This is a genomic window from Kitasatospora sp. NPDC048407, from assembly GCF_043200475.1.
GTDB lineage: Bacteria > Actinomycetota > Actinomycetes > Streptomycetales > Streptomycetaceae > Kitasatospora.
This window is the reverse complement of record NZ_JBICXW010000005.1, coordinates 222798-279463: the sequence shown is the minus strand read 5'-3', so window position 1 is coordinate 279463 and position 56666 is coordinate 222798. Positions and strand designations below refer to the sequence as shown.

Below are 56666 nucleotides of genomic sequence, written 5' to 3'. Positions count from 1 at the left end.
CGGCTTCCTGCTCGGCGGCCGGGTGTTCCACCCGGGCGACGCGCTGACCGTCCCGCCGGACACCGTCGACACCCTGCTGCTGCCGCTCGGCGCGCCGTGGCTGCGGGTCGGCGAGCTGGTCGACTACCTGCGCGACGCCCGGCCCCGGCAGGCGGTGGCGATCCACGAGGAGACGCTCAGCCAGGCCGGGCGGGCCGTCCACGGGCGGCTGCTCGGCCCGCAGGGGCCCGGCACCGGCGGCGTGGTGTACCGGACCCTCGACGTCGGCGAGTCGGTCGAGCTGGCCTGACCGGTCAGTGCACGGGCGCGGCGGCCGTGAACGGGCGGCCGTCGAGCGTCCAGTGCGAGTCGGGGACGATCTCCAGTGCCGCGTACACGTGCGCCGCGACGTCGGTGTGGTGCAGCGGGCCGACCGGCGCGCCCGGGGTGATGCCGGGGCCGAACGCGGCGATCCACGCGGTGCGCTCCAGTTCGCTGCGGCCGCCGTGGCCGCCCGCGTCCACGTGGCCGTGGTCGGTGACCACGATCACCGTCCACTCCTCGGCGGCGTACGTGGAGCGCTCGCGCAGGGCGGCCAGCAGGCGGCCGAGGCGGACGTCGGCGGCCTCGATCGAGCGGCGGTAGTCCTCACCGCAACCGCGGAAATGCGCCGTCTCGTCGACCGCGCCGAGGTAGACGAAGGACGCCTGCGGGTCGTCGTCGGAGCGGGCCAGCACGTACTCGGCCTCGGCGGTGACCCGCTCGTCGCAGACCTCCCACGCCTCCGGGGTGTCCTCCAGCGGCGCGATGTACGAGAGCCGGCCGGGCGCGTTGAACAGCGGGCCGCCGTCGCGGGCCAGGAACAGCGGCTCCCAGCCGCCGACCGCGAAGGTGCGGCGGCGGTGCTGCTTGGCCAGGCGGGTGGTGAAGTCCGGGAAGACGTCGAGCCGGTGGCCGCCGAAGTGGTTGCCGAGTACGCCGTGCTTGGCGACGCCGACGCCGGTGGCGATGGTCGCCCAGCACGGTCCGGACATGGTCGGGGTGGCGTCGTCCACCTCGACGGTGCCGAGGAAGCCGGCGGCGGCGACCGCGTCCAGGTGCGGGGTGTGCAGCTCGGGCAGCAGGTCGAGACGGACGCCGTCGATGCCGACGACCAGGACCCGGCGCGGGCCGGCGGGCCAGTTGCTGGACACGGGTGGTGCTCCGATCGTTCGAGGGTGGTGCGGGTGTTCGGAACCCTAGCGGCCGGATCGGGCCAGCGGAGCTGTATGGACAACTTTTCCCGGACGCCCCTTGGGGAGGCGGTCGGAGAGTTCCCGCGGATTTCGCTCGGCGTTCGTTCTGCCGGGGCTGCAACCGGCGCCCTCGTACGGGCCGGTAACCTGACGGCATGCTGAGGATCGGACTGACGGGCGGCATCGGCGCGGGCAAGAGCGAGGTCTCCCGCCAACTGGCCGCGCTGGGCGCGGTGATCGTCGACTCGGACGTGATCGCCCGCGAGGTGGTCGCCCCCGGAACACCCGGACTGGCCGCCGTGGCCGCCGAGTTCGGCCCCGGGGTGCTGCTGCCCGACGGCTCGCTCGACCGCCCCGCGCTCGGCCGGATCGTCTTCGCCGACCCCGCCCGGCTGGCCGCGCTGAACGCCATCGTGCACCCGCTGGTGCGGGCCCGCTCCGCCGAACTGGAGGCCGCCGCCGGACCGGACGCGATCGTCGTGCACGACGTGCCGCTGCTCGCCGAGAACGGCCTCGCCCCGCTGTACGACCTGGTCGTGGTCATCGACGTCCCCGACGCCGAACGCCTGCGCCGCCTCACCGCCCTGCGCGGCATGCCCGAGGACGAGGCCCGCGCCCGGATGGCCGCCCAGGCCACCCGCGAGGACCGGCTCGCCGTCGCCGACCTCGTCCTCGACAACAGCGGCGACCTCGACGGCCTCACCACCCGCGTCCGCGAACTGTGGCGGCAACTGGAGCAGCGCAGCGCCTGACCTGGGCTTTTGTGCCCATGACGGGCGGGCGGGCGGCCCCGGCCCGATGCTGGGACGAGGAGGGCGGCGCGGACGGCCCCGCCCGGGGTCGTCGACTGGGGGCCGGTCGCGATGAGTTCCGGCACGAGATGGTCCGCGCTGCCGTGCGGGCGGCGTCGGAAGTGGGTGGTGCTCGGCCTGTGGCTGGTGCTGCTGCTGGTCGCCGCGCCGCTGGCCGGGAAGCTGATGGGCGCCGAGAACAACGAGGCGTCCAGCTGGCTGCCCGCCAACGCCGAGTCGACCCGGGTGCTGGACGCGCAACGCCGGTTCCAGCCGGTCGAAACCGCCGAGGCCGTCGTGGTGTACCAGCGGCCGGGCGGCATCACCGCCGAGGACCACGCCAAGGCGACCCGCGACGCCGAGAGCTTCACCACCGCGCCGCACGTGGTCGCGCCGGTGGTCGGGCCGATCGTCTCCGCGGACGGGCAGGCGATGCAGACCGTGGTGCCCGTCGCGGTCGGCACTACCGGGTGGAACAACCTCAAACCGGCTGTGGACAGCTTGCGCGCCACCGCCGCCGCCGGCGCGCCCGCCGGGCTGGTCACCCACGTCACCGGCCCCGGCGGGATCGCCGCCGACCAGGCGAAGGTGTTCTCCGGCATCGACAGCACGCTGCTGTTCGCGACAGTCGGCGTGGTGATCGTGCTGCTGCTGCTCACCTACCGCAGCCCCGTGCTGTGGCTGCTGCCGCTGCTGTCCGCCGGGGCGGCGCTGGCGGTGGCCGAGGCCGTCATCTACCTGCTGGCCAAGCACGCCGGACTGATCGTCAACGGGCAGAGCGCCGGCATCCTGATCGTGCTGGTGCTCGGCGCGGGCACCGACTACGCGCTGCTGCTGACCGCCCGCTACCGCGAGGAACTCAGACTCCACCAGGACCGGCACGAGGCGATGGCCGCCGCCCTGCGCCGGGCCGGGCCGGCCATCCTGGCCAGCTCGGCGACCGTCGTCGCGTCCATGCTCTGCCTGCTGGTCGCCGAGATGAACTCCACCAGCGGCCTCGGCCCGGTCTGCGCGATCGGCGTGGTCGTCGCCCTGCTCGCCATGCTCACCCTGCTGCCCGCGCTGCTGGTCGCCTTCGGACGCTGGGTGTTCTGGCCGGTCCGCCCGGGCTACGGCACACCCGAACCGACGAAGACCGGACGCTGGGCACGCATCGGCGCCTGGATCGCCGTCCGCCCCCGCAAGGTGTGGATCGGCACCGCGCTCGCCCTGGCCGCCTGCACCGCCGGGCTGACGTCGCTGAACGCGACCGGCCTGAGCGCCGCCGGATCGTTCACCGGCACACCCGACTCCGTCACCGGCCAACAGGTCCTGGCCGCGCACTTCCCCGGCGGGACGGGCGCGCCTCTGTCGGTGATCAGCAACGCCGGGCCGCCACTGGAAGCCGTCCGGCAGGCCACCGCGAGCACCCCCGGCATCGCCGGGATCGGCCCGGCCGACGTGCGCGGCGGCGAGGCGTTCTTCCAGGCGACACTCACCGACCCACCCGACAGCGCCGCCGCCCGCGCCACCGTCGACCGCGTCCGGGCGGCCGTGCACGCCGTACCCGGGGCGAACGCGCAGGTCGGCGGATCCACCGCGGTGGTCCTCGACGCCGGACGGGCCGCCAGCCGCGACAACCGGGTGATCATTCCGCTGGTGCTGGCCGTGGTCCTGGTGATCCTCGCCGCCCTGCTGCGCGCGGTGGTGGCGCCGCTGATCCTGATCGCCACCGTGGTCCTCTCGTACGCGGCGGCGCTCGGCATCAGCGCGTTCTTCTTCGCGCACGTCTTCCACTTCGAGGCCCAGGACCCGGCGTTCCCGCTCTTCGTCTTCGTCTTCCTGGTGGCCCTCGGCATCGACTACAACATCTTCCTGATGACCCGCGTCCGCGAGGAATCCGCCCACCTCGGCACCCGCCGCGGCGCCGTCGCCGGCCTGGCCGCCACCGGCGGCGTCATCACCTCCGCCGGCCTCATCCTCGCCGCCACCTTCGCCGTCCTCGGCACCCTCCCCCTGGTCGGCTTCGCCGAAATCGGCTTCGCCGTAGCCCTCGGCGTCCTCCTCGACACCCTGGTCGTCCGCTCCGTCCTGGTCACCGCCCTCACCGCCGACCTCCGCCACCACATGTGGTGGCCGGGCCGGCTGTCCCGCGCAACGCCCCCGCAGGGCTCGACGGGAGAGTGACGGCACTGGCCCCGTGCGTGAGCGGCTCGGGCTCACCGGCGGCCGGTCAACTGCCGGTGGCTACTGGGAGGTTGGTTTCCGGGCGGCCCCAGTCGGACCAGGAGCCGTCGTAGACGCTGGGGGTGGGGTGGGTGGTGAGGTGGGCGGCGAAGGCGAGGATGCAGGCGGTGATGCCGGAGCCGCAGGTGGTGATGAGGTGGGGGCGGTGGGCGGTGGCGGTGGTGAGGCGGGTGTGGAGGGCGGGGAGGGGGAGGTAGTGGCCGTCGGGGGTGAGCAGGTCGGTGAAGGGGAGGTTGGTGGAGCCGGGGAGGTGGCCGGGGCGCAGGTGGGGGCGGGGTTCGGGGGCGTCGCCGGTGAAGCGGTCGTGGGAGCGGGCGTCCAGGACGGTGGTGTCGGGGTCGGTGAGGGCGGCGGCCACGGCGTCCCGGTCGGTGAGCAGGCCGGGGCGGGGGTGGGCGGTGAAGTCGCCGGGGGAGTAAGGGGATTGGAGGTCGGTGACGGGGTGGCCGGCGGCCTGCCAGGCGGGGAGTCCGCCGTTCAGGACGGCGGCGCGGTCGAAGCCCATGGCGCGCAGTATCCACCAGGCGCGCGGGCTGGAGTAGATTCCGGCGCCGTCGTAGACGACCACGGTGGAGCGGTCGTTGACGCCGAGGGCGCGCAGTTCGCGCTGGAAGTCGGCGGCCGGCGGCATGGTGTGCGGCAGGTCGGAGCGGTGGTCGGAGAGTGCCCCGTCGAGGTCGAACGGGCGGGCGCCGGGGATGCGGTGGGCCGCGTGGCGGTGGGCGCCGATGCTCGCGTCGAGGACGACCAGGTCGGGGTGGTCGAGGTGGTCGGCGAGCCAGGCGGCGTCGACCAGGGGTGGGGGCGGCGGCAGTGCGGTCACGGGGGGCTCCAGAGGTGAGGGAGACAGCATGATCGCACCGCCGCCGTCGGGCAGTTGAGGTGGTGTCAGGGCTTGCGGGCGACGCCGGCCCAGATGGCGACCTGGCCGTCGGTGTCCTGCGGGGCCTGGTCGGGGCGCCACTGCGGGGCGGTGACTAGGCCGGGTTCGAGCAGTTCGAGGCCGTCGAAGAAGCGCAGCACCTGTGCGCGGGTGCGCATGGTGAGCTGGGCGGTCGCGGAGCGGTAGATGGCCGGGCCCTTTTCGGCGTGTGCCGGGTCGATGAAGTCGGCGGTGGCGTGCGAGAGCGCCAGGTAGCTGCCGGAGGGCAGGGCGTCGATCAGGGTGCGGACGAGGGTGTACGGGTCGTCGGCGTCGTCGATGAAGTGCAGGATCGCGAACAGCATCAGGGCGACCGGCCGGTCGAGGTCGAGCAGTTCGCGGACGGCGGGGTCGGCGAGGATCGCCTTGGGGTCGCGCAGGTCGGCCTGCAGGACGCTGACGCTGCCCTGCTGGGCGCCGGCCAGCAGGGCCCGCCCGTGCACCAGCACGATCGGGTCGTTGTCCAGGTAGGCGACCTTGGCGGTGGGGTCGACGGACTGGGCGATCTCGTGGGTGTTGCCCGCCGTGGGTATGCCGGTGCCGATGTCGAGGAACTGGCGGATGCCCTGTTCGGCGGCGAGGGTGCGCACCGCGCGCTGCAGGAAGGCCCGGTTGGCGAGCGCGCTGATCCGGACCAGCGGGCTGAGCGCGACCACCTGCTCGGCGGCGGCCCGGTCGGCGGGGAAGTTGTCCTTGCCGCCCAGGTAGTAGTCGTACATCCGGGCGGGGTGCGGGACCTCGGGTCGCAGCTCGGAGGACGGCGGCGGACTCTGGTCGCCGGACATCCAGCCGAGCGAGATCTCCTGATGATCGGTCATTTCCGGCCCCCCGTCAGTTGGAACGCGCTTTCGGGGGCAGCATAGACGGCCGGGAAACCGGTACGACCACGGATGGCCGAAACCGGTCGGTCCGGCGACGCGGCCAGGCTACCGGTCGGGTGCGACAGCCGGTCCGCTGACGGGTGCGACAGCCGGTCCGGTGACGGGCTCGGCGACGGGTTCGGCGGCGGGCTCGGGCCCGGTCTCCGGGTCGCGGGTGAGCAGGTAGCGGGCGCCCGGTCCGGCGGCGCCGGCCCGGTCCTCGGCGTTGTACAGCGTGCAGCGGCTCAGGGAGAGGCAGCCGCAGCCGATGCAGCCCGTCAACTTGGCCTTCATCAGCTGGAGTTCGGCGATCTGCCGGTCGATGCGGTGCTGCCAGGTGGCGGCCACGGTGTGCCAGTCGCGGGGCGAGGGGGCGCGGTCCTCGGGCAGCCGGGCGAGCGCGGTGCGGGCCTCCTCCAGCGAGAGGCCGACCTGCTGGGCGGCCCGGACGAAGGCGATCCGGCGCAGCGCGGCGCGCGGGTAGCGGCGCTGGTTGCCGCTGGTGCGTTCGGCGTGAATCAGACCGAGGCTCTCGTAGTAGCGCAGCGCGGAGGTGGCGAGCCCGCTGCGCTGGGCGAGCTGGCCGATGGTGAGGCGGTCGTGCCGGGACGGCGTCATGGTCCGGAACACTACCCCCGCGAGCGCCCCTTGACCTGAAGCGGACTTGAAGTTGGATGCTCATCGGCATGACGAGCGAAGCAACGAGCACTCCCGGCAGTCAGAAGGACCCGGCCGCCACCCACCCGGCCGCCACCCACCCGGTCGCCACCGATCCGGCCGCCACCCACCCGGTCGCCACCGATCCGGTCGCCACCGATCCGGTCGCCACCGATCCGGCCGCCACCGGCCTGGGCTTCACCGACCTGCCGCACCTGATCTCGCTGATGACCGGCGACGAGAAGCACACGCCGGCCGCCACCTCCACCCTGGACGCCCTGTGGGTGCTGTACGACCAGGTGCTGAAGGTCGGCCCGGCCACCGCCGACGCGCCCGAGCGGGACCGTTTCCTGCTGTCCAAGGGCCACGGCCCGATGGCGTACTACGCGGTGCTGGCCGCGAAGGGCTTCTTCCCGGTGGAGCTGCTGTCGAGTTTCGGGTCGTACGACTCGCCGCTCGGCCATCACCCGGACCGGCTGCTGGTGCCCGGCGCGGAGATCGGCTCCGGCTCGCTGGGGCACGGACTGCCGCTGGCCGTGGGCACCGCGCTGGGCCTGCGGGCGCAGGGCCTGGACGCCCCGGCGGTGTGGGTGCTGCTCGGGGACGCCGAGTTCGACGAGGGAAGCAACCACGAGGCGCTGGCGTTCGCCGGCGCGTACGGCCTGGAGCGGCTGCACGCGGTGGTGATCGACAACTCCTCGGCCACGCACGGCTGGAGCGGCGGCATCGCGTCCCGGTTCGCCGGCGCGGGCTGGTCGACGGCCTCCGTGAACGGCCGCGACCACGAGGAGCTGTACCGGGCGTACACCGCCCCACACCCCGGCCGCCCGCACGTGGTGGTGGCCCGCACCGAACCCAAGTACAGCTGAGAGCGGAGACAACAGGCCATGACCACCCAGGAATTGACGATGCGCGACCAGTTCGCGCTGACCACCACCGAGCTGCTCGCCCGGGACCCGCGCACCGCCCTGGTGCTCGCCGACGTCAGCGCCGCCCAGTTCCCCGAGGCGGCCCGCGCCCACCCGGACCGGGTGGTGAACGTCGGCATCCGCGAGCAGTTGCTGATCGGCGTCGCCGGCGGCCTGGCGCTGACCGGGATGCGCCCGATCGCGCACACCTTCGCCAGCTTCCTGATCGAGCGGCCCTTCGAGCAGGTGAAGCTCGACCTGAACCACCAGGGCGTCGGCGCGGTGCTGGTCAGCGCGTACGGCTCCTACGACTGGGCGGCCGGCGGCCGCACCCACATGGCGCCCGGCGACATCGCCCTGCTGGACACCCTCCCCGACTGGAACGTGCACGTCCCCGGCCACCCCGCCGAGGCCGACCTGCTGCTGCGCCACGCCGTCGCGGCCGGCGACAGCCTGCAGTACGTGCGGCTGTCCGCCCAGCAGAACCGCGAGGCCCGGCCGATCGTCCCGGGGAAGTTCCTGACGGTTCGCGAGGGCAACCGCGGCGTGGTGCTGGCGGTCGGCCCGATGCTGGACGCGGTACTGGAGGCCACCGAGACGCTGGACGTGACGGTGCTGTACGCCGCCACCGTGCGGCCGTTCGACGCGGCGGGCCTGCGGGCGGCGATCGGCGACCGGGCCGACGTGGTGCTGGTGGAGCCGTACCTGGCCGGTACCTCGGAGCGCGAGGCGCACCGGGCGCTGGAGCAACTGCCGCACCGTGTCCTCGGGTTGGGCGTGCCGGTGGCGGAGCACCGGCACTACGGGTCGATGGCCGAGCACCTGACGGCGTACGGCCTGGACGCGGCCCACCTGAACGCCCGGATCGCCGCCTTCCTGTGGTGATGTCGGTAAAGCCTCAGGCCGTGCGCAGCACCGCCGCCGAGTCCGGCCCGAGCAGCACCGCGCCGTCCGGCCCGGGCCGCACCTCGCCGAACGCGGCCTCCAGCGCGGCGAGTTCACCTTCCAGCGGGACGGCGGCGGGCCCCTCGCCGCCGATCCTGGCGAGCACCCGGTAGCGGCCCCGGTGGACGGCCAGCCAGCCCGCCGCCGCGTCGTGCCGCACCCGCACCGCCGCCAGGTCGCCGGACGTCAGCTCGGGCGCGGCGCGCCGCAGCCGGATCAACGCCCGGTACCAGCCGAGCAGTTCGGCGTGCGGGGCGCGGCCGGGCTCCGACCAGTCCAGCGTGGAGGCGCGCACCGTGGCCGGGTCCTGCGGGTCGGGGACGTCCTCGGCGCGCCAGCCGTGTTCGGCGAACTCCCGGCGCCGGCCCTGCCGGACGGCCTCGGCGAGCTGCGGGTCGGTGTGGTCGGTGAAGTACTGCCACGGGGTGGACGCCCCCCACTCCTCGCCCATGAACAGCATCGGCGTGAACGGGGACGTCAGCACCAGCGCGGCCGCGGCGGCCAGCCGCCCGGGTGGCAGCGAGGCCGACAGGCGGTCGCCGGTGGCCCGGTTGCCGATCTGGTCGTGGGTCTGCGCGTAGCCCAGCAGCCGGTGTCCGTAGGCGGCGGGGAACGGTCGGCCGTGCGAGCGCCCCCGGAACGAGGACCAACTCCCGTCGTGGAACCACCCGTTGGTGAGCGTCTTGGCGAGCGCCGTCCACGGGTCGGCCGCGAAGTCCGCGTAGTAGCCCTGGCTCTCGCCGGTCAGCAGCGCGTGCAGGGCGTGGTGGAAGTCGTCGCTCCACTGCGCGGTCAGTCCGAGGCCGCCGGCCGGGCGGGGCGCGGTGGTGCGGGGATCGTTCAGGTCCGACTCGGCGACCAGGAACAGCGGGCGTCCGGTCGCCTCCGCCAACCCCTCTACAGAATGGGCGAGTTCCTCCAGGAACGGCAGCGCCCGGTCGTCCGCCAGCGCGTGCACGGCGTCCAGCCGCAGCCCGTCGATCCGGTAGTCGCGCAGCCAGGCCAGCGCGCTGCCGATCAGGTACGCCCGTACCTCGTCCGAGCCCGGTGCGTCCAGGTTCACCGCCGCGCCCCACGGCGTGTGGTGCCGGTCGGTGAAGTACGGGCCGAACCGGGGCAGGTAATTGCCGGACGGGCCGAGGTGGTTGTGCACCACGTCCAGGATCACGCCGAGGCCGCGCTGGTGCGCCGCGTCCACCAGGCGCTTCAGCCCGTCCGGGCCGCCGTACGGCTCGTGCACCGCCCAGAGGGACACCCCGTCGTAGCCCCAGCCGGAGCGGCCGGGGAACGGGCAGACGGGCATCAACTCGACGAAGTCCACGCCGAGTTCGACCAGGTGGTCGAGGCGGGCGGCGGCCGCGTCGAAGGTGCCCTCGGCGGTGAAGGTGCCCACGTGCAGCTCGTAGACCACCGTGCCCGGCAGCGGGCGGCCCCGCCAGGCCGTCTCCGACCAGTCGAACGCGGCGTGGTCGACCGGGCGGCTCAGCCCGTCCGGGCCGAACGGCTGCCGGGGCGAGCGCGGATCGGGCAGCGCCGAACCGCCGTTCAGCCGGAAGCCGTAGTCGCCGTCCGGGCCGTCCCCGTGCCACCAGCCCGGGTGCGCCGGGTCCCGCTCCAGCAGGTACGGGATCGCCCCGACCTCCACCTCGACCACCTTGGCCGCCGGCGCCCACACCCGGTACCGCATCAGGCCCCCTCCACCAGCAGCGCCACCGGCAACTGCTGGAACAGATACGACAGTTCGACCGGCCCGCCGACGAAGTGGCGGCCCGTGAGCCGGTCCGTCCAGCGGCCCGGCGGCAGCTCCAGCAGGGTGCTGCCCCAGCCGCCCGCCCGGTGCAGCCCGTACGGCAGCCGGGTCGCCGCGCCCAGCACCCGCCCGCCGCGGGCGAACGCCACCAGGTGGTCGGCCGCCGGGCCCACCCCCGCCAGCGGGCGGTAGCGGCCCAGCGCGCCCTCCCGGCGCAGGTGCAGCGCGGTCCTGGTGAGGTGCAGCTTCTCCCGGGCCAGGTCGCCGGGGCGCGGCGCGGCCGAGTCGGTGAGGCGCACCGCCAGCGCGTCCAGGTCCACCGGCGCCCGGTTGTCCGGGTCGACCAGCGTGTACAGCGGCTCCTCGCCGCCCTGGAACACGTCCGGAACGCCCGGCACCAGCAGGTGCAGCAGGGCCGCCGACAGCGAGTTCACCCGGGCGAACGGCTCCAGCATCCCGACGAACCCGGCGATCCGCGGACACAGCCCCGGATTGGCCAGCGCCCCGCGCACGTACTGGGCGAGCCGCCGCTCGAAGGCCTCGTCCGGCTCCGTCCACGAGGTGCGGCGCTTGGCCTCCCGCACCGACTTCAGCAGCACCCCCAGCAGCCGCTCCTCGGACAGCGGCCACGCCGCCAGCAGGGTCTGCCACAGCAGCCACGCCGAGGCCCGGTCCGGGCACGGCCCGGCCGCCACCGTCCACGCCGCGCACTCCGCCGCCCACGCGTCCGGCAGCTCGGCCAGCACCGCGAGCCGGGCCCGGGCGTCCGCGCTGCGCTTGGTGTCGTGCGTGGACAGCGCCGTCATCGCGTGCGGCCAGTGCTCCTCCTGCCGCTCGCACCAGCGGTGGAAGTCCGCGGGCGGTACGCCCGGGTGCTCGGGCAGGCCGCCGACCTCGTTCAGCGACAGCAGCGCGTTGAACCGGTAGAACGCGGTGTCCTCCACGCCCTTGGCCGCCACCGCCGAGGCGGTCTGGCCGAAACGGTGGCAGAACTCGTCCTTGGCGGGGGAGCGGCCCAGCTCCCCGAGGGCCAGCAGGTGCACCAGCCGCTCGGCGCCGGACGCCTCCTCGGGCAGGGCGAGCGCCCGGACGGCGTCGGGCGGGGCCGCCTCGCCCGGCACCACGTACGGGCGGTACACCGGGTACTCGGTCAGCAGGGTCTCCAGCGCCCGGCGCACCGCCAGCGGCGAGTGGTCGGCCAGCTCCGGGCCGTCCGCGCAGATCCGCTCCACCAGGCGCACCAGCCGGTCGGTCTCGGCCGACAGCGCCCCGTCCGGCGCGACCATCTCGGCCCGGCCGATCAGCGCCGACGCCGCCGCGTCGGCCCGGTCGCCGACGTCGCGCCGGTAGGAGACCGCCAGCTTCTCCGCGCCCCGCCGGTCGGTCAGCACCCCGTCGATCCGGCGCAGCGCGTCGTAGCCGGTGGTGCCCGCGCACGGCCAGTCCTCGGGCAGTTGTTCCTCGCCGGTGAGGATCTTCTCCACCACGGTGTACGCGCCGCCGGTGGCCTCCGCCAGGCGCCGCAGGTAGCCGCGCGGGTCGGCCAGCCCGTCCGGGTGGTCGATCCGGAAGCCGTCCAGGACGCCCTCGCGGTGCAGGCGCAGCAGCACCGCGTGCGTCGCCTCGAACACCTCGGGGACTTCCATCCGCACCGCGATCAGCTCGTTCACGGTGAAGAACCGCCGGTAGTTGACCTGCTCGTCGGCGAGTTTCCACCAGGCCAGCCGGTACCACTGGCGTTCCAGCAGCTGCGGCAGCGGCAGCTGGGCGGTGCCGGGGCGCAGCGGGAACTCGTGCTCGTGGTAGCGCAGCACCTCGCCGTCCACCGTCAGCCGGTCGATCTCCACGCCGAGCCGGTCGCCGAGCAGCGGCAGCAGCAGCCGGCCGCGCCCGGGGGCGTCGATCGGGCCCGGCTGGGACGTCCAGTCGATGTCGAACCAGGCGGCGAACGGGTCGTCCGGGCCGTTCGCCAGCACCTGCCAGAGCGGCCGGTTCAGCTGCTCGGGCACGGGCAGCGCCATGTGGTTGGGCACCACGTCGGCGATCAGGCCCAGGTTGTGCCGCTGGGCCGCGGCCGCGAGCTCGCGCAGCGCCGTCTCGCCGCCCAGCTGCTCGGCGATCCGGCCGTGGTCGACGGTGTCGTAGCCGTGCGTGGAGCCCGGTACGGCTTCCAGCAGCGGCGACAGGTGCAGGTGCGAGACCCCGAGCGCCGCCAGGTACGGCACCGCCCGGCGGGCGTCGTGCAGGGTGAACTCCGGCTGCAGCTGGAGCCGGTAGGTGGCCGTCGGGAAGCGGGCCGTGGAAGGGCGCGCGGCGGCTGACGTCATAGCCGAATCCCTACCCGGACCGGCGGAGGCCTACCGCAGATTGCCCCGAACGGGCGGTGTCAGGCCGGTCGTTGGAGGACCAGCAGGGAGTAGTCCGGCAGGTGCAGGGTGTCGCCGGCCTTGGCGCGCGGGCCGGTGCCGGGGGCGGGGAGGGCGGGCAGCGAGGTGTCGACGACGACCTGCCAGACCTCGCCGTGGCCGGCCGGGACGGTGAAGGCGATCGGCTCCGAATGGGCGTTGAACATCAGCAGGAACGAATCGTCGACGATCTTGCCGCCGCGCCGGTCCGGTTCCGAGATGGCGTTGCCGTTCAGGAAGACCGTCAGCGACTTCGCGTACGAGGTCGACCAGTCCTGCTCGGTCATCTCCTCGCCGCCCGGGGTGAACCAGGCGATGTCGGTCAGCGCGTCGTGGGTGCCGGAGACCGGGCGGCCGTGGAAGAAGCGGCGGCGGCGGAAGACCGGGTGGTCGCGGCGCAGCCAGATCATGCCCTGGGTGAATTCCAGCAGCCGGGTGTCGGCCTGCCCGCCGTCGCGGGTCGGCCAGGTCAGCCAGGTCAGTTCGGAGTCCTGGCAGTAGGCGTTGTTGTTGCCGCGCTGGGTGCGGCCGAGTTCGTCGCCGTGGGAGAGCATCGGCACGCCCTGGGAGAGCATCAGGGTGGCGATGAAGTTGCGCTGCTGGCGGGCGCGCAGTTCGAGCACCCCGGGGTCGGTGGTCTCGCCCTCGGCGCCGCAGTTCCACGACCGGTTGAAGGATTCGCCGTCCCGGTTGTCCTCCCGGTTGGCCTCGTTGTGCTTGTCGTTGTAGGAGACCAGGTCGCGCAGCGTGAAGCCGTCGTGGCAGGTGACGAAGTTGATCGAGGCGATCGGGCGGCGGCCGTCGTCCTGGTACAGGTCGGAGGAGCCGGTGAGCCGGGAGCCGAACTCGGCCAGGGTGGCGGACTCGCCGCGCCAGAAGTCGCGGACGGTGTCGCGGTACTTGCCGTTCCACTCCGTCCACAGCGGCGGGAAGTTGCCGACCTGGTAGCCGCCCTCGCCGAGGTCCCACGGCTCGGCGATCAGCTTGGCCTGCGAGACCACCGGGTCCTGCTGGACCAGGTCGAAGAACGAGGACAGCCGGTCCACCTCGTGGAACTGCCGGGCCAGCGTCGCCGCCAGGTCGAAGCGGAAGCCGTCCACGTGCATCTCGGTGACCCAGTAACGCAGCGAATCCATGATCATCTGGAGTACGTGCGGCGAGCGCATCAGCAGCGAGTTGCCGGTGCCGGTGGTGTCCTCGTAGAACCGCTGGTCCTTCGCCAGCCGGTAGTACGAGGCGTTGTCCAGGCCGCGGAAGGACAGCGTCGGCCCGAGGTGGCTGCCCTCGGCGGTGTGGTTGTAGACCACGTCGAGGATCACCTCGATGCCGGCCGCGTGCAGCGCCTTCACCATCGACTTGAACTCCTGCACCTGGTGCCCGCGGTCGCCCGTCGAGGAGTACGAGGAGTGCGGGGCGAAGAAGCCGATCGTGTTGTAGCCCCAGTAGTTGGACAGCCCCAGGTCGCGCAGCCGGTGGTCGCGGACGAACTGGTGCACCGGCATCAGCTCGATCGCCGTGACGCCCAGCTTCGCCAGGTGCTCGATCACCGCCGGGTGCGCCAGGCCCGCGTAGGTGCCGCGGATCTCCTCCGGGATGCCCGGGTGCAGCCTGGTCAGGCCCTTCACGTGCGCCTCGTACACCACCGTGCGGTGGTAGTCGGTGCGCGGCGGCCGGTCGGTGCCCCAGTCGAAGTACGGGTTGATCACCACCGAGTGCATGGTGTGCGGCCCCGAATCCAGGTCGTTGCGGCGCTCCGGCGCGCCGAAGTGGTAGCCGTACACCGACTCGTCCCAGTCGATGTGGCCGCCCATCGCCTTCGCGTACGGGTCCAGCAGCAGCTTCGAGGCGTTGTGCCGCAGGCCCAGACCCGGCTGGTACGGGCCGTGCACCCGGAAGCCGTACCGCTGGCCCGGCAGCACGCCCGGCAGGTAGGCGTGCCGGACGAAGGCGTCGGTCTCGCGCAGTTCGACGGCCGTCTCGGAGCCGTCCTCGGCGATCAGGCAGAGCTCGATCCGGTCCGCGCTCTCGGAGAACACCGCGAAGTTGGTGCCGGCGCCGTCATAGGTGGCGCCGAGCGGGTAGGGCTGCCCCGGCCAGACCTGCATGTGTCCTCGACTCCCAGTGCCAGACGCCAATCGGCGCCCCTACGGGTGACCACCCGGCGGAGCGCCCGAACGTGTGCGGGGCGTCGGTGGCGCGACGGGCCGGACGCACGGCACACCCGCATACTCCCCGCCGGACGGCCGAACGCCGCGCCCATCCGGTCCCATTCGCCCGTTGTTCGCCCGAACGGGTGTCCCGGATGTCGGGCCGGACAACCGCGTACTGACGGCCCGTCGACTGCCGGTGCGCGTGCTGTCAAGAGGGCTGTGTCGGGGCCACGGGGGGCGATACCCTTGATCGTCCGGACCGCGAGAACCCCGGGCCCGTACGGCCGGCGACCAAGGGCCGTCATGGTGGAGCGAGTCAGCGGACAGACCGGCGGCCGAGTGGCGGCGGGCGAGAGGTGAGGTAGCGGATGGCGTTCCCCGCCGACGGCGACGGACCCGACCCGCGGGCCGGCGGCAGCGAGGCCCCGACGCTGGTCGTCCGCACCGGCGTCGGACGCGGGGCGCTGCCCCCGCAGGGCGGCCCCGCCGAGGGCATGCCGCCCGCCTGGGCCGCCGACCAGTGGGACGGCGCCTACCGCCGGGTCCGGCTGGCCGGCCGCGCCTACGTCTGGCTCAACCTGGTCGAACAGCGGATGCGCGCCCTCGTGCACGAAGTGCTGCACCCCGTCTACGCGCCCGCGCACGGCGAGGAGTGGGTCACCGCCGCCGCCGGACCGGCCGGCGAGGAATGGGTGCACCGGGCCGCCGCCGTCCGCGAGGTCTCCCGCCGCAAGGGCTACCTGCTCGACCCCGTCGACGACGACCCGCTGGTCTTCCTCACCCTTCCGCAGCTGCGCGAACTGATGGTCCAGCACTGGCCGCTGTTCGAACCGCACCTGGTGGACCGCCGGGAGATCGAACTCGCCCTCGACGAACTCGAGGTCGCCCGGCACGTGGTCTCCCGCAACCGGGCCCTGACCAAGACCGTCCTCGACCAGACCGAACGGGCCGCCGCCCGGCTGCTCGCCCTGCTCGACGGCACCCACGGCGGCGTGCCCGCCGACGTGGTCGAGGAGCTCGTGGCCGGCCGCTACGCCGACGTGATCGCCGTCCACCCCGACCGGGTCCGCCTGCAGCGCGACCTGCCCGTCGAGGACCTGCTCGACGGCGCCCGGCGCCTGGACGCCGTCGGCATCGGACTCGGCATGCTCTGCCAGAACTACACCGGCAAGCGCCTGGTACGCCTCGCCAGCGACGGCTGCCGGGTGCGGCTGCTGTTCCTCAACCCGGCGAGCAGCGCCGTCCGCCGACGTGAACGCGAACTCGGCCTCGGGCGCGGCGAGTTGGGCCGCTCCGTGGAGATGAACATCATGCACGCGCGGCGGGTCCGGGCCCGGCTGCGCGACCCCGGCAGCTTCGAGATCCGGGTCTTCGACGAACTGCCCCGGTTCACCGCCTACCTGGTGGAGGGCCCGCGGACCACGGGCGCCGGCGGACGGCGGCGCTCCACCGACCTCGGCGTCATCCAGCCCTACCTGCGCAAGGCCCGCGGCATCGAATCGCCCGCCCTGGTGCTCCGCGGCGGCGCCGGGCAGGAGGCCGGCGGCACCGAACCCGGGCTGCTGGAGGTCTACCGGGAGGAGTTCGAGGACCTCTGGGGGGACTCCCGCGCAGTGTCCTGACCAGCACGGTCGCCCCCGCCAGGGCGGACGCGCCGTCGGCGCTGTCACAGCGGCGCGCGATGATGGTCCGCATCTTGGCAGTGCTGACGGAAGGACACACCCCATGACCTGGTGGAAGGGGCCACTCACCGGATTCGACCTGGAGACCACGGGCACCGACCCGCAGGAGTCCCGGATCGTCACCGCCGCCGTGGTCGACACCCTCGGCGGGCGCGTCGAAACGGCCACCAACTGGCTGATCGACCCCGGCGTCCCGATACCCGCCGAGGCCACCGCCATCCACGGCATCACCGACACCGAGGCCCGCACCCACGGCCGGCCCGCCGCCGAGGCGATCGAGGAGATCGCCCAGGCCCTGCACCAGCGGCTCGCCGCCGGACGGCCCGTGGTCGCCTTCAACGCGCCCTACGACCTGTCGCTGCTCGACGCCGAACTGCGCCGCCACGGCCGCCCCACCCTCGCCGAACGCCTCGGCGGGCCGGTCACCCCCGTGGTCGACGCCATGGTCGTCGACCGCGCCCTCGACAAGTACCGCAAGGGCTCACGCACCCTCCAGCGGGTCTGCGAGGTCTACGGCGTCGAACTCCACGACGCCCACGAGGCCGGCAGCGACGCACTCGCCGCCGTCCGGGTCGCCGTCGCCCTCGGCCACCGCTACCCCGAACAGGCCGGCGACCTGCCGCTCGACGAACTGCACCGCCGCCAGATCGTCTGGCACCGCGACTGGGCCACCGGCCTGCAGGACTGGCTGCGCCGCAAGGACCCGGCCGCCACCGTGGACCCGCGCTGGCCGCTCAAGGCGGCGTCCTGAGGGGCGGTCAGCCCCGGCGGCGGGAGAGCGAGAACCGCTGCCGGGGAAGGTCGACCTCGCGGATGCGCACCGTCAGCCGGTCGCCGACCCGGTGGGCCTCGCCGGCCGACTCGGCGGCGGGGAGCAGCCCCTGGAGGCCGTCGGGCCGGTCCTCGATCCGGACGAAGACGCCGAACGGCACCGCCTTCGTCACCACGCCGTCCACCAACTCGCCGACCCGGTCGGCCAGTTGCGCCATGGGGTTCTCCTGGAGGGCCTTCAGGGAGAGGGACAGCCGCTCGCGCGTCAGGTCGACGTCGAGCACCTCGGCCGTGATCTCCTGACCTGCCGAGACGACGTCCGACGGGTGGTCGAGCGGCCGCCAGGACAGCTCCGGAACGTTGATCATCGCGGTGAAGCCGTCGACGTCCACGAAGGTGACGTGGAAGTCGGCGATCTCGGTGACCGTGCCGGTGACGACCTGCCCGGGGCGCACGGACTTCAGGAACGCCCAGGCCTGGTCGCACGGCGACCAGGTGGTCCGCCAGCGGGCCCGCAGCACGCCGTCCTCGTCGGGGCGCACCGCACTGGCCAGCGGCCGGTACTCGTCGACCAGGGTCGGCAGCGCGGCGGCGGCCCGCGCGCCCGCCACCAGGGCCGTCAACTCCTCGAGATCGTCGGCTTCCGCGTCGACGCTGCTGATCGTGCCCGTCGGGTCCTCCCAGACGAACTCCACCGAGCTGTCCTCGGGGAGCGCGGCCAGCACGGCCGCGACGTCGGCGGACAGCGGCGGCCAGAGGGTCAGCATGGCGCGCGGGGTGAGGCCGGCGCGGACGGCGTCGATGGTCTCGGGCGTCAGCCGGTGCCAGCGGGAGGCGTTCTGGACGTAGCCCTCCTCCAGCAGGCCCGCCCGGCCTTCGGCGACCAGCCAGTGCACCCGGGCCCAGAACTCCTCGTCGGCGGGCCGCTGTTCGCCCGGCTCATCCGACTCCTCGGAGTACGGCGACTCCGGTATCGGCTCCGGGAACAGGCCCAGTCGGCGGACTCGCGCCGCGGCGCGCTCGCAGGGGCGGTCGGTGCCGATGTACATGTACTGGTCCCAGCCGATGTGCACGAAGAACCGGTCGCCGGCCTCCAGCAGGCACCAGCCCTCGCCGCCGCGCAGCATCATCCGCACCAGCTCCAGCGCGGTCTCCAGGGAGACCTCCGCGCCGTCGTGGAACCCGTGCAGCCCCGGGAAGAGGTCCTCCAGGCGGCCGCCGTCCTCGGGGGAGGCGAAGAACGCGGCCTCCGGGCGGCCGATCGTCAGCCGGTCGACGCCGCACTCCACGGCGAACGCGGCGGCCGCCTGAAGGTACGCCGCCTCGATCGGCCCGCGGTCGCTGTCGGTGTCGTCGTCGGCCAGGTAGTGGCCGCGCTCGTCACGGTTGGCGGGGTCGTACTTGGTGACGCGGTGCACGAAGGCGGGCACGGGGCTCCTGAAGGCCGAAGAGGCGCCCTGACAAGCCGTCAGGACGCCTCGGCAAGAGAGCCGGTCAGGACTGCGGGAAGTCGAAAGTGTAGCCCTGGGCCACCAGCCACGGCAGCAGCTGCTTCAGGGCCGCGACGGTCTGGGTGCGGTCGCCGCCGCCGTCGTGCATCAGGACCACGCCGCCGGGGCGGAGGTTCTGCTCGACGGTGGTGACGATCGACTGCACGCCCGGACGGGACCAGTCGCGCGGGTCCACCGACCAGCCGAGGGACTTCATGCCCTGGTCGGCGCCGATCTTCTCGTTCTCCGCGGTGAAGTCGCCGCCCGGGGCGCGCCACCAGGTGATCGGGGCGTTGCCGCCGGCGGCGTCCTCGATCTGGGTCTTGGCGTCGGCGATCTCCGCCACCTGCTGCTGGTGCGACTGGGTGTGCATCGGCTGCGGGTGGTCCACGGTGTGGTCGCACAGGCGGTGGCCCTCGGCGACGATCCGCTTGACCATCGCCGGGTGCGCCTGCGCGTTGTCGCCGATCTCGCAGAACGTCGCCTTGGCGTCGTACTGCGCCAGCAGGTCCAGCACCTGGCCGGTGGCCTGGCCCGGGCCGTCGTCGAAGGTCAGCGCCACGGTCTTGCCGCCCGAGGCGGTGTGCGCCAGCACGTGCGTGGCCGGGGCGTGGCTCTGCTGCCCGCCGGACGGCTGCGAGGCGCCGGTGCCGGGCGTGGACGGGGTGGTGCTCGGGGCGGGCGGTGCCGGCGTCCGGGTGGGCGCCGTCGGGTCCTGGCTCGGCGAGGCGAACGGGGACGGGGTGCCCTCGCTCGGCGTAGGCCGGGCCGCCACCGAGGAACCCCCGCTGTCGCCCGTGGTCGTGCTCGCGCTCGGCGTGGCCGGGTGCTGCGCGGCTGCCCCTGCCGCGGAGGGGGTGCCGTGCGCACCGCACGCCACCAGCAGGGCCGGGGCGAGCAGTGCGGCGGAGGCACCGAGAAGAAGAGAACGACGACGGGCGATTATGCGGGACTTCACCATGGACGACTCCTACGTCGTACCTGCCACATGGAGCGGGGCGTCCGGTCGACTACGACGACGCCAGGTACGACCGAGGTGGTTCCGTCCGGATGTGCGCTGCGCCACAAGGCGGGCACCGAACGGAAGCGGTCAGAACGCGAACCAGCGTACTTCCGCCTCACCGTCACGCAGTGAGTCGACACGGCGACGGAACTCCGTCCGGGCGGCCGGGTTTCCGGCCGTCTGCTGCGCCACCCAGGCGGCACTCGCGGTCTCCCGCGCGCCGCGCAGCACCGCGAAGCCGGGCCACTCGCGGACGTCCCACCCGTAGGCGGCGTTGAACGCCGTGACCTCCTCGGCCGGTACGCCGTACCGGTCCTGACTGAGGGCCAGCACCACCAGGTCGTGCTCGCGGAGGTCCGAGGCCATGTACTCGAGGTCGAGCAGTACCGGGCCGGCGGGGGTGATGTGCACGTTGCGCGGTAGGGCGTCGCCGTGGATCGGGCCGGAGGGGAGGTAAGGGGTCAATTCGGAAATAGCGGTGACAAAGGTCTCTTTCCGGTCACGGAGGAACGCCACGTCCGCCGGATCGATGTGACCCTCCGCGGTCGCCAGCCAACTGTCCACGGGGGCGAGGAGGTCGCGCCGGCCGAGCGGCACCGGCGGGGCCGGCTCCGCGGGCAGGGCGTGCAGGGCGCGCAGCAGCGGGGCGAGGTCCGCGGGCCGGGCCGGGCGGACGGCGGGCTCCAGCCGGTGCCACAGCGTGACGGGGTGGTCCTGGGCCAGGTGCACGACGGGGTCGGCGGGGCGGACCACCGGCACGCCCGCGCCGTCCAGCCAGCCGGCCAGCGCGAGCTCGCGGGCGGCCCGGTCGGCGGAGCCGGGGGCGCGGCCGACCTTGGCTACCAGGCCGAGCTCCGGCAGGTCGAAGACGGCGTTCTGGCCGAGCGAGATGAGCGCGGCCCCGGCCGGGTCGATACCGGCCGGGGCGCACGCCTGCTGGAGGAGGGCCCGGGCCCCCGATTCGTCGAAGATCACCTGCTCATTGTCGGCGAACCGGGGGCGCGTCAGGAGGGAGGGGGTGGGTCAGCCGATCAGCTCGTGGTCGCCACGGCCGCGGCGGGTGCCGGTGCCGGCGGGGGCGGCGGCGGGCGCCTCGCCCTCGATCCGGGGCAGCCAGTGCAGCCAGCGCGGCAGGTACCAGTTCCTGTCGCCGAGCAGGGACATCACGGCGGGGAGCAGGACGGCGCGGATCACCGTGGCGTCGATCAGGACGGCGGCGGCGAGGCCGACACCCATCTGCTTCATGGTCTGCATGGAGAGCGTCCCGAAGACCGAGAACACCCCGACCATGATCACGGCGGCGCTGGTGACCACACCGGCGGTGGTGCGGATGCCGTGGGCGACGGCCGCGCCGGTGGGCAGGCCGCGGTCGTGCGCCTCCTTGATCCGGGAGACCACGAAGACGTGGTAGTCCATCGACAGGCCGAACAGGATCACGAACAGGAACAGCGGGATCCAGCTCTCCACCGCGCCGACGCCTTCGGTGCCGATCAGCGAGGCGCCGATGCCGTGCTGGAAGACCAGCGCCAGCACACCATAGGCGGCGCCGACCGAGAGCAGGTTGAGTATCACGGCGGTGACGGCGATGGACAGCGAGCGGAACGAGCAGAGCATCAGCAGGAAGGCGAAGCCGACCACGAACCCGAAGACCGGGAGCATCGAGCCGGACATCTGCTTGTTGAAGTCGATCGAGGCGGCGGTGCTGCCGGTGACCGGGGCGTCGGCGCCGGCGATCCCGCCGACCGTGGCGGGCACGACCTGCTCGCGCAGCACCTTCAGGGCCTCGGCGGAGGTGGTGTCGTTGCCGCTGCCGTTGAGCGGGATGTCGACCGTGGCGACGTTCTGTTCGGCGTGCACCGTCAGGCTGGTGGGGCCGTGCATCCGGCCGGTGGCGAGGGCCTTGGACTGGAGATCGGCGAGCGCCTGCTTCATCTCGGGCGAGGAGATGTCCTTCGCCTTGATCACCACGGTGGCGGGGGAGGGGCTGCCGGGGAAGGCGTCCTGGATCCGCTGGGAGGTGGCCACCAGGGCGTTGTCCTTGGACAGCTGCTGCTGGAACGTCAGCTTGGCGGTGTGCATGGTGAGCGTCGGCGAGGCGATCGCCAGCAGGGCGACGGTGGCCAGCCCTGCGGCGGCCAGCGGGTGGCGCAGCACCGGGGTGAGCACCGCGTTCCAGAACCGGCTGCCCTCGTTCGTGTCACGGCGCAGGCGGTGCAGGAAGGGGACCCTGCCCTTCTCCACCCGGTCTCCGAGCATCGAGAGCAGCGCGGGCAGCACCGTCAGCGAGCCGAGCACGGCGGTGATCACGACCAGGATGGTGGCGAAGGACATCGCCTTGAAGGTGGCGATGCCGGTGAGGAACATGCCGCCGATCGCGACCACCACGGTGATGCCGGAGACCAGCACGGCGCGGCCACTGGTGGCGGCGGCGATCCGCAGCGCCGTCTCGGCGTCGTGCCCGGCGGCGCGCTCCTCGCGCTCGCGGCGCAGGTAGAACAGGCAGTAGTCGACGCCGACGGCGAGGCCGACCAGCAGCATCACCGAGGAGGCGTCGCCGCTGGTGTGCAGCAGGCCGGAGGAGAGCGCGACCAGGCCGGAGGCGGCGATGAAGGCGGTCAGCGCCAGCACCACCGGGAGGACCGCGGCCACCAGCGCGCCGAAGGCGATCAGCAGGATGCCGAGGGCGAGCGGCACGGCCGTCCACTCGGCGCGGGCGAAGTCCGAGGAGAACTGCTCGTCGAACCACTTGCCGGAGCTGGCCTGGCCGTACTCCTCGACCGTCAGCTCGGGGTGCTGCTTCTGAACGCCCGTCACCGCGTCCATGATCGGCGGCACGTTGGCGACGGCCGCCTTGTCGTCCTCCCCGATCACCGTGAACTGGAGCAGCGCCGAGTGCTTGTCGGCGGAGATCGCGCCCGTCTCGTACGGGCTGTGCAGCTCCCCGGCCTTGCCGGTGGCCCGGACGGCGGTGGCGACCTGCTCGACGACCGCCTTGAAGGACGGGTCGTCCGCCATCAGCGTGCGGCTCTGCACCAGGACGACCTCACCGGCCGGAGACTTGATGCCCGCGTCGTCCAGAATCCTGGCGGCCTGCGCGACCTGGCCCGGCATCTGCTCGGAATCGGTGATCTTGGTGGAGCCGTGCATGCCGCCGAGGTAGGCGGCGAGGACGACGAAGAGCAGCCAGCCGAAGACCGCGGTCTTTCTGTGGCGGGCGCTCCAGGCGCCCATCGAGGCGGCGATTCCATGCTTCACGGTGGTGTCCCCCAGGGGCTACGGGCGGGTGCGGGCCGCCCCGGTCGGTGGGCCTCCGGGCTGCTTCCGGCGGCACAACAGAAGCTATGAGCTGGGGTTCTGACGAACCATCCGGCTAGTCACCGACTTTTTCCTCCCCCTGTCCCCAGGAGGGAGTAGGGGGTTAACCCCACCCCCGGGGTCGGGGTCTCCTCCTTGAGGGCAGCCGGGCGTCCACCCTGAGGGGGAGCGATCTCCACCCCACGCACGAGGTGGGAGGGGGTGCGGGCGGGCGACGATAGTGCGGGGGCAGGTTCCGTGGCCGCCCCCAGGGGGCACACGCGAAACCCACTTGCCGGGCGGCAAGCAAGTTCCCGTAAACTGCCCGCTGTTACTTACCTGCCGACCGGCTAGGCCCTGTTGAGGGTTTCGCGCGCCGGTCCTGCCGCTGCCCGGTACCTGGTCTTTTTCGGCTGCGGTGAACCATGCCCAGGGGAGGCATTTCGATCATGTTCCACCGACTTGGACACTTCGTCGTCAAGCGGGCCTGGTGGGTGATCATCGCGTGGGTGATCGGCTCCATAGCCCTGATCGCCACCGCTCCGAAGATGAGCGCCTCGACCGACGAGTCGGAGTTCCTGCCGAAGCACTACGAGTCCATCCGGGCCGCGGTGGTGCAGCAGGACAAGTTCCCGGCCGAGTTCTCCCCGAGCGCACTGCTGCTGTTCGAACGCAAGGACGGCGCCGCGCTCACCGACGCCGACAAGGCCGACATGGCCAAGGTCGTCAAGGGGCTGACCGACAAGCACATCCCGCTGGTCGAGCAGATCATCCCCCCGATCGAGGGGAAGACCTTCTCGCCCGATGGGCAGTACGCCATGGGCATGGTCTCCATCGACAAGACCAAGATGCAGACCGACGAGTTCACCGTCGCCGCCAAGGACCTGCGCGAAGAGGGCAGGGCGCTGGCCGGCGGCACCGCGCTGAAGTACCAGGTCGGCGGCCCGGCCGCGATGGGGCTGGACCAGAAGGAGTCCTCCAGCGCCACCGACGCGATCACCATGCTCGCCACCATCGTGCTGATCGTGGTCATCGTCGGTGTGATCTTCCGCGGCATCCTGGTCGGCTGGCTGCCGGTGCTGCTGTCGATCTTCCCGATGATCGCCGCCAGCGGCCTGATCGCCCTCGTCACCAAGGCGTTCGACCTGAAGTCCTCGCCGATCGCCTCGGCGATCGACATCGTGGTGATCCTCGGCGTCGGCACCGACTACTTCCTGTTCCTGATGTTCCGCTACCGCGAGCGCCTGCGGGCCGGTGACGACCGCAAGGCCGCCGTGGCCAACGGCGTCGGCCGGGTTGGCGAGGCGATCGCCTCCGCGGCCGGCGCGGTCACCGTCGCCTTCGCGGTGCTGCTGCTCTCCGAGCTCGGCATGTTCAAGTCGCTCGGCCCGGCGCTGGCGATCTCCGTCATCGTCACCGCGCTGGCCTCGCTCACCCTGACCCCCGCGCTGCTGGCCGTCACCTCCACCAAGGCGGTGTTCTGGCCCGGCCGCAAGTGGATGCAGGAGCCGGAGGGCGCCCGCTTCCACAAGCTCGGCAAGGTGGTCGGCCGTCGCCCCGGCCTGATCGCGCTGGTCTCCGGCGGCCTGCTGGTGATCCTGTCGCTGGCCGGCCTCGGCTACCAGGGCACCTTCGACATGGCGAAGAGCATGATGCCGAAGGACAAGGAGTCCATGCTCGTCATGGACACCCTCAGCAAGAAGGGCGGCGAGGGTGCGGCCGACCCCACGCACGTCTTCCTGACCACCAGCACCAAGGACGGCGGCAAGCTCGACCCGGCCGGCCTGGACGGCTTCGGCGCGAAGCTCGGCCAGGTTCCCGGCGTCGCCGCCGTCCAGCCCGAGCCCAAGCTCAGCGAGGACGGCACCACCGCCGATTTCGTCGTGGTGCTCAAGGACTCCGCGGCCAGCAACGCGGCGATCGACAGCGTCACCAAGGTCCGCACGGCCGCCCACGCGGCCGCCCCCGCCGGCTCCGAGGCGCTGGTCAGCGGCACCTCGTCGGTGTACAAGGACATCAACCTGGCGATGGCGCACGACTACAAGCTGGTCTTCCCGGTGGCGGGCGTGCTGATCCTGCTGATCCTGGGCCTCCAGCTGCGCAGCGTGGTCGCGCCCTGGTACCTGATGGCCTCGGTCGGCCTCGGCTTCGCGGCCACGCTGGGTGCCACCACGGTGGCCTTCCTCAAGCTCGGCTCCGAGTCCGGCCTGATGTTCATGCTGCCGATCTTCATCTACCTGTTCGTGGTGGCGATCGGCACCGACTACAACATCCTGATCATCGCCCGGCTCCGCGAGGAGGCCCGCGAGGGCCGCAGCCCCCGCGAGGCGGCCAAGGAGGCGGTCCGGCACGCCGGTCCGACCGTCGCCGCGGCCGGCTTCATCCTGGCGGCGTCCTTCGCGACCTTCATGCTGGCGGGCAACGTGCTCTTCGCCGAGCTGGGCTTCGCGCTGGCCATCGGCATCGTGCTGGCGGCCTTCGTGATGGCGATGTTCTTCACCCCGGCGATCACCGCGCTGCTCGGCAAGAAGGCCTGGTGGCCCGGTCACGGCGCGATGCCCGACCACGGCCCCGAGGCCGTCGCCGAGCGCGAGCCGCAGGTGGCCGGCCGGGCCTGACGGGCTCGGCGGCGGGTAGCGCCGGGCAGCCCTGCGGGGGTACCGACGGGTAGCCCCGAGTAGGAGGGGGCATGCGGTCCAACGGGACCGCATGCCCCCTTGGCGTCGCACTGAAACGCGGTGTGACCAGCGGAACTTTTGCCGCCGTTGGCGAGGGGGACCGTGCTATTGTCGAAGCAGTTGCAGTATTGGTTCCCATGAACGTGTGTGTGCGCCTGCTGGTTCCAACCACAGGCGCATTTGTTTTGTCCGGTGTTTAGTCTCCGGATGGGGATCGCGGCTACGTGGGGCTCACGAGGTGTGTGCCCCAACGCCCCAGTGAAAGTGGAGACGGTTATGGCTACCGGCACCGTGAAGTGGTTCAACAGCGAAAAGGGCTACGGCTTCATCGAGCAGGACGGCGGCGGCGCCGACGTGTTCGCTCACTACTCGAACATCCAGTCCACCGGCTTCCGTGAGCTCCTCGAGGGCCAGAAGGTCGAGTTCGACGTCACCCAGGGCCAGAAGGGCCCGCAGGCGGAGAACATCCGCCCCATCTGAGTCCCGGCCTACGCCGACTCAGTGTGACGCAGGCGAGGGCCCGTACCTCCAAGGTACGGGCCCTTGCCCATGCCGCCCGACGGCCGGGGCGGCGCCTTTCTTCTCCCTGACGGCCGACACACCCGCCGCCGCGCCTCCGCGCGCGCCGGCCGAAGGCCCTCAGGAAGAGGAACACGCATGCCCGAGCAGTCCCGTCCGCGCGCCGAGAAGGCCGCGGCGCAGTCCGTTTCGCGATCCGGTTCGAAGTCCGTTTCGCAGTCCGGTTCGCGTACCGACCAGCCCCGTGCCGACAAGCCGCGCACCCGTAGCGGGAAGCCGCGCACCGGCGCCGCGCGTGGCGGTGCTCCGCGTACCGAGCAGCCGCGCGGCGGCGAGCAGGCCCGTACCGAGCGTCCGCGCCGGCCGCGCCGGAGTGCCGTGCCGTCGGTCGCCGCGCCCGCCGAGGACTTCACGCACGTGCAGGGCACCCCGTCCCGCCCGGCGGCGGAGAGCTTCGCCGAGCTGAACCTCCCCTCCGGGCTGATGAAGGAACTGGGCGCGCAGGGCGTGACCGAGCCGTTCCCGATCCAGGCCGCCACCCTGCCGGACGCGCTGGCCGGACGTGACGTCCTCGGCCGCGGCCGCACCGGCTCCGGCAAGACCCTGGCGTTCGGCCTGCCGCTGCTGGTGCGCACCGCCGGGAAGCGGGCCGGCGCCCGCCACCCGCTGGCCCTGGTGCTGGTCCCCACCCGTGAGCTCGCCCAGCAGGTCACCGACGCGCTCGCCCCCTACGCCGGGGTGCTCGGCCTGCGGATCACCACCGTGGTCGGCGGCATGTCGATCACCCGCCAGGCCAACCAGGTGCGCCGCGGCACCGAGGTGCTGGTGGCCACCCCCGGCCGGCTGGACGACCTGATCCAGCGCGGCGACGTGCGCCTGGACGACGTGGCGATCACCGTCCTCGACGAGGCCGACCAGATGGCCGACATGGGCTTCCTGCCGCAGGTCGTCAAGCTCCTGGAGCAGGTCGCCGAGGGCGGGCAGCGGATGCTGTTCTCCGCCACCCTGGACCGCAACGTGGACCGGCTGGTCAACCGCTTCCTGACCGACCCCGTCACCCATTCGGTGGACCCGTCGGCCGGCGCCGTCACCACCATGGACCACCACCTGCTCCAGCTCGACCCCGCCGACAAGGCCGAGACCACCGCCCGGATCGCCGCCCGCGAGGGCCGCGTGATCATGTTCGTGCACACCAAGCACGGCGCGGACCGGCTCGCCAAGCAGCTGCGCGCCCACGGCGTGGTCGCCGCCGCGCTGCACGGCGGCAAGTCGCAGCCGCAGCGCAACCGGGTCCTCGACCAGTTCCGCGACGGCCAGGTCACCGCGCTGATCGCCACCAACGTCGCCGCCCGCGGCATCCACATCGACGGCCTCGACCTGGTCGTCAACGTCGACCCGCCGATCGACCACAAGGACTACCTGCACCGCGGCGGCCGCACCGCGCGGGCCGGCGAGTCCGGCACCGTGGTCACCCTGGTGCTGCCCGAGCAGCGCCGCGAGGTCAACCGCCTGATGAGCATCGCCGGCATCCGGCCCACCATCACCAAGGTCCGCCCCGAGGACGGCGAGCTCAAGCGCATCACCGGCGCGAGGATGCCGTCCGGCGTGGCGGTCATGCTTCCGGTTCCGGCGACGGCGGTGGCTGTTGCCGCTCCCGTCTCCGAGGGGACGGAGGGCCGTGGCCGCGGGCGTGGCGGGGCCAAGCCGGCGGACGGCGAGGCGCGACGCCGCCCCGCGAAGCGTTCCGGCGGCCTGCCCAAGGACGTCGACATGAGCGGCAACCCGCGCCGCCCCCGGCCCAAGCAGCGCCCCGGCGGCGGGAGCTCGCAGATGGCGGCCGGGTTCATCGGCAAGTCGTCCGGGCGGGCGAAGCCGGGGTCCGGGACGAAGAGTGGCTCCAACTACGGGACGGGGCGGCAGCGGCGCAAGGCCGACTAGCGCTTCGCGGGACCGGGGAGAGCACCATCAGGGGCGCTGGGGGTACCCCCAGCGCCCCTGTTTTCGTGCCCATCCGCTCGCGCGAGTCTCCCCGCGCCCCTGATGGTGCTCTCTCAGGCCTTGGACATCTCGCGGACGGTCGCGACCAGGGGAGCCAGTTCGGGGCGCTGCTCCGCGGTGGTGAGGGCCTCGGCGAGGGCGGTGTCGTTGGTGGGGCGGGCCTGGGCGAGGAGGTCGAGGCCGGCCGGGGTGACGTTGGTGTAGATGCCGCGGCGGTCGGTGGGGCAGAGGTAGCGGGCGAGCAGGCCGCGGTCCTCGAGGCGGGTGACCAGGCGGGTGGTGGCGCTCTGGCTGAGCACGACCGCGTCGGCGAGCTGGTTCATCCGGAAGTGGCCGCCGTCGCCGTCGTGCTGCTCGCTCAGGACGTTCAGGACGGAGAACTCGCGGACGCTGAGCTCGTGTTCGGCCTGCAGGGCGCGTTCGACATGGGCCTCGATCCGGCCGTGCAGGGCGGTCAGGGCGCACCAGCCGTGGGCCAGGGCAGGATCAGGGCGGGTCATCGGACACGCTCCCTTCGGGGTCGCTTCACTCCGTACAAGCTTAGTCGAAATGCGCAAATTCCCGCGCCTGCAAGTATTCGGCGGGAGTCTGCGGGAGATGAGGAGACGTCGATGGAGCAGCACGTGCGGATGGACGCGCAGGAAGCGGCGCTGGACGCCCTGCTGGAGGCTCTCGGCGAGCCGGTGGGCGACACCTCGCAGGACGACCGGGTGGCGCGGCTCGACGCGCAGGCGCCGGGCTACGCGCAGTACCACCGGATCGGGCACAAGCGGCAGGCCGCGTACCGGCGGCTGAGCGCGGACCGGGCGGCCGCGCACCACTGCTACCCGCTGGTGCTGGCCGCGCTGCTGGCCGACGACGACCCGTCCTCGCCGCGCTGGCTGGCGCAGGTGCTGCTGACGGTGGGCGGTCGGCGGCGGCTGCAGGAGGAGCTGGTGGCGGCGGTGGAGGGCGGAGACCCGTTGCGGCAGGTGTGCGCGGTGGGTGCGTGGCGGTGGGCGGACGCCGGGGACGGGCCCGTGGCGGAGCGGTTCCTGGCGGTCCGTCGGGAGGCGGCCGAGCGCTGCGTCGACCCGTGGGTGCGGGAGCGGCTGGCCGACTGAGCGTCAGCAGGGCATGCAGGGGTACCACTTGGGGGCCGCGCCGTGTTAGCTTTTTTGCCAATTCATGGTCTGCGCATGGTGCCGCCTATGCCTTCGCCCATGCCATCGGACCTTGGCAACGGGGAAGAGGTACGCCGACATGGCGGGGGAGTTCACGGTCGATCCGGACGCGTTGCGCCGGTTCGCCCGCACCAGTACCGAACGGGCCGAGCGGCTGCGGGCGATCCGCGCCGAACTCGGCGGACACCAGCTGTCGCCGTCCGCCTTCGGGAAACTCCCGGAGTCCGACGAAACCGGCCGCGACTACGTGGAACGCTCCGAGGCGGCGATCGACAACGCCGGGGCCGCCTCCGACACCATGGACCGGATCGCCGAATACGCCGACGGCATGGCCGGCGCGTACGAACGCACCGACGAGGGCATCGGGCGCACCATGCAGGCGATCGCCGGAGGGCTGGGCGGATGAGCGGGCCGATCGCGGGCGCCGTCGACGCCTACACGAAGATCAACGACTGGATGACCCCGCTGGGCAGCCTGATCGACGAGATCATGCGCCCCATCGTGGAACCCCTCGCCGAGCCGCTGGAGTTCGTCACCGGCGACCCCGAAGGCCTGGAAGCCGCCGCCCAGTTGTGGCAGAAGCAGGCCGAGCAACTGCGCGAGGTGATCGCCGACCAGCGCCGCGACCGGGCCGCCCTGGCCGGCGAATGGCAGGGCGAGGCGTCCGAGGCGTTCCAGCGTGAACTCGCCGAGTACGAGCAGGCGTTGGAGGACGAGGCGGAGGACATGGAGGGCACCGCCGAACTCCTCACCGAAGCCGCCGCCGAAGCCCGGATGGCACAGGACCTGGTCGAGACGATCATTCGCGAGCTGATCGAATGGGCGATCATCACGCTCGCCGCGTCGCTCGCCTTCAGCGTGATCACCGCCGGCATCTCGCTGGCCGCCGAAGCCGCCGCGGCTGCCGCCGAGGGCGCCATCGCCAGCGCCCGGATAGCCAACCTGGTGCGCAAACTCGCCAGCGCGCTGAAGAAGATCGCCGACGCGATGAAGGCACTCAAGGCCGTCTCCAAGCGCCCACACCTCAACCCGAAGAAGCCCTGGACCTGGAACAAGCCGCTCGACGTCGAGGCGTACCTGGCCAAGACGGGCGTCAAGATGATCGGCAAGGGCGGCCTGCACGGCATCGGCCTGACCGGCAACCCGGCCGGCGAAGCGCTCCAGCAGATCACCCAGAGCGGCGCCGGAATCGTCGCCGACGAGGCCGACGACCGGATCAGCGGCAACCGCGGCCCCAGCACCGGCCTCCGTCAACGCACCGGCATCGCGCAGCCCGCCCAGGCACCCGACCTCAGCCCCGAGGAGCGCCGCCGCCGCTTCGAGGACGCCTTCGGCTGAGCCACCCACCACATTCAGGAGGACCACCGTGCTCGACCGGGACCGCCAGTTCGCCACGCCGTTCCTCGCCGCCGGCGAGGAGCTGCTGGCCGCTGCCCCCGTCTCGCTGGCGCCCGGCATTCCGCGACCGCCCGAGGCACTGCTGACCCCGCGCCAACCGGGCGAACTGGAACAGAAGTTGGCCAAGCCGTTCACCCTGCTGCGGCGCGCATACGCGGTGGTCAACCCCGTCTCCGCCGGCGTCGGCGCCGTCGAGGACCGGATGATGGACGCCGTGCCGGACTCCGTCTGGCACGGCAAGGGCATGGCCGGCGACTGGCACACCACCGCCGGCCGCCTGGTCGTCCGCCTCCACGAGGACGGCGCGAACGGCAGCGCGCTGCTCGTCCTCACCGGGCGGCGGCTGCTGCTGCTCGCCGACCGCGCCAAGCTCTGGCAGCTCACCGAACAGCACGCCCTGCAGTTCGAACTCCCGCGCGACGAGATCGCCGGGGCTCAGCGCAACGCGAAGGGCGTCACGCAGCGGGGCCGCCTCGACGTGCACTTCCGCGACGGCTCGTGGGTCGGCGTCACGACGCCGCTGCCGTCGGCGGCGGACGAACTGGCTGCGGCGTTCGGGGGCTGATGCCTCCGGTCGGAATTTCGTGGCGGGGAATGCTGTTCGGCCGGGGATGTCCCCGTGGCAGTGGTGACTTGGCCCCGCTGTGGTGAGGCGTCAGGCGGTGCGGGCCGTTGAGGTGGTGGCGGTTGCGGCCTCGTGGTGGCGGGTGAGGACGAGGCGGGCGAGTTCGGGAGCCGCGCCGAGAGTGGCTGCGAGGTGGTCGGCCGGGGCTGCGGCGGTGGCGATGCGGTCCGGGAGGAGGCCCGGGGCGAGGAGGTACGGGGCGACGGCGGTGGTGTGGACGGCCGGGTCGGCGCGGAGGGTGGTAAGGGCGTCGGCGACCGTCGGGGTGGTGGCGGAGGCGTAGGCGGTGGTGACCGCGGCCCAGCCTCGGGTGAATTGCCAAGTGGCGGCGACGGCGCGGGTGGTGGCGTTGGCGGCCGGGTCGGAGGAGCCGGCGGCGGCCAGGACGATGCCCGTGCGGGCGCGGACGGTGGGGTCGGTGACGTCGAGGCCGGACTCGGCGAGGCGGCGGTCGAGGGCGTCGAGGAGGAGCGGGGACGGGCCCAGGACGTCGGCGACCGGGATGGCGGAGCCGGCGGCGCGGAGGGCGGCCGGGATGTCGTGCTTGGCGTGGAAGGCGCGATTGAGGAGGAGGGGGACGGCGATCGCGTCGGTGAGGCGCGGGGCGACCTGGGCGATGCGAGGGGCGCAGTGGTCCAGGTAGGCGGTGGTGACGGGGAGTTCGGGGCGGAGGGCCCGGATCGCGTGGGCGAGGGCCTCGACGGTGGCGGCGTGGCGGGGGTCGCGGGAGCCGTGGGCCAGGAGGAGAAGCGGTGCGGCGGCAGCGGGGTGCGAGCGGTGGGTGGGGGTGGGGGCGGTGCGTGGCTGCGGCTCGGTGCCTTCCGCCGCGCGCAGTTCCGCCCCCTCGCCTTCGGCTGGGAGGTGCCCCCAGCGCCCCTGGCAAGGCTGGGCGGTGCGGGAGGGCTGGCGAGGTGGTTGGTCGGCTGCTGGGTGCGGGCGGTGGGTGGGGGTGAGCGCGGTGTCCGGCTGCGGCTCGTTGCCTTCTGCCGCGCGCAGTTCCGCCCCCTCGCCTTCGGCTGGGAGGTGCCCCCAGCGCCCCTGACGGGGCGCGGGGTTGGGGTGAGGCAGGTCGGTTCGCTCCTGATGGGGCGCGGGGTTTCGGGGCGTCAGGTCGCTGTGCTCCTGACGGGGCGCGAGGCTGCCGCCCGGCGGCAGGTCGTCGCCCGACTGACGGGACGCGGGAGTGCCGGTCGGGTCGCTGCGCTCGTGGCGGGGTGCGCGGGTGCCGCCCTGTTCCCGGTCGCTCTGCTCGTGGCGGGGCGCAGCCGCCGGGGTGGGGGGCTGTTGGGGGGAGGGGCGGAGGGCCATCGGTGTCAGCGGGTGGTGACGAGGAGGCCGCGGCTGCGGAGGACTCGGCGTTCGAGGGGGGAGAAGAAGAGGAGGTCGATGGCGACGCCGACGGTGAGGATGAGGAGGATGCCGAGGAGGACGCCGGACATGTTGGTGAACTCGCGCTGGTTCTCGAGGTAGCGGCCGAGGCCGAGGCCCAAGTCCGGTGAGGAGGCGATGAGTTCGGCGGCCATGAGGGAGCGCCAGGAGAAGGCCCAGCCCTGCTTGAGGCCGGCGAGGTAGCCGGGGAGGGCGGCGGGGAGCAGGATGTGGCGGGCGCCGGCCAGGCCGGTGGCGCCGAGGGTTTGTCCGGCGCGGAGGAAGAGCGGGGGGACCTGGTCGACGCCGGCGATGAGGCCGTTGGCGATGGAGGGGACGGCGCCGAGGAGGATGACGGCGTACATCGCGGAGTTGTTGATGCCGAGCCAGATGACGGCGGCGGGGACCCAGGCGACCGAGGGGAGGGACTGGAGGCCGGAGAGGACGGGGCCGAGTGCGGCGCGGACCGGCTTGACCTGGGCGACCAGGAGGCCGATGGGGGTGCCGATCAGGACGGAGAGCAGGAAGCCGGAGAGGCCGCGCCAGACGCTGGTCCAGATGATGGAGAACAGCGTTCCGGCGTACCAGAGTTCGGTGAGGGAGCCCCAGACGTCGGCGGGGCTGGGGAGCTTGTCGGGGGTGGTGAGGTGGAGGCTGTAGGCGAGCTGCCAGGCGGCGAGGACGAGGAGTACGCCGAAGACGGGCGGGAGGACCGACCGGCGCAGGACGACGGAGAGGGGCGCGCGAGTGGCGTGGACGGTTTCGAGTGCGTCGAGGCCGGCCTCGACACCCGCGGAGTCGTCGGCGGCGGGGAGGGTGTCAGTGCTGGACATGGCGGCGGATCTCCCCACGCAGTTCTTCGGTGATCTCGATGGACAGATCCGCGACCCCGGCGGATTCGATGCGGCGCGGCTGGGGCAGGTCGATGCGCCATTCGCGGGCGATCCGGCCGGGGCGGGAGGAGAGCAGGACGACGCGCTGGGCGAGGCGGACGGCTTCGCGGACGTTGTGGGTGACGAACAGGACGGCGAGCCGGCGTTCGGCCCAGATGCGGGTGATCTCGTTGTGCAGGACGTCCCGGGTGATGGCGTCGAGGGCGGCGAACGGCTCGTCCATCAGCAGGACTTGGGAGCCCTGGGCGAGGGAGCGGGCGAGGGCGACGCGCTGGCGCATGCCGCCGGAGAGTTCGTGGACGCGCTTCTTGTAGGAGCCGCCGAGGCGGACCAGGTCGAGCAGACGTTCGGCCTCGGTCTGGCGTTCGGTCTTGGGGACGCCGGCCAGGCGGAGGGCGAGTTCGATGTTCTTGCCCGCGGTGAGCCAGGGGAAGAGCGCGTGGTCCTGGAACATCAGGGCGGGGCGGCCGCCGGGGACGTCGATGGTGCCGGAGGTGGGCCGGTCGAGGCCGGCGACCAGGTTGAGCAGGGTGGACTTGCCGCAGCCGGAGGCACCGAGGAGGGTGACGAACTCGCCGGGGGCGACGGTCAGGTTGATGTCGTCCAGGACCGGGGCGGCGGTGCCGGGGCGGCCGAAGGTCTTGTGCACGTGCGAGATCCGGACGGCGAAGTCGCTGTCCGGGTGTTCTGCGCCGGGGGCGTCGGGCGAGGTGGTCAGTGCCGTGGTCACGGGCACCTCCTGCGGGTGTGGGCCGGGCAGGGCAGGGGCGGGGTGCGGTGGCCGGGGTCCGTCCCGCGCCCGCCCGGCGAGTGGGCATCGGGTGGGCGGGCGCGAGACGGACGCCGGGGCCTGGGAGGGCTTCCGGAGGGCTACTTGGCGCCGAGGCCGGCGTCGGCGACGGCGGGCTGCCCGGCCGCGGCGAGCACCTTGTTGAGCAGGGTCAGGTCGTAGATCCCGGCCAGGTTCGGCTTCTTGAGCAGGCCGGCGGTGACGGCGTGGTCGGCCTCGGCCTGCAGGGTGTTGGCCAGCGGGTCGTCGATGAAGTCGATGTCCTGCCAGGCCGGGTCGAGGACCGCGGCGTCCAGCGCGTTGCCGGCGTCGGCCTTGATCTGCTCGTTGGCGACGGCCTTGGCCTGGTCGGAGTTGGCCTTGATCCAGGCGTTGGTCTTCACCGAGCCGCGCAGGACGGCCTCCACCACGTCGGGGTGTTCGGTGAGGAACTTCTGCGACACGATGATGTTGGTGATGACGAACTTCTTGTCCGGCCAGACGTCCTTCTCGTTGAGCAGGACCTTCGCGCCGAGGGTGACCAGCTTGGAGGCGGTCGGCTCGGGGACCCAGGCGCCGTCGATGGAGCCAGACTTGTAGGCGTCGGGGGTGACCTTGTTGTCGCTGCGGATCACCTTGACGTCGCCGTCGCCGGTGTTGGCGTCGACCTTCCAGCCCTTGCCCGCAAGGTAGTTGAGCAGGGCGACGTCCTGGGTGTTGCCGAGCTGCGGGGTGGCGATCCGCTTGCCCTTGAGCTCGTCCACCGAGGTGATCTTCGCCGGGTTGACCACCAGCTTGACGCCGCCGGAGGCCGAACCGCCCACGATCTTCAGGGACTTGCCGCCGGACTGGGTGTAGCCGTTGATCGACGGGGAGGGGCCGATCCAGCCGATGTCGATGGAGCCGGCGTTCAGCGCCTCGATCTCGGCGGGGCCGGCGTTGAAGACCTGGGTCTTGATCTGGGTGCCGCCGAGTTCCTGCTGGAGGATGCCCTGCTTGAGGCCGACCAGCGCGGTGCCGTGGGTGAGGTTGGCGAAGTAGCCGATCTTCACGGTGTCGGCGGACAGCTTCGCGCCGGACGCGGCGGGGGCGGCCGAGGCCTTGTCGTCGCTCTTGGAGCCGTAGCCGCAGGCGGTGAGCAGGCCGGCCGCGGTGAGGACGGCGACGGTCGCGACGGCGGCGCGTCTGATCCGGCCGGCGGTGGGGCGGGCCTGGGTATGGGTGGGCAGGGAGCTGGGTGCCATGAGAGGTGTCCCGTTCGTGGAGAAGGAAGATGGCCGTGCCTGACCGGGGCCGGGCCGCCCCCGCCGTACCTGCTGTGGGAAGGTGCGGCGGGCGGGCCCGGTGACAGGGGCTAGGGCCTGACTTCAAACCCGCGTCGCAGCCCCGCGGCGTCTGGTGCGTGCTCTCGGCGTGCCGGGTGGAAGGCCTCGTACTGGGTGTACTTGGTCTTTCGCCCGGTGCGGCGAGAGTGCGTGCCAGGGGCTGTGGGGCAGGCGGGGGTTTGAAGTCAGGCCCTAAGTGCCCCTGTCAGCCCTCACATCGCGTCAGGCCGCCCTGGCCGCTGCCGAGGACACCGCTGCCGATGCGGCCGCCTTCCTTGTCCATGCCCGAGAACGCCTCGCTGGGCATCAGACCCAGTCCTCCTCAGTGGAAGCGTCGATGGTGCTGACGGGGGTGGTGTCGAACGCCTCGCCCGCCATGCCGGCGGTGAGCGTGGTGCCGTCGGCCGGGTCGATCAGGATGAACGAGCCGGTCCGCCGGTTGTCGCGGTACGGGTCGAGGGCCAGCGGCTCGGCGGTGCGCAGCACCACGTGGCCGATGTCGTTGACGTTCAACCCCTCGGCGCCGGAACGCTGTTCGAGAGAGTCGATGTCGATGCGGTAGCTGATCTCCTTGACGAGCGCGCGCACTGTGCGGGTGGTGTGCTTGAGCAGCACCTTCGCGCCGACGTGCAGCGGGCGCTCGTTCAGGTGGCAGACCGTCGCCTCGATGTCCTTGCTGGGCAGGGCAGTTGACCCGGACGCGATCAGGTCGCCGCGGGAGATGTCGAGGTCGTCGGCGAGGCGGACCGTCACCGACTGCGGGGCCCAGGCGAGTTCGGTCTCGACGCCGAGCGCGTCGATCGCCGCGACGGTGGTGGTGTGGCCCGAGGGCAGCACCGTCACCGGGTCGCCGACCCGCAGCACGCCGGAGGCCAACTGCCCGGCGTAGCCCCGGTAGTCGTGGTGCTCCTGGCTCTGCGGCCGGATCACGTACTGGACCGGGAACCGGGCCGGCTCGGTGCTCGGGTCGGAGCCGACCGGGACGGTCTCCAGGTGCTCCAGCAGGGTCGGGCCGCCGTACCAGTCCATGTGCCCGGACGGCTCGACCACGTTGTCACCGGCGAGCGCCGAGATCGGCACCGCGACGACGTCCTTGACCCCGAGCGAGGCGGCGTAGGAGGTGAACTCCTCGGCGATCCGCGCGAAGACCGGCTCCGCGTAGTCGACCAGGTCCATCTTGTTGACGGCCAGCACGACGTGCGGGACGCGCAGCAGCGCGGCGACCGCGGCGTGCCGGCGGGTCTGCTCAACGACGCCGTTCCGGGCGTCGACCAGGACGACGGCGAGTTCGGCGGTGGACGCGCCGGTCACCATGTTGCGGGTGTACTGCACGTGGCCGGGGGTGTCGGCGAGGATGAACCGGCGCCGGGCGGTGGCGAAGTAGCGGTACGCCACGTCGATGGTGATGCCCTGCTCGCGCTCGGCGCGCAGGCCGTCGGTGAGCAGCGCCAGGTCGGGCGCGTCCTGGCCGCGGCGGCGGGAGGCGTGCTCGACGGCCTCCAGCTGGTCGGCCAGTACCGACTTGGAGTCGTGCAGCAGCCGGCCTACCAGGGTGGACTTGCCGTCGTCGACGGACCCGGCGGTGGCGAAGCGCAGGAGGGAGGTGGAGGTGTCGGTGGTCACGGTTAGAAGTACCCCTCGCGCTTGCGGTCTTCCATGGCGGCCTCGGACAGCTTGTCGTCGGCCCGCGTGGCGCCGCGCTCGGTGAGGCGGCTGGCGGCGATCTCGGCGATCACGGCCTCGATGGTGTCGGCGTCGGAGTCGACCGCGCCGGTGCAGGACATGTCGCCGACCGTGCGGTAGCGGACGAGACGGGTCTCGGTGCTCTCGCTCTCTTTCGGGCCGCCCCACTCGCCGGCGGTCAGCCACATGCCGTCGCGCTTGAACACCTCGCGGTGGTGGGCGTAGTAGATCTCGGGGAGGGCGATGCCCTCGCGCTCGATGTACTGCCACACGTCCAGCTCGGTCCAGTTGGACAGCGGGAAGACCCGGACGTGCTCGCCGACCGCGTGCCGGCCGTTGTACAGCGACCACAGCTCGGGGCGCTGGCGGCGCGGGTCCCAGGCGCCGAACTCGTCGCGCAGCGAGAACACCCGCTCCTTGGCGCGGGCCTTCTCCTCGTCGCGGCGGCCGCCGCCGAAGACCGCGTCGAACTTGTTCGACTCGATGGCGTCCAGCAGCGGCACGGTCTGCAGCGGGTTGCGGGTGCCGTCGGGGCGCTCGCGCAGCCGGCCGTCGTCGATGAAGTCCTGGACGGAGGCCACGTGCAGGCGCAGGTTGTGCTGCGCCACGGTGCGGTCGCGGTACTCGAGGACCTCGGGGAAGTTGTGGCCGGTGTCCACGTGCAGCAGCGCGAACGGCACCGGGGCGGGCGCGAACGCCTTCAGCGCCAGGTGCAGCATGACGATGGAGTCCTTGCCGCCGGAGAACAGGATCACCGGCCGCTCGAACTCGCCCGCCACCTCGCGGAAGATGTGCACCGACTCGGCCTCCAGCGCGTCCAGGTGGGACAGCGCGAAGGGGGTGTCGTCGGTACGGACCGGGCTGTCGGTCACAGTGGTCACGCGAGGCCCCTCTCGGTCAGGAAGGCGTGCAGTTCGTCGGCGGACTCGGCCACCGTCCGCCCCTGCGTCTGGAGGCGCAACTCCGGCTTCCCGGGCGCCTCGTACGGGTCGTCGACGCCGGTCAGACCGGAGATCTCGCCGGCGGCCTGCTTGGCGTACAGGCCCTTCACGTCCCGCTCCGAGCACAGCTCGACCGGGGTGGCGACGTGGATCTCCAGGAACTCGGTGCCGTTCGCGGCGTGCCGCTCGCGCACCGCGGCGCGGGAGTCCGCGAACGGGGCGATCACCGGGGCGAGCACCTTGACGCCGTTGGCGGCGAGTTTCTCGGCGACGAAGCCGATCCGGGTGACGTTGGTGTGCCGGTCCTCGCGGGAGAAGCCGAGGCCCTTGGAGAGGAACTCGCGGATCTCGTCACCGTCCAGCACCTCGACCCGGTGGCCCTCGGCGCGCAGCCGCTCGGCCAGCGCGAACGCCAGCGTGGTCTTGCCGGCGCTGGGCAGCCCGGTCAGCCACACGGTGGCGCCGCGCTCGCGGCCCGCTGCCGGGGTGTCGGCGGTGGTCACGGTGGTTACTCCTGACAGTCGGTGACGGTGGATCAAGTGGTGCTCAGAGGTGGATGCCGCACTCGGTCTTGCCGGAGCCCGCCCAGCGGCCGGCCCGGCCCTGCTCGCCCTCGCCGGGCTTGGCGGTGCAGGACAGCGGCGAGCAGCCGATCGAGGTGTAGCCCTCCCACAGCAGCGGGTTCAGTAGTACCCCGTTGGCCTGCACGTAGGCGTCCACGTCGTCCTGCGTCCAGCGGGCGATCGGGGCGAGCTTCACCTTGCGGCGCTTGGCGTCCCAGGCCACCACCGGGGTGTTGGCGCGGGACGGCGACTCGTCGCGGCGCAGTCCCGTCGCCCAGGCGTCGTACCCGCCCAGGCCGCGGTTCAGCGGCTCGACCTTGCGCAGCGAGCAGCACAGGTCCGGGTCGCGGTCGTGCAACTGCGGCCCGTACTGGGCGTCCTGCTCGGCCACGGTGAGCTTCGGGGTCAGCGTGATCACGTTGACCGGCATGGTCGCGGCGACCGCGTCCCGGGTGCCGATGGTCTCCGCGAAGTGGTAGCCGGTGTCCAGGAACACCACGTCCACGCCGGGCAGCGCGGTGGACGCCAGGTGGGCGACCACCGCGTCCTCCATCGAGGAGGTGACGCAGAACCGCTTGCCGAAGGTGTCGGCCGCCCACCGCAGGATCTCCTGCGCGGAGGCCTCCTCCAGCTCCCGGCCGGCCCTGACGGCCATCGCTTCGTGGTCAGTCGCGGTCGTCATTCCCGGTCCCCCCGTCGGAAGTCGACAACAGCCCGAGGAACTTCAGCTGGAACCCCCGGCGGCAGGCCCGGCACTCCCAGGTGCCGTGGCCGCTCTCGGACGGGCGCAGGTCCTCGTCCCCGCAGTACGGGCAGTAGAAAGGTGCGGCGCGCTCGCTCACGACAGCTGCTCCTCGCTCGCCCGCACCGCCCACTGGGCGAAGCGCTCGCCGTCCTGACGGTCCGCCTGGTAGCGGGTCAGCAGGCGCTCGACGTAGTCGGGCAGTTCGGCGCTGGTGACCTTCAGGCCGCGGATCTTGCGGCCGAACGCGGCGTTCTCGAAGCCGAGCGAGCCGCCCAGGTGGATCTGGAAGCCCTCGACCTGCCGGCCGTTCTCGTCGGTGACCAGCTGGCCCTTGAGGCCGATGTCGGCGGTCTGGATGCGGGCGCAGGCGTTCGGGCAGCCGTTGATGTTGATGCTCAGCGGCTCGTCGAACTCCGGCAGGCGGCGCTCCAGTTCGTCGATCAGGGTGCGGCCGCGGTCCTTGGTGTCGACGATCGCGAGCTTGCAGTACTCGATGCCGGTGCAGGCCAGCGTGCCGCGCCGGAAGGTGGACGGGGTGACCCGCAGGTCGAGCGCCTCCAGGCCGGCCACCAGCGAGTCGATCTGCTCCTGCTCGACGTCCAGCACGATCAGCTTCTGCTCGACGGTGGTGGCCAGCCGGCCCGAGCCGTGCTCGGCGGCCAGGTCGGCGACCTGCTGGAGCAGCTTGCCGTTCAGCCGGCCGACCTTCGGCGCGAAGCCGACGTAGAAGCGGCCGTCGTTCTGCGGGTGGACGCCCACGTGGTCGCGCCAGCGTCCGGCCGGCTGCTCCGGGCCCGGGCCGTCCGTCAACTCCCGCTTCAGGTACTCGTCCTGGAGGATCTGCCGGAACTTGGCCGGGCCCCAGTCGGCGACCAGGAACTTCAGCCGGGCCCGGTTGCGCAGGCGGCGGTAGCCGTAGTCGCGGAAGATGCCGACCACGCCGGCCCACACGTCCGGGACGTCCGCCAGCGGCACCCAGGCGCCGAGCCGGACGCCCAGCTTCGGGTTGGTGGACAGGCCGCCGCCGACCCACAGGTCGAAGCCCGGGCCGTGCTCGGGGTGGACCACGCCGACGAACGCGATGTCGTTGATCTCGTGGACCACGTCCAGCAGCGGGGAGCCGGAGATCGCGGTCTTGAACTTGCGCGGCAGGTTGGAGTACTCGGGGTTGCCGATGTACTTGCGGTTGATCTCGTCGATCGCCCAGCTGCCGTCGATGATCTCGTCGGCGGCGAGGCCCGCCACCGGCGAGCCGATCACCACGCGCGGGCAGTCGCCGCAGGCCTCGGTGGTGGACAGGCCGACCGACTCCAGCTTCTCCCAGATCGCCGGGACGTCCTCGATCCGCACCCAGTGGAACTGGACGTTCTGGCGGTCCGTCACATCGGCGGTGCCGCGCGCGTACTGCTCGGACGCCTCGCCGATGGCGCGCAGTTGAGGGACGGTCAGCTGGCCGCCGTCGATCCGCACCCGGAGCATGAAGTACTCGTCCTCGAGCTCGTGCGGCTCCAGGATCGCGGTGCGGCCGCCGTCGATGCCCTGACGGCGCTGGGTGTACAGGCCCCACCAGCGCATCCGGCCGCGCAGGTCGGCCGGGTCGATCGAGTGGAAGCCGCCCTTGGAGTAGATCGTCTCAATGCGTGTCCGCACATTGAGACCGTCGTCGTCCTTCTTCATCTGCTCGTTGGCGTTGAGCGGGGTGTAGTGCCCCATCGCCCACTGGCCCTCGCCGCGGTGGCGGGTCACCTTGCGGGCGGCGGGGCGGGCCGCGACGGCGGCGCCGGCCTGGGGCTCGTCCGGCGCTTCCGGCTCGGGAGTGCGGGCCATGGTGTCAGTCCTTTGAGCGGCTTGGCAGGTGCGGGGGGTGCTGGCCGATTCCCGGGCGTGCCCCGCTCCCACCTGCGGAATTCAGCAGGCGGCGGGAGGGGTGACGCTGGGCCGGGTGTCGAGGGTGCGCGCATCCGCGACGGCGGGGATGGGCGGGCAGGGCGCCGGTGCGGGGCGGCGTGCGAGTGGGGCTCAGGTCACCGGACAGATGGCGCTGGACACGCGAAGGAGGTCGACGTGGAGTCGGCCAACTAGGGTGGTTCCGGCGCTAGACATGGCAAGAGATTCGCACGGCTGGCGACTCGCGGTCCACTAACGTCCGAATCCTGGACCTGAACGTTCCGCATTCCGGGACGGTCGGCCGGCCCGGGCCGTTCCGCGCCCTGCGGCCCGTCGGTTCCCGGCAGTGGCGCATCGGTCGGCGAGTGCGGGCCGATACCGTAGGGACGTGCAAGCAGCAGGCAGTACTCCGCATCCGCCCGGGGGGGCCGGTCCGACCGTCGACCGGCAGCCCCGTCGTCGCGGCGGCCGCCGCCGGGCCGTAAAGCGAACCACCTGGTACCGCACCCTGTGGGCGCTGGTGAAGGACACCACCAACACCTGCGTCGAGTACCGCGTCACCGGACTCGCGGCGGAGGCGGCGTTCTTCACGCTCCTCTCCATCCCGCCCCTGCTGCTCTGCCTGGCCGGCACCCTCGGCTACCTCGACGACATCCTCGGCGCCGGCACCATCGTGCGGCTCAAGGCGGACGTCATCTCAGCAGCTGGGACGGTGCTCTCACCGGGCTCCATCGACCAGATCGTCCAACCCCTGCTCGACGACGTCTTCGGCAGCGCCCGACCGGACCTGATCTCGATCGGCTTCCTGCTCTCGCTCTGGTCCGGCTCCCGGGCCCTCTACATCTTCATCGACACCATCACCGTGATGTACGGCCTCGACGGCAAACGCGGCCTGGTCAAGACCCGGCTGATGTCGCTCGGCCTCTACCTCGGCGCGCTGGTGATCGGCTCCCTGGTGCTGCCACTGCTGGTCACCGGGCCCGGACTGCTGATCAACACCTTCCAGAGCTGGGCCGGAGTGATCACCTCGCTCTACTGGCCCGCCGCGATCATGCTGCTGATCGTCTTCCTCACCACCCTCTACCACGTGGCCGTCCCCGTCAGCACGCCCTGGCGCGAGGACATCCCCGGCGCGCTCGTCGCCCTCCTCGTCCTGGTGGTGTGCAGCGTCGCCCTGCGGCTCTACCTGGTCAGCTCCGTCGAAGGCCACTCGGTGTACGGGCAGCTCGCCGCCCCCGTCGCCGTACTGCTGTGGATCTTCGTGGTGGCGCTCGCCGTCCTGATCGGCGCCGCGATGAACGCCGCCATAGACCGCCGCTGGCCCGCCGTCGAAACCGCCGACGCCCGCGCCGAGGTCGAACGCCTCACCGAGGACGCCGCCGTCCAGCGCGGCCGCGAGGCCGCCACTCGCCGCGCCGCCGAACGTGCCGAACGCACCCGCCAGTTCGGCCTCGCCGAAGGCCACGACGAGGACCTCTTCGACGAGGACGACGACGAGCCGGTGCCGAGCGAGTACCCCGAACGCTGGGCGAGCTTCCTCCCGCACGACGACGTCAAACGCCGGCTCGGCCGGGTGCGGCGCAGGCAGCGCTGAGATCCCGGGCTCCAAGGAGCGGCCCCCGTCGGTACCTTCCGGTACGGGCGGGGGCCGCTTCGCGTCTGTCGGGGATGTCCCGGACTTGCGTGTCAACTGCTCTGCGGTACAGGGGCGGTGAGGGCCCGCGCGGGTGGTGCGGAAATTCGGTGGCGGCGGGGGCGGGGGAGTACTAGCGTGGCGTCCGCCGATCGAGGGCGCCCCAGGGTGGGGTGCGCGAGGCGTGTCGCAAAAAGAGGAGGTGAGGACCGTGAGGCCTGTCCTTGCAGGTGTTGGTTCCCGCGTTCAGAAGTTCACCGAGTCCTGTACCCCTCGGTCCGCGGCCGACCTCGGACCGGTGTCGCCCATACGCTGACACCGCCGTCGCACGGCCGGGGCCACCCGTTCCCTGAAGGGTTCACCCCGTGCTTTCCACGACCTCCGCTGCCCACCCGCTCTCCGGCCTCGGCTGGGACGAGGACCGGGCCGCCGATTTCCGTCCGCTCGCCGAGGCGGGCCTGCTCCCCGGGCGGATCACCCGCATCGACCGCGGCCGCTGCGATGTGCTGCTCGTCGATCCCGAGACCGGCGAGCCCGCCACGCTGCGCGCCGACACCCGGCCGGTGACCAGCGCCGACACCATTCACAACCCGTGCACCGGGGACTGGGTGGCCATCGACCCGGCCGCCCGGCCACTGCCCGCCGTCACCACCGTGCTCCCCCGCACCACCGCGATCATCCGCAAGGGCGCCCACAAGCGCTCCGAGGGTCAGGTGCTGGCCGCCAACATCGACACCGTCCTGATCGCCGTCTCACTCGCCGCGGAACCCGACCTGGGCCGGGTGGAGCGTCTGCTCGCCCTCGCCTGGGAATCCGGGGCCGAACCGCTGATCGTCCTCACCAAGTCCGACTTGGTCCACGACGGCGACTTCGTCCGGGCGGACGTGGAGGCGGTCGCACCAGGGGTCCCCGTGCTGACGGTCAGCGCCGAGACCGGAGCCGGCATGGACGCACTGCGCGCCCTGGCCACCGGCTCTTGCGCCCTGATCGGCCAGTCCGGCGCCGGCAAGTCCACCCTCACCAACGCCCTCGGGGGCACCGACACCATGACGGTCCAGCAGGTCCGTTCCGTCGACGAGAAGGGCCGGCACACCACCACCACCCGCGAACTCGTTCCCCTCCCCGGTGGCGGCGCCGTCATCGACACCCCGGGCCTGCGCGGCGTCGGCCTGTTCGGTGGCGAGGGCATCGACCTCGCCTTCGCAGACATCGACCAGCTCGCGTCCGGCTGCCGCTACGACGACTGCTCGCACCGCACCGAACCGGCCTGCGCCGTCCGCGCCGCCCTCGCCGACGGCACCCTCCCCGAGCGCCGCTGGGAGTCCTACCTCAAGCTCCAGCGCGAGAACGACTGGATCGCCTCCCGCGCCGACGCCCGCCTCCGCGCCGAACGCGCCCGCCACCACAAGTCCCGTACCAAGGCGGCCCGCACAACCTACCGCCCCTGACCGCGGCCCGGGGCGGGTTCGTCGCGGCCGGTGCGCCGCACCAGGACGAACTCGCCCCGGCGCAGGGGTGATTGGGGCTGCGCCGGGTTGACGGGTGGTCAGAAGAGCTGGTCCGCGTCCTTGCCGTTCTCGTGGGCGAGCAGCCAGCGCTTGGCGTCGATGCCGGCGGCAAAGCCGGTGAGGCTGCCGTTGGCGCCCATGACGCGGTGGCAGGGGCGGATGATCAGCAGGGGGTTGGCTCCGACGGCGCCGCCGACGGCGCGGACGGCGTTCGGGGGCTGGCCTGCGGCGTCGGCGAGTTGGCCGTAGGTGACGGTGGTGCCGTAGGGGATGTCGTCGATGCTCTGCCAGATCCGGCGGCGGAACTCGGTGCCGACGGGGGCGAGCGGCAGGTCGAAGGTGGTGCGCTCGCCTGCGAAGTACGCGGTGAGCTGCTCGACGACGGGGGCGAGCGCGTCCGGGTCGGGCTGCCAGTCGGCGGCGGGCTCGGCGAGCGCGTACTTCTGGCCGGGGGCGGTGACGGCGGTCAGGGCGAAGCCGTGCTCCTCGTCGAGGGTGCCGCTGAGCAGCAGGGTGCCGAGCGGGCTGTCCATGGTGGTGAAGACGGTGGTCATGCCGGTTCCTTGCGGGTCTCGCGGATTCGGGTGGCGGTGTGGTGGGCGGAGGCCGCCGACCACAGGTGGTGCAGGGCGTAGGAGCGCCAGGGCGCCCAGGCGGCGGCGCGGTCGGCGGAGCTGCGCGGATCGCCGCTCTCGCCGAGGGCGCGCAGGCCGTCGCGGACGCCGATGTCGGTGGGGAGGAAGACGTCCGGGTCGGCGAGGGCGCGCATCCGCAGGTAGCCGACCGTCCACGGGCCGATGCCCGGGAGGGCGAGCAGCTCGGCGGCGGCCTGTTCGCGGTCCACGCCCGGGTCGAGCCGGACGGTGCCCTCGGCGAGGGCGGCGCACAGGCCGAGCAGGGCGCGGCGGCGGGCCTGCGGCATCGCCAGGTGCTCGGGATCGGCGGCCGCGAGCTCGGCGGCGGTCGGGAACAGCAGGCGCAGCCCGCCGTCCGGGGACGGCAGCGGGGTGCCGTACGTCTCGGCGAGCCGACCGGCCAGGGTGCGGGCGGCGGCGACGCTGATCTGCTGGCCGAGGACGGCGCGGACCGCGAGTTCGTGCGGGTCGACGTGTCCGGGGGAGCGCAGTCCGGGCCGGGCCGCGGCGAGCGGGGCGAGCAGCGGGTCGGCAGCGAGCCGGTCGTCGACCGCGTCCGGGTCGGCGTCCAGGTCGAACAGGGCGCGCAGCCGGTGCACGGCCGTGGTGAGGTCGCGCAGGTCGCTGAGCGTGAGCCGGCAGTCCAGCCAGCCGCGGGCCCGGTCGTCGCCCGGGGCGAGCCCGTCGACCTCGGCGATGCCGTGCCCGTACGGCAGTGCCAGGGTGCGCCGGTAGGTGCGGGTGCCGGGACGCGGGCCGGGGACGACCTCCTCGACGCCCGGGACGGCTCGCAGCGCGAGGAAGTCCAGCAGGTGCTCGGTGTCGACGGCGCCCCGGTACGCGAGCCGCAGACCCAGCGCGCCGGCCGCGACGGGGGCGCGGCGGTGGCCGCCGCGCTCGGTGCGCAGCGTGCTGGGGGTGCGGTCGTAGACCTCGCGGATGGTGTCGTTGAACTGCCGCACCGAGGCGAAGCCCGCCGCGAACGCCACGTCGGTGACCGGGAGTTCGGTGGTCTGCAGGAGCAGCCGGGCGGTCTGGGCGCGCTGCGCGCGGGCCAGTGCGAGCGGGCCGGCGCCGAGCTCGGCCGTCAGCTGGCGCTGGAGCTGCCGGGCGCTGTAGCCGAGCCGGTCGGCCAGCCCCGCGACGCCCTCCCGGTCCACCACGCCGTCGCCGATCAGCCGGACGGCCCGGCCGACCAGGTCGGCCCGGTGGTTCCACTCGGGCGAGCCCGGCACCGAGTCGGGCCGGCAGCGCCGACAGGCCCGGTAGCCCGCGCCCTGCGCGGCGGCCGCGGACGGGAAGAACGAGCAGTTGGTGCGCTTGGGAGTGGTGGCCGGGCAACTCGGACGGCAGTAGATGCCGGTGGTGCGGACGGCCGTGAAGAACACTCCGTCGAAGCGGGCGTCCCGGCTGTGCACGGCTCGGTATCTGGTCTCGTCGTCGATCACGCCATCCAGTCTGCGTCATCCCCGGAGGGCCGACTGGCGGAAATCGGACGTCGCCATGCCTCGGCTGGTGGCGCGGTGGGGTCGGCGTGCGGGGGCGGCGCCTGTGAGGGGGGCGAGCGCGGTGGGGTCAGCGTGCGGGATCGGTGCCCGCGAGGGTGTGGGCGAGGTGGTCGAGGCCGGGGAGGGCCTGCATGACGGCTGCGCGGTCGGCGGGGGTGAGGCTCAGGAGGGCGCTGGCGAGGCGGCGTTCGTGGGCGCTCTGCCAGTCGCGGAGCTGCTGGTGACCGGCCTCGGTGAGGGCGATCCGGGCGGTGCGGCGGTCCCCCGGGTCGGGTTGGCGGTCGACCAGGCCGGCGTCGAGGAGCTTGGAGATCAGACCGCTGACGGTGTTGGGCGCCAGGCGTTGACGAGCGGCGAGTTCGCCGACCCGCATGGGGGCGACGGCGAGGGTCTGGAGGAGCTCGACCTGGGCCATCGGCAGCGCCTCCCAGGGGAACTCGGACCGGATGGAGCTGCGCAGGGCACGGCGCAGTCGGGTGATCACATCGGTGAGCTGCTGGGCCCCGGCGAGTGCGTCGGGCGCGGGCTGGGGCTGCGAAGACATGGCGGACAGCGTAGCGCCAGGTGGTGTCGGTGCTGCTCCAGGTCCCGACGTTGACCAGCGAGGACGGTTGCCGGGGCGGTGCGGCGGGGCTGTCGCGGGGCTGTCGGGAGGGTGGATGGCTCGGGGTCGGAAACAGTCCTTGAGCGATTATGTCGGTGGCAGATATATTCGACTCATGGCCGAACCTGCCGTTGCCTCCAGGCTGCTCGACGCCCTGCAGCGCGCCGAACGCCCGCGCCCGCGCGCCGTCGCACGCTGGCCGCACGCGCACTGGCTGGCCGTCGGCACGGTCTGCCTCGGCGCGTTCCTCGGCCAGCTGACCGCGAGCGTCACCTCACTGGTGTTCCCCGCGCTGGAACGCCGGTTCGACGCGGGCTTCGCCGCCGTGGAATGGGTGTCGCTTTCCTACCTGCTGGTGCTGGTCGCCCTGCTGGCCCCGGTCGGGCGGCTGTCCGACCTGGTCGGCCGCAAAACCATGTACCTGGCCGGTTTCGCCGTGTTCGCGGCCGCCTCACTCGCCGCCGGACTGGCCGACAGCCTGGCCGTACTGGTGGCCTGCCGCGCAGTACAGGCCGTCGGCGGCGCGATGATGCAGGCCAACAGCGTGGCACTGGTCGCCCGCGGGGTACCGGAACGGGCGATGCGCACCGCACTCGGCATCCAGGCCGCCGCCCAGGCCCTCGGCCTCGCCCTCGGCCCGACCCTCGGCGGCCTACTGGTCACCCACGCCTCCTGGCGCTGGGCGTTCTGGGTCAACGTCCCGATCGGGGTGCTCGGCATCCTGGCGGGCTGGTTCCTGCTACCGCGAACCTTCCCGGACGGCGCGAGGCCGTGCGGCGGGCAGGTCGGGGACGGGCGGGCTGGGGGCGTGCGGGCCGAAGGCGGGCGGATCTGGGATGGGCAGGCCCAGGCCGGGGGTGGACACGTCGGCGTCGGGGGCGGACGGGCCGAGGGCTGGCGGATCGGCGGGCGGGCCGTCAGCGGGCGGGTAGGGGATCGACAGGCCGGGGGCGGGCGGGTAGGGGATCGACAGGCCGGGGGCGGGCGGGCCGAGGGCTGGCGGATCGGCGGGCAAGTCGGAGGCGGGCGGATCGGGGGCGAGCGGGCCGGAGGCGAACGGGCCCGTAGCGGGCGGGTCGACGGTGGATGGGCCGTGGGCGGTCGGATCGATGATGGGCGGGCCGATGGCGGGCGGCCCGAGGGCGGGTGGGCCGGGGACAGGCAGGTCGAAGGTGGCGGACGGTTCGACCTGGCCGGGCTGTTGCTGCTGGCCACCGCGTCGACGGCGCTGCTGCTGGCGCTGTCCGCCGCGTCCGGACTGCCGCTGCCGGGCTGGGCGGTGGCCGGGTTGGCGGTGCTCGCGGTTGTCGCGGCGGCCGGGCTGGTCCGGCAGGAGCGGCGTGCGGACCGGCCGATCGTCCCTCCCGGACTGGTGAACACCCCGGGTATCCGGGCTGGGCTGCTGGTGGCGCTGATCGGCTACCTGCTGCTGTTCTGTCCGCTGGTGCTGGAGCCCGTAGTGCTGGCCGGTCGCGGGGTGTCCGCCGGCACGGCCGGAGTGGTGATCACCGCGCTGCCGGCGGCGTTCGCGCTGGCCGCCACGGTCGGTGGCGGGCTGCTGCCGCGCGGCTGGAGCGACGCGGTGCGCTGCCGGGCCGGTGCGCTGGCCGCCGCGGCCGGACTGCTGGCGCTCGCCGCGCTGCCCGCGCCCGGAGCCGGCACGACGGTGCTGCCGCTGCTGGTGACCGGCTACGGCCTCGGGCTGCTGCTGCCCGCCAACAACACGCTGGTGATGCGGGCGATACCTGCACAGAGCTCGGCCGTGGGCGGCGGCCTGGTGAACATGGTGCGCAGCCTCGGCACCGCACTCGGCACCGCCCTGCCGGTGCTCGCCGTCCACCTCGCCGGACCGGCGTCCGGCGGCCGGGCGGTCCTGCTGCTGCTCGCGGCGGTCGCCGCACTGGCGGCCCGCCTGTCCGCCCGCTGACGCCATGCCGCGACCGCCCGCCAGGTGCACGGCCGGGAACGCCCGCCGGCGCCCGGCCGGGTTCGCCCGCTGACGCCGTGCCGGGAGCGCCTACTGGCGGACTGTCGGGTACCCCTGCAAGGCGCACGGCTGGGGACGCCTACCTGCGTGCTGCCAGGAACGACAGGTGACCTCACGTCGGGAACGTCCGCCGGCGCCCGGCCGGGTTCGCCCGATGACGCCGTGTCGGGAGCGCCGACCGGGGACTGTCGAGACCGCCCGTCAGACGTACTGATTTTGTCGGGTCATATGAGAGCCACTGCTTCGGTGTGATCGGGAGCCGGGTCTGGGCCGTTCGTGGCGGTGGTGTACTCGACTGCGGCGGGTGTTCTTCGGTGAGTTCGGGAGCCGTTTCGGCGAGATTGGGAGCCACTGATCGGGTGACCTGGTGGGTCTGGGCGGAGCGTCCACAGGGCTGGGAACGAGGCGTCGGTAGCCTGTGATCGCGGGCCCGGGTCGCCTCCCTGACAAGTCGCGACCGGGGCCTCGTCACAAGCTGACTACCTGACGCTGCTGGTCAGACCGTGGTCCCCGCAGGCACCGTGGCAGTGCTCAGTCGTGGATCTCCCAGGTGTCCCTCGGCAGCCAGTGGGGGAGGTCGTCGAGCGCCTCGGCGGGGAAGAACACCGGCCGGGTGAGGAGGCGGTCACCTTCCCGTTGCACGTTGATCACCACGCCCAGGGACTCCGAGCCGGGAACGCCCGCGCTCATGTAGGAAAGCTCCTCTTCGGGTGAGCGAGCCTCGGCTCGATCGAGCATCCACTGCTCCAGCACGGAGGGCACCCGGCCGACGAGTGCCGCACCATCTGCGGAGACCTGCGGTCCGCACAGAGCGTCGACCACAATGCCCGCAAGCTGTTCATCCCGGTAGTACAGGTGCAGGCCGAACTCCGGGTACTTTCCTTCCACGACTGTGTAGACGTTCGTATCCACCTCGCGCCGGCGGGTGTGTCGCTCGACCTCGGCAGTGAGGCCGCTCATGGCGTCCGCCACCTCAACAGGGCTCATACCGAAGCGCAGTGGCCCAACACCTACGAACGGCTCCAACAGCCACTGCTGCCGCTCTTCATCCGGCACGACATGCCACCAGCCCTTGAACATGATCACGGAGTCTATGACAGCTGCGGACGCTCACGTGCTGCGCAAGGTCTGCTGTCCACCCGAAACGCACGACCACCAAGATCCCGACAGCGTCAGGTAGTCAGTTCGGGGTGGGGAAGAGGGATTCCTGGGTGGCCTGGTAGCGGTAGGACTCGGTGCCGGTCTGGATCAGCGTGCATCGGAAGGTGATCCGGTCGGCGATGGCCGCGCAGAGGCGGGCGTCGCCGAAGGTCTTGTCCCACTCGGTGAAGGGCGAGTTCGTGGCGACGGCGGTGGCCTTGCGCTCCGCGCGTTCGGTGAAGATCTGAAACAGCAGCTTGGCGCCCTTGCGGTCCAGGTTGAGGTAGCCGAACTCATCCAGGCAGAGAAGGTCGATCTTGCTGTAGCGGGCGATCACGGAGGACAGGCGGCGGTTCGCGTGGGCCTCGGCGAGCTCGTTCACCAGCGCTGAGGTGGTGGTGTAGCGCACAGCCGCAGCGTGAACAGCACGCACTTGCGCCGCTGCCCGGCCAGGTCCAGCCAGAAGTCCGCGAAGTCGACCTCCGCCTCCTCGCCCGGCCTCTTCGCCTGCGGCACTATCCCGTCCAGGTGCCGGCGCCCCTCCAGGGCCTCCGCCTTGATCTCGGGGCGTCGCTTCCTTACGTACTCCCACACCGTGGTCTGCCGACCCAGCTCGAAGTCGTGCTCCGCAGCCAGGCGCTCAATGATCCGCGGGATCGTGTGCTTCTGCTTCGCCGGCGCATCCAGGTCCTCGCGCAGCATCGCGTCAATGAAGCCCTTCACCGGCTCCAGCACGCTCTTGCTCGGCGGCGGCGCCTTGCGTTTCGGCGGCACCGGCGACTCCAACGCCTTCTTCACCGTGTTCCGCGACACCTTGAACCGCGCCGCGAGCTCCCGCCCCCCGACAGCCCCTGCTCGCGGTGAGCCCGGCGAATCCTCTCGAACAGCCACTCACGTGACCTGTGCACCAGCGGTCTCCCTGACCTGGACCGTGATCAACAGGCACAGCGTGACGGCCGAATAGCCCAAGCCACCGCGATTACTCCGAAAGCGGCATGTTCCACACCATCACACCGACTGGCTCCCAAACTCACCGAAGAACCACTGGCTCCCCAACAGACCGAGGCCATGGTTCTACTTCACCCCGGTAAAAACAGACGTACGGCCGGTACGCCCGCCAGGTGCAGTGCCGGGGACGCCCATCGGCGTGCTGCCAGGAACGACTGCCGACCTCACGTCGGGAACGCCCATCGGCGCATGGCCGGGTTCGCCCGCTGACGCCGTGTCGGGAACGCCCCACCGGCGCGCGGCCGGGAACGCTCGCTACATGGCCAAGAATGACCGCCGACCTCATGTCGGGGACGCCCGCCGGTGTGCTGCCGCGGCCGTCGGCTGACGCCATGTCGGGATCGTCACCGGCATGCGGCCGGGACCGCCCGCCGGGCGCATGGCAGTGCCCGACTGCTGCCGCCACGCCGCGACCGCCCGCCGACGCGCCGCTGCCGCCACTGGCGCACTGTTGGAAATGCCCGCCAGGCGCGCCGCCGAGACCTCCCACCGCTCCGCCACCGCGACCGCCCACCGGCGCGCAGCCGCGACCGCCCACCGGCGCGCAGCCGCGACCGTCCGCCGGTGCCGTGCCGCGACCGCCCCCACCCCAGCGCCGCGCAGGATCGCGCGAGGGGCGCCGCCCGGGCGTTTCCGGGTGGCGCCCCTCGCGGGCGGTTGACGGCGTCAGGAACTCGGCGGTGCGCCGCGTTCCGTGAGCATGGTGGTGATCAGGTCGATCTCGGCCTTCTGGCCGTTGACCATGGTCTGCGCGAGCCGCTTCTCGACGTCGTTCTTCGCCGCGTCCACGTACGCCTGGGCCATGTCCGCGCCGCCCCTGTGGTGGGCGAGCATCAGCTGGAGGTAGAACACCTCGGCGTCCTTGCCGCTGAGGGTGCGGAGTTTGTCCAGGTCGGCGTTGGTGGCCATGCCGGGCATGAGCGAGCCGTCGTGGGCCTCGTAGGTGTGGCCCATCCAGGTCATCGGCTTGGCCGCGCTGGTTTGGGTGAGGCCCCACTGGTCGAGGTAGCCCATCAGCATGCCGCGCTGGTTGGCCTGCGTGTTGATGATGTCGAACGCCAGGGTGCGGACCGCCTGGTCCTGGGTGCGGTCGCGGACGATGAACGACATGTCGATCGCCTGCTGGTGGTGGGTGGCCATGTCGCGGGCGAAGCCGGCCTCCGCCGAGTCGGTGCTCGGGGTGGAGGAGGAGCTCCCGGACGCCGGGGTGCTGCTGGAGACCAGCGCGGGCACGCCGAGGCCGAGCGCGACGACCGCCGCCAGCGCGGCGGGCCACCACAGGGTGCGGCGGCGCCGACCGGTGGCGGGCTGCGACGGTTCCCGGTCGGCGGTCACATCGCGCCCGAGCTGCAGGAGGCGCCGGGCTCCTGGGTCTGCGGGCCCTGCACGTACTTGGTGAAGAACTGGTCGATCCGCGGGTCCTTCGAGTTGTCGACGATCAGCTGGGTGCCCCAGGCGCTCAGCGTGATGGTGCCTTCCTCGTCGGGGTAGGGGCTCATCAGGCTGTAGGGAGTGGCCTTGACCTTCTCGCTCAGCGCCTTGATGTCATCGGGGTTGGCCTTGCCGTTGTAGGTGACCCAGACCGCGCCGTGCTCCAGGGAGTGCACCGCGTTCTCGTTCTTCACCGGCTGGTCGTAGACGGTGCCCATGCAGGTCGCCCAGACCGGGTTGTGGTCGCCGCCGACCGGCGGGGTCTGCGGGTACTTGACCTCGGTCTGGACGTGGGTGCGGGACAGGTTGTCCCAGGTCTTGACGCCCTCGATCGGCGACTTCGCCGCCTCGGTCTGCTGGTTCTTCTTGTTCTTGGCGTCCAGCGCCAGCCAGGTGCCGCCGCCGACCATGGCGAGCACCAGCCCGGCCGAGAGGGCGATGGTGAGGATCTTGTTGCGGCGCTCACGGCGCTGCTCGATCGCGCGCAGCTCGGCGATCCGGGCCCGGCGGTCGGCCTGCTGCGCGGACTTGCTTCCCTGCCGGGGCTGCTTGTAGGCGGAACCCATGAGTGATGTCCTTGTCCCCGCCGTGCGGTTCACGGCGGTCTGCGGTGGGGTTGGGGCAGCGGAGCCGCCGACCGCCCCTTCGTCGGGGAAACGGGTCGGCGGTGGGTTCCGCTCAGGACCGGTGAACCTGGAGGACGTGCAGGTCGGGCGCGTGGTGCGGCGCCGGTCGGACGTCGCACGCCGGGGCGGCGGGCGACGCGGGGGGAGCCACCAACTGCGGCAGGACGACCGCGCCGGGCTGCGGGGGCGCGTTCGGGAGCTGCGACTCCGGGCCGCAGAAGGAGTGACTGGAACAGCCGTGACCGGGCACCCGGCCCGGGCCGTCCGCGGTGCACAGGATGAGCACGCCGGGGCCGTCCGGTGCCAGCGCGTGCTGGTGTCCGGACGGTGCGCCGACCCGGTCCCGGTCCGCGAAGACGGCGGCCGCCGCCGGAACGACGGTGGACACCGCCTGGACGGACGTGACGGGCGCGGGGGGCGCGGAGCTCGCCGTGCGGGCGTTCGCCGCGCACGGCAGCAGCGCCAGCAGGGCGGCCAGCAGCACGGACCACAGCATCGCCACGGGGCGGAATACCGCGTACGCGGTCCCTTCCCGGGGTCGAGTGCGAAGTCCTGGCGCGGTCATGCGCACATATTAATCAGCCGATCGGGTGAAGCGATGCCCCTCTTGGGCTCCGAATTTCCCCCGCGCGGCCCATCGCTCCGGCTCATTTCGACCGGCAGTGGCCGGAACCCCACCCCGGCGTCGGTGCGATGTTCCGATTCCCGGACACCGTCGTTGTGCTTCGGAAGAATGACTTGACGTCCGGCTATTCCACGGATCAATCAGGAGCCGTCAGTTGAACGAGCAGGGCGCACCCGGGCCGAGCCGACCCGACGACGCCTGGTGGCACACCGTCTACGCGGGCCCCGCCGGCACCCTCCCCGACACTCCCGACGCCGTCGCCGACACCTCGTCCGTGGACGAATGGTTCACCTCCGCCGTCGGCCTCTTCGACACCCAGGACGGGCCCGCCACCGAGCACACCCCCGTGGACGCGGTGGCGCACCCGGAGCCGTCCCTGCGCAGCTGGGCCGAGGCCGCCTGGCCCGAGATCCGCCCGACCGACGACGACGCACCGGCCGAGCAGCCGCACCAGCCGCACCCCACCGAACCGCCCACCGAACCGCCCGCCGAACCGCCCGCCGTTGCGGAGCCGGAGCCGGAGCCGGAGCCGGCCCCGGTGGCGGTCGCGGTGGCGGTCGCGGTACCCGAGGCCCCGGTGGAGCCCGAGGCCGTCGCGGAGCCGGATGCCGCAGTGGCCCCGCCGTCGGAGCGCGGCGCGCCCTGGCGCGGGCCGGAGGCGCCGGCGGTGCCGCATGTCGGGGAGCGGCCGCCGACGTACGCCGCCGAGCCGACCGCGCTGCCGGTCACCGACCCGGACGGGCTGGCCGGCATCGTGCCGGACACGGCCATCGACGGCGCCCAGTTCGCGGCGACCACGCTGCGGGCCGTGTCGATCCGCGGCGACTCCGCCCGCTACCGGGGCGAGCCGCGGCGCGACGCGCTGCTCACCGTCCGGTTCGGGGAGGCCGAGGACGGGCTGGTGCTGACGGTGCTCGCGGGCCCGGCGCGGCGGGCCGCCGCCGCGTCGGGTTCCGCCGCGGCGGCGGACGCGGCCCGGCAGTTGGCCGTCGCGATCGGGCGCAGCCGCGCCGAACTCGCCGCCGACCTGCGGGCCGGCGCCCGTGACAGGCTGCGGTACGGCCTGCAGCGGATCGCGCTCCAGGCGGCGGCCCGGCTGCGCGGCGACGCCGAGAACGCGGTGCCGGAGGGGGCCGAGCCGGAAGCCCTTCAGGAGACGCCGGCGGAGGAGACCGCCTCGCTGCACTGCCTGCTGATGTCCACCGACCCGGCGGCCACCCACCGGGCCGCGTTCGGCACCGGCCCGGGCGGGCTGTACCTGCTGCGGTCGGGGCACTGGATCGACGCGTACGCGGCCCGGCTGCTCCACCACCCGGACGGCCAGCCCCCGTTGCCCCCGGCCGCGCGGCAGGCGCCGCGCCCGTTCCGGTTCCGCCTGGTGCCGGCCACCTCCGGCGACATCCTGCTGCTGTGCACCCCGGGCCTCGCCGACCCGATCGCCGAGGAGCCGGCCGTCGCGCACTTCCTGTCCAGCCACTGGGCGCACCCGCACCCGCCGGGCACCGTCGACTTCCTCCGCCAGATCCAGGTCCGCGCCAAGGGCTACGCCGACGACCGCACGGCGGTGGCGGTCTGGACGGAGTGACGCCCGCGACGGGGGCTCCGCCCCGGGCGGCAGCCGCACGGGGATCCGGTGCGGCCAGGCTGGACCCGGTGGGTCCGTTCGGGCCGGTGCCCGTCGCCGCCTCGCTGCGCGCGCCCGTTGGCGTCGTGCGGGCTTCGTCCGGAGGAGTGGTAGCCGGGTGGCGCGGTGAGGCCCGGCTGGTGGCGGTGGGTCTGTCCTGGCCGGTGCCCGTCGCCGGGCCGCCAGGGGTGCCCGTCGGCGCTTCCGGTTTCGTGCCGGACCGGGTCGGCCGGGTGCGCGGGTGGCCTGCGGGTGGTGAGCGGCGGCTTCGCCGGGTGGCTCGGTGAGGCCCGGCCGGTGGCGGTGGGTCTGTTCCGGCCGGTGCCCGTCGCCGCCTCGCTGCGCGCGCCCGTTGGCGTCGTGCGGGCTTCGTCCGGAGGAGTGGTAGCCGGGTGGCTTGGTGAGGCCCGGCCGGTGGCGGTGGGTCTGTTCCGGCCGGTGCCCGTCGCCGGGCCGCTGCGGGTGCCCGTCGGTGCTTCCGGTTTCGTGCCGGGCCGGGTCGGCCGGGTGCGCGGGTGGCCTGCGGGTGGTGAGCGGTGGCTTCGACGGGTGGCGCGGTGAGGCCCGGCCGGTGGCGGTGGGTCTGTCCCGGCCGGTGCCCGTCGTCGGGCCGCTGCGGGTGCCCGTCGGTGCTTCCGGTTTCGTGCCGGACCGGGTCGGCCGGGTGCGCGGGTGGCCTGCGGGTGGTGAGCGGTGGCTGCGCCGGGTGGGGCG

Annotated in this window: 50 protein-coding genes (1 of these 50 only partly in view); 18 read left to right on the top strand and 32 right to left on the bottom strand. The window is 72.9% G+C overall.

What is annotated here, in order from left to right:
- On the top strand, positions 1–289 hold the end of the coding sequence (locus tag ACGFWJ_RS13240; RefSeq protein WP_392948539.1) for an MBL fold metallo-hydrolase. 356 nt of this gene lie to the left of the window's left edge; 289 of the gene's 645 nt are visible here — the last part of the coding sequence; its start codon lies off the left edge, out of view; it ends in the stop codon at positions 287–289.
- Positions 290–293: 4 nt separating this feature from the next.
- Here the strand turns inward: ACGFWJ_RS13240 and ACGFWJ_RS13235 are convergent, their stop codons facing one another.
- Positions 294–1172: an alkaline phosphatase family protein gene (locus ACGFWJ_RS13235; RefSeq protein WP_387645744.1), complete on the bottom strand. Its 879-nt coding sequence runs from the start codon at positions 1170–1172 to the stop codon at positions 294–296.
- Positions 1173–1369: 197 nt separating this feature from the next.
- Here ACGFWJ_RS13235 and coaE point away from each other — a divergent pair, with 197 nt between their 5' ends.
- Both coaE and ACGFWJ_RS13225 read left to right on the top strand, forming a co-directional pair.
- Positions 1370–1966: a dephospho-CoA kinase gene (coaE, locus tag ACGFWJ_RS13230; RefSeq protein ID WP_387645741.1), complete on the top strand. Its 597-nt coding sequence runs from the start codon at positions 1370–1372 to the stop codon at positions 1964–1966.
- A 111-nt stretch (positions 1967–2077) separates the two neighbouring features.
- Entirely contained in the window at positions 2078–4171 is a 2094-nt protein-coding gene (locus ACGFWJ_RS13225) for an MMPL family transporter (protein WP_392948535.1), read from the top strand.
- A gap of 46 nt (positions 4172–4217) precedes the next feature.
- On the opposite strand, the gene ACGFWJ_RS13220 is transcribed toward ACGFWJ_RS13225, so the two are convergent.
- From ACGFWJ_RS13220 to soxR, 3 genes are all read right to left on the bottom strand, one after another.
- Complete coding sequence (locus tag ACGFWJ_RS13220; RefSeq protein WP_392948532.1) at positions 4218–5084, bottom strand: sulfurtransferase; 867 nt, start codon at positions 5082–5084, stop codon at positions 4218–4220.
- 35 nt (positions 5085–5119) lie between these two features.
- Positions 5120–5971, bottom strand: a complete 852-nt coding sequence (locus ACGFWJ_RS13215; protein WP_392948529.1) for an SAM-dependent methyltransferase — start codon at positions 5969–5971, stop codon at positions 5120–5122.
- Positions 5972–6079: 108 nt separating this feature from the next.
- A complete protein-coding gene (gene soxR / locus ACGFWJ_RS13210; protein WP_392948527.1) occupies positions 6080–6631 on the bottom strand; it encodes a redox-sensitive transcriptional activator SoxR in 552 nt (183 codons plus the stop codon).
- A 266-nt stretch (positions 6632–6897) separates the two neighbouring features.
- Between soxR and ACGFWJ_RS13205 the strand changes: the two genes are divergently transcribed.
- Together ACGFWJ_RS13205 and ACGFWJ_RS13200 are read left to right on the top strand one after the other, a co-directional pair.
- Positions 6898–7539 (top strand): transketolase, encoded by a 642-nt coding sequence (locus tag ACGFWJ_RS13205; RefSeq protein WP_387863972.1) that lies wholly within the window; start codon positions 6898–6900, stop codon positions 7537–7539.
- An 18-nt stretch (positions 7540–7557) separates the two neighbouring features.
- On the top strand, positions 7558–8463 hold the full coding sequence (locus ACGFWJ_RS13200; RefSeq protein ID WP_392948525.1) for a transketolase family protein: 906 nt from the start codon (positions 7558–7560) through the stop codon (positions 8461–8463).
- Between the two features lie 13 nt (positions 8464–8476).
- On the opposite strand, the gene treZ is transcribed toward ACGFWJ_RS13200, so the two are convergent.
- From treZ to glgX, 3 genes are read right to left on the bottom strand one after another with little or no spacing between them, the layout of a single operon-like run.
- Positions 8477–10210 carry a malto-oligosyltrehalose trehalohydrolase gene (treZ, locus tag ACGFWJ_RS13195; RefSeq protein ID WP_392948522.1) on the bottom strand — a complete coding sequence of 578 codons (1734 nt, stop codon included), beginning with the start codon at positions 10208–10210 and terminating at the stop codon, positions 8477–8479.
- Positions 10210–12600 carry a malto-oligosyltrehalose synthase gene (gene treY / locus ACGFWJ_RS13190; RefSeq protein WP_392948520.1) on the bottom strand — a complete coding sequence of 797 codons (2391 nt, stop codon included), beginning with the start codon at positions 12598–12600 and terminating at the stop codon, positions 10210–10212. The genes treZ and treY overlap by 1 nt, the downstream gene beginning before the upstream one ends.
- Before the next feature lie 59 nt (positions 12601–12659).
- On the bottom strand, positions 12660–14783 hold the full coding sequence (gene glgX, locus ACGFWJ_RS13185) for a glycogen debranching protein GlgX (RefSeq protein ID WP_392948517.1): 2124 nt from the start codon (positions 14781–14783) through the stop codon (positions 12660–12662).
- Positions 14784–15196: 413 nt separating this feature from the next.
- On the opposite strand from glgX, the gene ACGFWJ_RS13180 reads away from it, so the two are divergent.
- Together ACGFWJ_RS13180 and ACGFWJ_RS13175 are read left to right on the top strand one after the other, a co-directional pair.
- Positions 15197–16450, top strand: a complete 1254-nt coding sequence (locus ACGFWJ_RS13180) for an SAV2148 family HEPN domain-containing protein (RefSeq protein WP_387645713.1) — start codon at positions 15197–15199, stop codon at positions 16448–16450.
- A gap of 103 nt (positions 16451–16553) precedes the next feature.
- Positions 16554–17261, top strand: coding sequence for an exonuclease domain-containing protein (locus ACGFWJ_RS13175; protein WP_392948514.1), 708 nt, complete (start codon positions 16554–16556; stop codon positions 17259–17261).
- A 7-nt stretch (positions 17262–17268) separates the two neighbouring features.
- On the opposite strand, the gene ACGFWJ_RS13170 is transcribed toward ACGFWJ_RS13175, so the two are convergent.
- The 4 genes from ACGFWJ_RS13170 to ACGFWJ_RS13155 all read right to left on the bottom strand — a co-directional run bounded on the left by ACGFWJ_RS13170 (position 17269) and on the right by ACGFWJ_RS13155 (position 23005).
- Positions 17269–18711, bottom strand: a complete 1443-nt coding sequence (locus ACGFWJ_RS13170; protein ID WP_392948511.1) for a S1 RNA-binding domain-containing protein — start codon at positions 18709–18711, stop codon at positions 17269–17271.
- Positions 18712–18775: 64 nt separating this feature from the next.
- On the bottom strand, positions 18776–19732 hold the full coding sequence (locus tag ACGFWJ_RS13165) for a polysaccharide deacetylase family protein (protein ID WP_392948508.1): 957 nt from the start codon (positions 19730–19732) through the stop codon (positions 18776–18778).
- A 129-nt stretch (positions 19733–19861) separates the two neighbouring features.
- On the bottom strand, positions 19862–20749 hold the full coding sequence (locus ACGFWJ_RS13160; protein WP_392948505.1) for a phosphotransferase enzyme family protein: 888 nt from the start codon (positions 20747–20749) through the stop codon (positions 19862–19864).
- 48 nt (positions 20750–20797) lie between these two features.
- On the bottom strand, positions 20798–23005 hold the full coding sequence (locus ACGFWJ_RS13155; RefSeq protein WP_392948733.1) for an MMPL family transporter: 2208 nt from the start codon (positions 23003–23005) through the stop codon (positions 20798–20800).
- A gap of 512 nt (positions 23006–23517) precedes the next feature.
- Here ACGFWJ_RS13155 and ACGFWJ_RS13150 point away from each other — a divergent pair.
- The 3 genes from ACGFWJ_RS13150 to ACGFWJ_RS13140 all read left to right on the top strand — a co-directional run bounded on the left by ACGFWJ_RS13150 (position 23518) and on the right by ACGFWJ_RS13140 (position 28203).
- On the top strand, positions 23518–25686 hold the full coding sequence (locus ACGFWJ_RS13150) for an MMPL family transporter (protein WP_392948503.1): 2169 nt from the start codon (positions 23518–23520) through the stop codon (positions 25684–25686).
- A gap of 336 nt (positions 25687–26022) precedes the next feature.
- A complete protein-coding gene (locus ACGFWJ_RS13145) occupies positions 26023–26226 on the top strand; it encodes a cold-shock protein (protein ID WP_376047050.1) in 204 nt (67 codons plus the stop codon).
- A 177-nt stretch (positions 26227–26403) separates the two neighbouring features.
- Complete coding sequence (locus ACGFWJ_RS13140; protein WP_392948500.1) at positions 26404–28203, top strand: DEAD/DEAH box helicase; 1800 nt, start codon at positions 26404–26406, stop codon at positions 28201–28203.
- A 113-nt stretch (positions 28204–28316) separates the two neighbouring features.
- Here ACGFWJ_RS13140 and ACGFWJ_RS13135 read toward each other — a convergent pair whose 3' ends face one another.
- Entirely contained in the window at positions 28317–28763 is a 447-nt protein-coding gene (locus ACGFWJ_RS13135; protein WP_387645699.1) for a MarR family winged helix-turn-helix transcriptional regulator, read from the bottom strand.
- A gap of 111 nt (positions 28764–28874) precedes the next feature.
- Here ACGFWJ_RS13135 and ACGFWJ_RS13130 point away from each other — a divergent pair, with 111 nt between their 5' ends.
- The 4 genes from ACGFWJ_RS13130 to ACGFWJ_RS13115 all read left to right on the top strand — a co-directional run bounded on the left by ACGFWJ_RS13130 (position 28875) and on the right by ACGFWJ_RS13115 (position 31389).
- Positions 28875–29366: a hypothetical protein gene (locus ACGFWJ_RS13130; protein ID WP_392948496.1), complete on the top strand. Its 492-nt coding sequence runs from the start codon at positions 28875–28877 to the stop codon at positions 29364–29366.
- 139 nt (positions 29367–29505) lie between these two features.
- Positions 29506–29832 (top strand): type VII secretion target, encoded by a 327-nt coding sequence (locus ACGFWJ_RS13125; protein WP_392948493.1) that lies wholly within the window; start codon positions 29506–29508, stop codon positions 29830–29832.
- The gene (locus tag ACGFWJ_RS13120; RefSeq protein ID WP_392948490.1) at positions 29829–30764 is read left to right on the top strand and encodes a WXG100 family type VII secretion target; all 936 of its coding nucleotides are present in this window, start codon (positions 29829–29831) and stop codon (positions 30762–30764) included. Before ACGFWJ_RS13125 ends, ACGFWJ_RS13120 begins: the two co-directional genes overlap by 4 nt.
- 28 nt (positions 30765–30792) lie before the next feature.
- Positions 30793–31389, top strand: a complete 597-nt coding sequence (locus ACGFWJ_RS13115) for a hypothetical protein (protein ID WP_392948487.1) — start codon at positions 30793–30795, stop codon at positions 31387–31389.
- 90 nt (positions 31390–31479) lie between these two features.
- On the opposite strand, the gene ACGFWJ_RS13110 is transcribed toward ACGFWJ_RS13115, so the two are convergent.
- The 11 genes from ACGFWJ_RS13110 to ACGFWJ_RS13060 all read right to left on the bottom strand — a co-directional run bounded on the left by ACGFWJ_RS13110 (position 31480) and on the right by ACGFWJ_RS13060 (position 41839).
- Entirely contained in the window at positions 31480–32190 is a 711-nt protein-coding gene (locus ACGFWJ_RS13110; RefSeq protein ID WP_392948731.1) for a sirohydrochlorin chelatase, read from the bottom strand.
- A 572-nt stretch (positions 32191–32762) separates the two neighbouring features.
- Positions 32763–33650, bottom strand: a complete 888-nt coding sequence (locus tag ACGFWJ_RS13105; protein WP_392948485.1) for an ABC transporter permease — start codon at positions 33648–33650, stop codon at positions 32763–32765.
- Positions 33637–34440 (bottom strand): ABC transporter ATP-binding protein, encoded by an 804-nt coding sequence (locus tag ACGFWJ_RS13100; protein ID WP_387645683.1) that lies wholly within the window; start codon positions 34438–34440, stop codon positions 33637–33639. The genes ACGFWJ_RS13105 and ACGFWJ_RS13100 overlap by 14 nt, the downstream gene beginning before the upstream one ends.
- Before the next feature lie 140 nt (positions 34441–34580).
- On the bottom strand, positions 34581–35723 hold the full coding sequence (locus ACGFWJ_RS13095) for an aliphatic sulfonate ABC transporter substrate-binding protein (RefSeq protein WP_387645680.1): 1143 nt from the start codon (positions 35721–35723) through the stop codon (positions 34581–34583).
- 387 nt (positions 35724–36110) lie between these two features.
- A complete protein-coding gene (locus ACGFWJ_RS13090; protein WP_392948482.1) occupies positions 36111–37427 on the bottom strand; it encodes a sulfate adenylyltransferase subunit 1 in 1317 nt (438 codons plus the stop codon).
- A gap of 2 nt (positions 37428–37429) precedes the next feature.
- Positions 37430–38359 (bottom strand): sulfate adenylyltransferase subunit CysD, encoded by a 930-nt coding sequence (cysD, locus tag ACGFWJ_RS13085; protein ID WP_387645980.1) that lies wholly within the window; start codon positions 38357–38359, stop codon positions 37430–37432.
- A gap of 5 nt (positions 38360–38364) precedes the next feature.
- Positions 38365–38931, bottom strand: a complete 567-nt coding sequence (cysC, locus tag ACGFWJ_RS13080) for an adenylyl-sulfate kinase (RefSeq protein WP_387645678.1) — start codon at positions 38929–38931, stop codon at positions 38365–38367.
- 43 nt (positions 38932–38974) lie between these two features.
- A complete protein-coding gene (locus ACGFWJ_RS13075) occupies positions 38975–39673 on the bottom strand; it encodes a phosphoadenylyl-sulfate reductase (RefSeq protein ID WP_392948479.1) in 699 nt (232 codons plus the stop codon).
- Positions 39657–39833: a hypothetical protein gene (locus tag ACGFWJ_RS13070; RefSeq protein ID WP_387645673.1), complete on the bottom strand. Its 177-nt coding sequence runs from the start codon at positions 39831–39833 to the stop codon at positions 39657–39659. Before ACGFWJ_RS13070 ends, ACGFWJ_RS13075 begins: the two co-directional genes overlap by 17 nt.
- Entirely contained in the window at positions 39830–41563 is a 1734-nt protein-coding gene (locus ACGFWJ_RS13065; protein WP_387645670.1) for a nitrite/sulfite reductase, read from the bottom strand. Before ACGFWJ_RS13065 ends, ACGFWJ_RS13070 begins: the two co-directional genes overlap by 4 nt.
- 192 nt (positions 41564–41755) lie before the next feature.
- Positions 41756–41839 (bottom strand): putative leader peptide, encoded by an 84-nt coding sequence (locus ACGFWJ_RS13060; RefSeq protein ID WP_318264789.1) that lies wholly within the window; start codon positions 41837–41839, stop codon positions 41756–41758.
- Positions 41840–42143: 304 nt separating this feature from the next.
- Between ACGFWJ_RS13060 and ACGFWJ_RS13055 the strand changes: the two genes are divergently transcribed.
- Both ACGFWJ_RS13055 and rsgA read left to right on the top strand, forming a co-directional pair.
- Positions 42144–43217: a YihY/virulence factor BrkB family protein gene (locus ACGFWJ_RS13055; protein ID WP_387645669.1), complete on the top strand. Its 1074-nt coding sequence runs from the start codon at positions 42144–42146 to the stop codon at positions 43215–43217.
- A 404-nt stretch (positions 43218–43621) separates the two neighbouring features.
- Positions 43622–44704: a ribosome small subunit-dependent GTPase A gene (gene rsgA / locus ACGFWJ_RS13050; protein WP_392948474.1), complete on the top strand. Its 1083-nt coding sequence runs from the start codon at positions 43622–43624 to the stop codon at positions 44702–44704.
- 98 nt (positions 44705–44802) lie between these two features.
- On the opposite strand, the gene ACGFWJ_RS13045 is transcribed toward rsgA, so the two are convergent.
- The 3 genes from ACGFWJ_RS13045 to ACGFWJ_RS13035 all read right to left on the bottom strand — a co-directional run bounded on the left by ACGFWJ_RS13045 (position 44803) and on the right by ACGFWJ_RS13035 (position 47451).
- Entirely contained in the window at positions 44803–45318 is a 516-nt protein-coding gene (locus tag ACGFWJ_RS13045; protein ID WP_392948471.1) for a methylated-DNA--[protein]-cysteine S-methyltransferase, read from the bottom strand.
- Positions 45315–46847 carry a DNA-3-methyladenine glycosylase 2 family protein gene (locus tag ACGFWJ_RS13040; protein ID WP_392948469.1) on the bottom strand — a complete coding sequence of 511 codons (1533 nt, stop codon included), beginning with the start codon at positions 46845–46847 and terminating at the stop codon, positions 45315–45317. The genes ACGFWJ_RS13045 and ACGFWJ_RS13040 overlap by 4 nt, the downstream gene beginning before the upstream one ends.
- 127 nt (positions 46848–46974) lie before the next feature.
- Positions 46975–47451: a MarR family winged helix-turn-helix transcriptional regulator gene (locus ACGFWJ_RS13035; protein WP_387863815.1), complete on the bottom strand. Its 477-nt coding sequence runs from the start codon at positions 47449–47451 to the stop codon at positions 46975–46977.
- A gap of 175 nt (positions 47452–47626) precedes the next feature.
- Between ACGFWJ_RS13035 and ACGFWJ_RS13030 the strand changes: the two genes are divergently transcribed.
- A complete protein-coding gene (locus ACGFWJ_RS13030) occupies positions 47627–49438 on the top strand; it encodes an MFS transporter (protein WP_392948466.1) in 1812 nt (603 codons plus the stop codon).
- Positions 49439–50029: 591 nt separating this feature from the next.
- Here ACGFWJ_RS13030 and ACGFWJ_RS13025 read toward each other — a convergent pair.
- The 6 genes from ACGFWJ_RS13025 to ACGFWJ_RS13000 form a co-directional block, all read right to left on the bottom strand.
- Positions 50030–50584: a hypothetical protein gene (locus ACGFWJ_RS13025; protein WP_392948464.1), complete on the bottom strand. Its 555-nt coding sequence runs from the start codon at positions 50582–50584 to the stop codon at positions 50030–50032.
- A gap of 94 nt (positions 50585–50678) precedes the next feature.
- Positions 50679–51047, bottom strand: coding sequence for an ATP-binding protein (locus ACGFWJ_RS13020; protein WP_392948461.1), 369 nt, complete (start codon positions 51045–51047; stop codon positions 50679–50681).
- Positions 51017–51436: a hypothetical protein gene (locus ACGFWJ_RS13015; RefSeq protein WP_392948459.1), complete on the bottom strand. Its 420-nt coding sequence runs from the start codon at positions 51434–51436 to the stop codon at positions 51017–51019. The genes ACGFWJ_RS13020 and ACGFWJ_RS13015 overlap by 31 nt, the downstream gene beginning before the upstream one ends.
- A gap of 876 nt (positions 51437–52312) precedes the next feature.
- Positions 52313–52981: a DUF305 domain-containing protein gene (locus ACGFWJ_RS13010; RefSeq protein WP_387863812.1), complete on the bottom strand. Its 669-nt coding sequence runs from the start codon at positions 52979–52981 to the stop codon at positions 52313–52315.
- On the bottom strand, positions 52978–53643 hold the full coding sequence (locus tag ACGFWJ_RS13005; RefSeq protein ID WP_392948456.1) for a DUF3105 domain-containing protein: 666 nt from the start codon (positions 53641–53643) through the stop codon (positions 52978–52980). The genes ACGFWJ_RS13010 and ACGFWJ_RS13005 overlap by 4 nt, the downstream gene beginning before the upstream one ends.
- A gap of 112 nt (positions 53644–53755) precedes the next feature.
- Complete coding sequence (locus ACGFWJ_RS13000; protein WP_387863811.1) at positions 53756–54205, bottom strand: hypothetical protein; 450 nt, start codon at positions 54203–54205, stop codon at positions 53756–53758.
- Positions 54206–54482: 277 nt separating this feature from the next.
- On the opposite strand from ACGFWJ_RS13000, the gene ACGFWJ_RS12995 reads away from it, so the two are divergent.
- On the top strand, positions 54483–55913 hold the full coding sequence (locus ACGFWJ_RS12995; protein ID WP_392948454.1) for a hypothetical protein: 1431 nt from the start codon (positions 54483–54485) through the stop codon (positions 55911–55913).
- Positions 55914–56666: the final 753 nt, after the last annotated feature.

Excerpts from the sequence above, each read along its gene's own strand:
- ACGFWJ_RS13135 (WP_387645699.1), bottom strand. The coding sequence starts at position 28,763 with ATGACCCGCCCTGATCCTGCCCTGGCCCACGGCTGGTGCGCCCTGACC.
- ACGFWJ_RS13045 (WP_392948471.1), bottom strand. The coding sequence starts at position 45,318 with ATGACCACCGTCTTCACCACCATGGACAGCCCGCTCGGCACCCTGCTG.
- ACGFWJ_RS13120 (WP_392948490.1), top strand. The coding sequence starts at position 29,829 with ATGAGCGGGCCGATCGCGGGCGCCGTCGACGCCTACACGAAGATCAAC.
- ACGFWJ_RS13030 (WP_392948466.1), top strand. The coding sequence starts at position 47,627 with ATGGCCGAACCTGCCGTTGCCTCCAGGCTGCTCGACGCCCTGCAGCGC.
- ACGFWJ_RS13130 (WP_392948496.1), top strand. The coding sequence starts at position 28,875 with ATGGAGCAGCACGTGCGGATGGACGCGCAGGAAGCGGCGCTGGACGCC.
- ACGFWJ_RS13150 (WP_392948503.1), top strand. The coding sequence starts at position 23,518 with ATGTTCCACCGACTTGGACACTTCGTCGTCAAGCGGGCCTGGTGGGTG.
- ACGFWJ_RS13035 (WP_387863815.1), bottom strand. The coding sequence starts at position 47,451 with ATGTCTTCGCAGCCCCAGCCCGCGCCCGACGCACTCGCCGGGGCCCAG.
- ACGFWJ_RS13200 (WP_392948525.1), top strand. The coding sequence starts at position 7,558 with ATGACCACCCAGGAATTGACGATGCGCGACCAGTTCGCGCTGACCACC.
- ACGFWJ_RS13095 (WP_387645680.1), bottom strand. The coding sequence starts at position 35,723 with ATGGCACCCAGCTCCCTGCCCACCCATACCCAGGCCCGCCCCACCGCC.
- soxR (WP_392948527.1), bottom strand. The coding sequence starts at position 6,631 with ATGACGCCGTCCCGGCACGACCGCCTCACCATCGGCCAGCTCGCCCAG.
- ACGFWJ_RS13065 (WP_387645670.1), bottom strand. The coding sequence starts at position 41,563 with ATGGCCCGCACTCCCGAGCCGGAAGCGCCGGACGAGCCCCAGGCCGGC.
- ACGFWJ_RS13205 (WP_387863972.1), top strand. The coding sequence starts at position 6,898 with ATGACCGGCGACGAGAAGCACACGCCGGCCGCCACCTCCACCCTGGAC.
- ACGFWJ_RS13105 (WP_392948485.1), bottom strand. The coding sequence starts at position 33,650 with ATGTCCAGCACTGACACCCTCCCCGCCGCCGACGACTCCGCGGGTGTC.
- ACGFWJ_RS13180 (WP_387645713.1), top strand. The coding sequence starts at position 15,197 with ATGGCGTTCCCCGCCGACGGCGACGGACCCGACCCGCGGGCCGGCGGC.
- ACGFWJ_RS13060 (WP_318264789.1), bottom strand. The coding sequence starts at position 41,839 with ATGTCTAGCGCCGGAACCACCCTAGTTGGCCGACTCCACGTCGACCTC.
- ACGFWJ_RS13155 (WP_392948733.1), bottom strand. The coding sequence starts at position 23,005 with ATGGGCGCCTGGAGCGCCCGCCACAGAAAGACCGCGGTCTTCGGCTGG.
- treZ (WP_392948522.1), bottom strand. The coding sequence starts at position 10,210 with ATGCGGTACCGGGTGTGGGCGCCGGCGGCCAAGGTGGTCGAGGTGGAG.
- ACGFWJ_RS13145 (WP_376047050.1), top strand. The coding sequence starts at position 26,023 with ATGGCTACCGGCACCGTGAAGTGGTTCAACAGCGAAAAGGGCTACGGC.
- coaE (WP_387645741.1), top strand. The coding sequence starts at position 1,370 with ATGCTGAGGATCGGACTGACGGGCGGCATCGGCGCGGGCAAGAGCGAG.
- ACGFWJ_RS13125 (WP_392948493.1), top strand. The coding sequence starts at position 29,506 with ATGGCGGGGGAGTTCACGGTCGATCCGGACGCGTTGCGCCGGTTCGCC.
- ACGFWJ_RS13225 (WP_392948535.1), top strand. The coding sequence starts at position 2,078 with ATGAGTTCCGGCACGAGATGGTCCGCGCTGCCGTGCGGGCGGCGTCGG.
- ACGFWJ_RS13165 (WP_392948508.1), bottom strand. The coding sequence starts at position 19,732 with ATGGTGAAGTCCCGCATAATCGCCCGTCGTCGTTCTCTTCTTCTCGGT.
- ACGFWJ_RS13175 (WP_392948514.1), top strand. The coding sequence starts at position 16,554 with ATGACCTGGTGGAAGGGGCCACTCACCGGATTCGACCTGGAGACCACG.
- treY (WP_392948520.1), bottom strand. The coding sequence starts at position 12,600 with ATGACGTCAGCCGCCGCGCGCCCTTCCACGGCCCGCTTCCCGACGGCC.
- ACGFWJ_RS13005 (WP_392948456.1), bottom strand. The coding sequence starts at position 53,643 with ATGGGTTCCGCCTACAAGCAGCCCCGGCAGGGAAGCAAGTCCGCGCAG.
- ACGFWJ_RS13215 (WP_392948529.1), bottom strand. The coding sequence starts at position 5,971 with ATGACCGATCATCAGGAGATCTCGCTCGGCTGGATGTCCGGCGACCAG.
- glgX (WP_392948517.1), bottom strand. The coding sequence starts at position 14,783 with ATGCAGGTCTGGCCGGGGCAGCCCTACCCGCTCGGCGCCACCTATGAC.
- ACGFWJ_RS13075 (WP_392948479.1), bottom strand. The coding sequence starts at position 39,673 with ATGACGACCGCGACTGACCACGAAGCGATGGCCGTCAGGGCCGGCCGG.
- ACGFWJ_RS13140 (WP_392948500.1), top strand. The coding sequence starts at position 26,404 with ATGCCCGAGCAGTCCCGTCCGCGCGCCGAGAAGGCCGCGGCGCAGTCC.
- ACGFWJ_RS13220 (WP_392948532.1), bottom strand. The coding sequence starts at position 5,084 with ATGCTGTCTCCCTCACCTCTGGAGCCCCCCGTGACCGCACTGCCGCCG.